This is a genomic window from uncultured Chloroflexus sp., from assembly GCF_937951745.1.
Lineage (GTDB): Bacteria > Chloroflexota > Chloroflexia > Chloroflexales > Chloroflexaceae > Chloroflexus.
The window spans coordinates 1-57,671 of sequence record NZ_CALFBQ010000010.1 but is presented as its reverse complement, the minus strand read 5'-3'; the positions used below and the strand labels follow the sequence as shown (position 1 = coordinate 57,671).

The following is a 57,671-nucleotide window of genomic DNA, read 5'->3' as shown; positions in this document are numbered from 1 at the left end:
CTGTGCTATAGCAGCAGAACCTTCATTCTGCCGGCTGCACCACAATCTGATCACCGATGGCGGTTTGGGTTGCAGCAATCACCCCAGCCGGCAGCTCAAGCACATAGCGCGCGCGGCGATGGCCAGCGTAAAGCCGCCATGGCGGCAATGACGGGTAGAGTGCGACCACCTGCCCTTGCCGATCAACGAAAATGGCATCGATTGGAAACCGCATGAAGAGCATATGAATGCTGCTGCACGGCTCAATCAACAATCCACCGCCTTCTGGCAATGATGATCGTCCGAGCAAACCACGGCCACGGCTCAAAAAGGTGCGCGCCACTTCGCATTGGCGGGCAAGGACAGCGTGCCGAGATTGATTCACGATCTGCACCATCACCGCCTAATTACCCATCCCGCTATTCATCACTCCCAAGGCCCACATAATTCGTGGTACGGCCGGGCCGAGGATCACAACGAACAGTGCGGGGAAGATCAAAAATACCATCGGAATCAACATCTTCACTGGTGCCTTCTGGGCTGCCTCTTCTGCACGCTGGCGCCGGCGCACCCGCAACTGATCAGACTGAATGCGTAGAATCTTCGACATCGACACACCTAATTGATCGGCTTGGATCACTGCCGAGACGAAGGTCTGCACATCATCAACACCGGTGCGGGCAGCCAGATCACGCAGGGCTTCACGGCGGGTGCGACCAAGACGAATATCTTGCAGTACACGCTGGAATTCGCGCGACAATTCGTTATCCCACTTCTGCGCTACCCGCTGCAAGGCCAAATCAAATGCCAACCCAGCTTCGACGCTGATGCACAGCAGGTCGAGCGCATCAGGCAGCGCCTTCAGAATATTCTTCTTGCGCTCTCTGATCTTCCGGTCGAGCCAGATACCGGGTAAAATATACCCGATCGCCGCTGCGATAAACGTCCCCATCAAAGCCTGCATCAACGGCAGGCGGCCCATCACCAAGACCCCAATCAACACCATCAACACAATTGCCAGCGCCATGCGCAAGCCAATGAACATATTGGGTGAGATATTACCGGGATTGCCGGCCAATTGCAGGTTCATCCGCAACCGTTCCTGATTCTGCTTAAGGCCAAACCGGCCAAGCGTATTCAGCAGAGCACGAAACATCGGGACAAGTACGCGTTCGCGAAACGGCTGCTGTAACTCAAGCTCTTCGAGCGACAACGACACGTCAGTACACTGATCCAGCCGTTCGCTAATCGCTCGCGACTGATTCATCTGCCGAACTGCAATCAGGATAAGCGCAGCGCCAACTATCACAATTCCGCCGATAATCAATATATCGGTCATGGCCGCACCTCACACTTCGATATCGATAATTTTCTGGATCGCAAAATATCCCATTGCGATCATCACCAACGACGTTACCGGCATACAGCACCATGCCTGCGGCGGCATCCCGATCGTGAACAGGGGGGCCATGTAACTAGGATTCACGACCGTAATGAACATCGCCAAGCCAATCGGCAGACCGGTAATAATCCACGACGAAATCCGGCCTTGCGCAGTGAGGGTGGAAATCTCACCCTTGATCCGCACACGCTCACGGATCGTATGACCGATCGTATCAAGAACTTGGGCCAGATTCCCACCAACCTCCATTTGAATACTGACGGCAGTAATCAAGAGATCGAGGTCATCAGAGGGAACGCGCCGGAGCAGGTTCTGCAACGCCTCCTCGGTTGAGCGACCGAGACCAACTTCTTGCACCACCCGACGAAACTCGACCGAAGCGGGAGCTGGCGCCTCACGCGAGACCATATCGAGCGTCTGCAAGAAGCTATAACCGCCGCGCAGCGCATTAGCCATCATTGTAATTACATCGCCCAATTGGTTATTAAAGGCTTTCACACGCTGGGCGGCACGAAGATTCACATATAAGTCGGGCAGAAAGGAAAAAATGACCGCAAACACGAGAGCAGCCACCACTTGGGCGAGAAAATTAGCCCGGCCAAGAATAAAGCCAAACACCACGCCGAGCAGGGCCGCACCCAACTTCAGACCAATAAACTCGGCCACGGTCAGTTTCAGGTCGGCGCGTGCCAGCTCGTTCTTGATCGAGCTGCCCCGCTTGCTGCGTGAAACAACTGCATCAATGCGCTCGATCGCTTGGCGCGCAACCGGCTCATTAGGCCGTTCTTGCGCTTTGCCGCCGACATGCGTCTCAAGGCGCTGCGCCACATCAACCGTGGCCGACTGCCGCATCAACGCCACCACCACGGCCAGCAGCACGATCAGCAAAAGACCTAATATACCTAACGTAACCGGCATTATCTCCGGTGATAACAAGACATCCATAGGATCGACGCCTCCCTCTAGCGCCGGCGGTGGGCGGTATGCTTAGAAGCTGAAACGCTCCGACGAACCAAAGATGGTTGGCGGCAAGAAGATGTTAAGCGCCTCGAACTTCTCGAGGAACCGCGGTCGCACCCCTGTGGGGCGCAATTGGCCCACGATCTTGCCCTTCTCATCAATACCGGTCTGTTCAAAGACGAAAATATCCTGCAAGACAACCACGTCGCCTTCCATTCCTGCAACCTCGGTAATTTGGGTCACTTTGCGCGAGCCGTCTTTCAACCGCGACTGCTGGACGAAGACGTGAATAGCGGAAGCAATTTGCTCACGAATCGCACGCGCGGGCAGATCCATACCTGCCATCAAACACATCGTTTCAATACGACTGATGGCATCACGCGGCGTATTGGCGTGGATTGTCGTCATCGAACCATCGTGGCCGGTATTCATCGCCTGCAACATATCAAGCGTCTCACCGCCGCGGCACTCACCGACAATAATCCGTTCGGGGCGCATACGGAGACAGTTAATCACCAGATCACGGATCGTAACCTCGCCTTTGCCTTCGACATTTGGCGGACGTGATTCAAGGGTCACAACGTGATCTTGGCGCAATTGCAACTCGGCAGCGTTTTCGACGGTAATAATTCGCTCGTCTTCTGGAATGAACGACGATAGCACATTGAGCAATGTCGTCTTGCCCGAACCGGTACCACCAGCCACCACAATATTCAGACGCGCTTTGACGCATGCTGCCAGAAAATCGGCCATATCTTGCGACATCGAGCCAAAGCGCACCAAATCTTGCACCGTCAGCTTATCTTTGCGGAACTTACGGATTGTGATCGTTGGCCCATTCAACGCCAAGGGGCGGATCACCACGTTCACACGCGATCCATCTTTGAGACGGGCATCGACCATCGGCGATGACTCATCAACGCGCCGGCCCAGCGGCGCAACGATTCGATCGATAATCCGCATCACATGGTCATCATCGGCGAAGGTAATATCGGTCTTGATCAACTTGCCCTTCTTTTCGATGTAGACCTGTTTTGGGCCGTTGACCATAATCTCACTGACATCTTCATCAGCCAGCAACGGCTCGATCGGCCCCAAGCCGATGATATCAGCCGTAATGCTCTCAAACAGACGCTGGCGCTCGGCACGCGACAATACGATACTCTCGCTATCGAGAATCGCGTTAAAAATCTCTTCGACCTGTTTGCGCACTTTGGCCGAATTGTTCAGATCAAGCTGCGGATTCAGTTCATTGATCAGGCGATCCTGCACGCGAGAACGCAGCTCACGGAACGTCTCATCCATACTTGGCGCACCAACCGCCGGCAACCGGCTGGTTGTTTCAGGCCGGATCGGCGCACGCGACGCCGCCGGTTCGACCGGTGTAGGGACGTTCCCACCAATTCGCTTCAGCAACGACATCGCGCTCACCTCCCTTATTGGTACCGCAAACACCGGTCAATGCCACGCGCATTAGCGACGGGGAATCAGACCGCCGAACAAACTGCCGAACAAACTGCGCGACTTCGCACTACTCTTGGCTGTCGCCTCTTTATTCGCTTTCGCGACCAATTCTCGCACCAGATTCATGATATCTTTCGCCACTTGATGGTTCGGTTTCGCCATCACGATTGGCGCCCCCTGATTGATCGCCAGTGTCATTTCCTGCGCTGCATCGCCAATCTGCAATGCCAACTTGCGTTGTAAGTGTTTTTCTACCTCATCAGCCCGAATCCCGGTGCGATTGGTCGCCTTGTTCAAGACCAACGTCACCTTCTCGGCAGGATAGTTCAGCAGATCAGCCACTTCAAGGAAGAGCTTAACATTGCGGAGGCAGTGCATCTCGAGCGTCATCAGCGTCACGATACGCTGGGCCAAATCTAGCACGGCCAATGAGCGGTCTTGAAACGAGGCTGGCGTATCAACTACGACATAATCGTACTCTTGTCGCAACACCTCAAGAATAGCGCGGATATGGTCAGCCGTCACTATCTCGCCCCGTTGCGGATCGGGCGGGGCCAGCAGTACCTTTACTTGAGTGGGATGGGTCGCCATCACATCGTTGAGCAGATCGCGATCGAGACCTTCGATCCGCGACGCGATATCAACGATCGTCTTATCAGCGCGCAGATTGAGAATAACGCTCAGATCACCGAAGATCACATTCCCGTCAACGAGGGCAACCTTTTTATTCGTTTGCTGCCTGATCGCGATCGCCAAATTAGCGGCAATCGACGAAACGCCTACCCCACCTTTCGGGCTAAACACGGCGAAGATCTGGCCCTCAACCGAAGGTTTTCCATCCGCTGCCACGCCAGCCGCTGCGCCGCCGGCAACTGCTACCACCGGACGCATCGCCGCCAGTTTGGCAACATGCCGGATGGAACGATAGAGATCATCGGCACTAATCGGCTTAATTAGAAACTCGCGCGCACCGGCCAACATCGCCCGCCGGATGTAATCGGTCTCGCCCTGCACGCTCATGATGATGACTTGGATGCCCGGATCTTGGGTAAGGATCGCCTCGGTAGCGGCAATCCCATCCATATCGGGCATATTAATATCCATCAAAATGACTTGCGGGCGATAGTGGCGAGCAAACGCAATCGCTTCGCGCCCATTGCTCGCTTTCGCAACAACTTCGATATCTTTTTCAAAGAAGAGCAACTTCTCGAGCTGATCGCGCGTGTCGATCACATCATCAACGATCATGACTCGAATCTTTTCGGCTTCACTCATGCCTTAGCTCCTCAGACCTTGTACTATTGTACTATTAGTAGTGGCAACGGACGCACACACTTGCGATAACGCATTGGCTATGATTGGGCGTACTGCATATTGTCATTTTACCCTAGAGCCGGCACTAATGGAATAACTCATGGACGCGGAGTTGGCGTTGGTTGGGGCGTAAACACTTCGGCCTCGCCGTAAACACGCGGTGGCAACGGTTGCGGTAATGGCAGACCAAACTCGCGCACCAAGAGATCAATAGTCACACCACTCGTTGTTTCAACGGTATCATCATTGGCGCCCCGCAACGCCAGCACAATCCGGGCACTGCTCTGCTTCGCGAACTCGATCAACTCAATTTCTTGATCGGTCAATGCCAGCACAATGACCCATGTTCCCTCGGTTAACGTGCTTGAACCCGTACTACTACCGGCGGAACCAATCGGTTGACCGGAAGCATCAACTGCTGGTGGGCCACCAGTTGTCGGAGTACCAGTTTCACCGGTTCTTTCACCTTCAACAGGCGGTGGGGTTGCCGGACGCACAATCTGGAGCACCTGTGCGCGCTGGATGATAGTCTTTGTGGTGAAGAAGGTTTGGGTTTCGCCGTATTGATATTCACGGACAAGTTGGTCAACCTCATTAACGGTTATCACTTGCACAGGTCTGGGACGAATAATTTGGCGATCAACCGGAAAAGTGGCAATAATATCAACAAAATCGTTGATTGTCACCTGATCGGCCACGCCTGATAAGCTGTCAACTAAGATGGGGTACGCTTTCACCCGTGGTTGGCCGGGTTCGGCAGTCGGGATCCGTTGCGAAAGGCCGGGATCGCGTACATTATCGCGCCGGATCGATTGGCGAGCCACGACCGGATTGACAAGCAACTTCCCGAGGACATCATTAATGTTGCTAAATTCGTTCTTTTCGTCAAATTCGGTGATAGGCACCTGTACCACATCGAGCAGCGCCGGATCGTTGATCAAGGTATTAGCATCAAGATCCACCAGCGCCTGCACCACGGGTACTAACGGCACTGTTGTTGGCGTCGGCGGAATTTCCGGCGTTGTTGAGGTAGTGGTACGTCCCGCTCCTCCGCGCAAGAGCAAGAAAGCCGCCAACCCACCAATAATGACGATGAGGCCGATGAGTAGAAACAGTAATGCGCCACGCTGCATAGAAGGCAACCTTCCTGTTCAGAGCGAAGCCGGTTAGCTTCGCGCATTGCCTTGCCCATTATAGCATACGCTGGCAAGAGAGAACAGAAAGTTTGCGCCTTTTATGCGGCGAAGTATTCTTTACACTCTATCATTGACACTGTAAACACTACGACGAATAATCGTTTTCTCTATCGAGAAAGCGCGCAATTGCGTGATAGCACGCCGCAGGTTCTTCAACCATTGGTACATGACCGCAATCAGGAATGAAATAGACCTGCGCATCCGGTAAGTAACGGCTTAGCGATTTGACATTGATTGGTGGAAAGACCGGATCATGGCGCCCGCTGATTAACAACACCGGCGGCAATGGCCGTTGCACGGCGCGCTTGAGTTGGGGATGGCCCATAATCGCCGCCGCTTCCATGGCGACCAGCGGATCCATCGCGACGAGATCGGCAATGCCTTGCGCTAACAATGAACTATCGAGCGGGCGACGCACCATCGGGCGGGCTAGCAGATCAGGCGTGGGCGGCATTGTCCACCACGCCTGCCGCCATTGCTGGGTCACACCCCACCATGGCCGCCACCAAATCAGCCACGGTCGCCAGTATGCCGCCGCTACTTGCCACTGCGCCCCAGCAATCGTGACCAGACTATCCTCGTAGAGACTGGCGCTGAAGCCAAAGCTGATCAGTCCTAATCGCTCGACCCGTTCGCAGGCAAAATCGGCAACCGCCAACGCTATCGCTGCGCCAAGTGAATGGCCTACCAGCGCAAACCGGTCAATATCGAGCGCATCGGCAACCGCTAGCACTGTGCGTGCATACGATGCTAACGTCACCGGCTCGATCGGCGCTGGCGAAGCTCCACATCCGGGTAGATCGATCGCAATCAACCGCCGGTTGGGCAAAAAAGCTGGCGCAGCTTGCCAATAGCGGCTCGAACCGCCCCATCCATGCAAAAAGATCAGGGGGCGTCCCTGACCAGAAACCCGAAACGCGACCGGCCCAAGCGGACTTTCAATTTCCCAGAGTGTCGGCGACGTTGACATGGCAAACCTCCTTCGCTGTATCCACTATAATCCCAAGCAGTTACAGAATGTTGTCAAATGATGCAACCAAGTTTGACAAATATGTCAAATATCTGTACAAGGAGGGAAAGTGGAGCGTGACATCATTGCAGAATTGGTTGCAGATCTCGCGACACTGAAAGCACCGGCCAATACCGTCAATATGTATGCGTGGGAGGCGGACAACGATGAGCAACGGTGCGGTCATGCGATCAGGCGGGCGAATCTCGAATTAGCATTACGCTTAGCGTATGAACGCGGCCCTGATCTGATATTGATTGGCGAAGCCCCCGGCTATAACGGCGCGCGCCGCACGGGGGTGCCCTTTACTAGCGAACAGATATTACTCGATGGCGTTGATCCTCCCGGCCAGTTTGGCGCAGCACGCGGCTTCCGGTTGGCAACGAACGATGGGCGAATTTCACGGGAACAGACCGCGACGATCGTTTACCGTGAACTCGCGGCGCTTAACCGGTTTGCGGTGGGATGGAACGCCTTCCCGCTACACCCGCACCAAGCCGGTAAGCCGCAGAGCAACCGCACCCCGCGCCAGAGCGAGCTTGCGCTTGGTTTGCCATTGTTGGCCCGCGCCTGCACGCTCTTTGCCGGCTGCCCGGTGGTAGCTATGGGGCGGATCGCGAGCCAAGCGTTGGCGCAGCTTGGGATTGCGCATTGTGCCGTGCGCCATCCGGCCCAAGGCGGCGCGCGTCAGTTTGCCGAGGGGTTGCGACACATTTGTGCTGCTAGGTAACGCAAAGACGTAAGGCCGCGAAGGGTTTTTGGAGAAGGTACAAGCGTACTTGGGAGCATTCCATCTCATCCCCTTTGCGCCTTTGCGTTACCATCCCCTTGCGCCTTTGCCTCCGTCACGCCTTCACAGTGAAAGATTTGCTATAATGCCGCTAGATGAAACTAATTGATGAGAAAATGGTTCTCTATGCACCGATTATTGTTCTTCTTGTTGGTCATAACTCTCTTCCCAGCGTGTAGTCTACCGGCAGCCACTCCGCCTTCTGACACACCCACCGTCGCGACCACGCCAACTAATGTGCGTCCACCCACGCCAACCCGTGACCCGCGGTTGCCCACCCTGCCGCCCCGCATTACCCCCGGCCCCACTGCAACGCCGTTCCCACTCCAAGCTGGCTGGTGGGACGGCGCAGTCTGTTACGAGGTATTTGTACGTTCGTTTTACGATAGTGATGGTGATGGAATTGGTGATATGAATGGGATCATCGCCAAGCTAGATTATCTGAACGACGGTGATCCGACAACAACGCGCGATTTGGGTGTCAACTGCATCTGGCTGATGCCGGTAGCCGAGGCAGCCAGCTATCACGGTTACGATACAATTGATTATTACACCGTCGAAAAAGACTACGGCACCAACGAAGATTTTAAGCGCTTGGTCGCAGAGGCCAATAAACGTGGAATCAAGATCATTATCGATCTCGTGCTAAACCATACCAGCACCCACCACCCGTGGTTCCAAGAGGCATTGCGCGACCCCAATTCGCCCTACCGCGACTGGTACCTCTGGTCGGCGATTGATCCCGGTTTTCGCGGCCCGTTCGGCAACAATGTCGTCTGGCACAAATCGCCGATTCGTGACGAATACTACTACGGCGTCTTCTGGGGCGGGATGCCTGATCTCAATTTTCGCAACCCGGCGGTGACTGCGGAAGCCTATAAGATTGCTCGCTTCTGGGTCGAAGAGATGGGTGTAGCCGGCTTCCGGCTCGACGCAATCAAGCATCTGATCGAGTACTCCACCCTGCAAGAAGACACTGACGAGACGTTTGCATGGCTGCGCGAGTTTCGCCGCTTCCTCGATCGCGAGCTGCCGGGCACATTCACGGTCGGTGAGGTATACAACGGCAACCCGCGCACCCTCGCGCCGTATTACCCTGACCAGCTTGACTACTATTTCGAGTTTGAAGTCGCCAAGCAGATCGTTGGTGCAGCCAATACCGGGCTGGCGCGGCTCTTTATGCAAGCCGCCCAAGACGCCTACACCAAACTGCCATACCAACGGTGGGCGCCATTCTTGACGAATCACGACCAAAACCGGGTCATGTCGGTACTCGGTAACGACGTTGCCAAGGCAAAGCTAGCGGCGCTGGCATTGTTGACCATGCCGGGATTACCGTTTATCTATTATGGGGAAGAGATCGGTATGCTCGGTGTCAAACCCGATGAGCGCATCCGCACGCCAATGCAATGGACGAAAGAGGAGTTTGGCGGCTTCACTAGCGGCTTCCCGTGGCAAATGCCGCAGCTCGATTACCCATCGAAAAATGTGATGCTGCAAGACGAAGACCCGGATTCGCTGCTCAATACGTACCGGCAACTGATCCACTTGCACATCAACACCCCTGCGTTAGCAACCGGCGACTTTATCCCGTTACAGGCCAAAGGCGACGACATTGCCGCCTACATCCGGCGCAGCGGTGATGATATAGTCATGGTGATCATCAATTTCGATGCCATTCCAACCGAGCCGTTCACGCTTTCGTTGAGCGAGAGCGACTTGCCGGATGGCACCTATCAGCTCGTGTCACTGTACGGCATGCCGCCGGCCCCGCCGGCGCCGTTGACCATTAGCAATGGCGCGATCGTTGAATACCAACCGTTCACCGAAATCCCGGCCCAGACGGGCTATATCTTGAAGGTGGAGCGTTAATGTTACGGAGAGTGACTGCCACCCGTTATGTTGCGCCGCTGCGCGAAGGCGGCTCGCTGCCGGCGATAGTTGAAGCTGACGACGACGGCTTATACGTGGTCAAGTTTCGCGGCGCGGGGCAGGGGCCAAAGGTGTTGGTCGCCGAACTGATTTGCGGCGAACTGGCCCGTGCGCTCGGCTTGCCGGCGCCGGAATTGGTGCTGATCGAGGTTGATCCGGCACTGGGGCGCAACGAACCCGACGGCGAAATACAGGATTTGGTGACCGCCAGCGCGGGGCTGAATCTGGCGGTTGACTTCTTGCCCGGCGCGCTAGCCTTCGATCCCGTTGCTACTCGCACCCTTGACCACGAATTAGCCTCGTTGATCGTCTGGTTTGATGCTTTTATCACCAACGTCGATCGGACACCGCGCAATACCAACTTGCTCTGGTGGCACCGGCGGCTGTTTCTGATCGACCACGGCGCGGCGTTGTATATGCATTACACGTGGCAAGATTATCGAAGCCGGGCGCGCGCGCCGTTCAGCCAGATCCGCGAACACGTACTGCTGCCAGCGGCAACCAAATTAGCGGCGGTTGACGAAGCGCTGGCGCGGCAGATTACCCGCGAACTGCTGTGGGAGATTGTGGCGAAGGTGCCGGATGAATGGCTCGCCGATCCGCGCTTCCCCTCAGTTGAAGCGCATCGGGCGGCGTATATCGAATACCTCAGTTTGCGTCTGGCAGCGCCGCGCGCATTCGTACAGGAGGCCATCGATGCCCGCGAGCGCCTTTGAGTATGCTCTGTTGCGGTTGGTGCCGCGCGTCGAGCGGGGCGAACAGATCAACATCGGAGTGGTGTTGCTCTGCCGGCAACAACGCTTTCTCGGCATGCGCGCGCAACTTGACGAGGGGCGGATTGCCGCGCTCTGGCCGAGTCTCGATCTTGAGCCGGTGCGCGAGCAATTAGCCGCCTTTGAGCTAGTCTGCGCCGGCGGCAGGGCGGCGGGGCCGATTGGGGAACTACCGATTTACGAGCGATTCCGCTGGCTCACAGCGACGCGCAGTACCATTATCCAGCCCTCAGCGGTGCATTGCGGGTTGTGCGAGCAAGCGCCGGCGACGCTTGACCACATCTACACCGAGATGGTGCTGGTGCCAAGCGACGTTATGGCGCAGCATCGCCACCAAGAGACGCAAAAAGAGATTGGCAACTAGGGTGGGAAGCAAAGGGTGCGCAATCGGTTCACAACTCGGTGCGCACCCGCTCGATCATGGCTTGGAGCGCAAACCGGGCCTTGCCCAGATTGGCAATCTCGCTGAGCACGCCGAGCACACCGTAATAGCCGGGTATAATCTGGGTCGCTACCATCAGCAGGGCATCGGTTTCGATCACTAGATCGCGCACATAACCAGCACCAATCCGGTCGGCAGCCGCCGTCGCCCGCGAGGTCAGCTCGGCCAATTCGAGTTCGGCCAGCTCGACATCAAGATCGAGTTCAACGGCAGCGGGATGGTAGGCTATCGCCACGCTGAGGCCATCAGTGCCAACGATGCCAGCAAATTGGGCGCCTTTAACGCCGGCGATCGTTTCGTTGAGAATCGTGGTGAGGTTCATGACATTGTTATTAGGTTATTGCGAAGCGGTTGCATAGAGCGGTCGTTTCATCGGTTGGACTATCGCTACGAGTGATTTCATCTGCTAGCGCGGGAAATTGATCCGCCGCCAGCGACTCGCAATGACATCGGTCACCGGTTGACCTTACGTGGGGGCGCAGCTCTCAAGCCATCACCGGTTTAGGCGCAAACCGTCCTCATCAGCGGAATTCGTCCCGTGCTTGCGGGGGATTGCTTCGCCGCCAGCGGCTCACAATGACATCGGTTACTGCTTCGCCACACCCCAATAGTCCTACAACTCCCGCCGGCCCTCAAGCGCCGAACCAAGCGTTTCGGGATCGGCCCATTCGAGATCGCCACCGGTAGGCAAACCACGGGCCGGGCGCGTCACCCGCACACCGAGCGGGGCCAGATCGCGCAACAGCAAGAAAGCGGTTGCTTCACCCTCGGTATTGGGATTGGTAGCGAGAATCACTTCGTTGACCGGCTCGCTGCGCACGCGGGCCACCAACTCATCAATCTTGAGATCCTCGCGATAGATGCCCTCAAGCGGAGCGATATGGCCGTGCAGGACGTGGTACAGACCACGATACGCGCCGGTGCGCTCGATCGCCAGCACATCGAGCGGCTCCTCGACCACGCAAATCTTGGTCTGATCGCGGCTGGGATCGCGACAGATCGGGCATAGCTCGCCAACCGTTATGTTGAAGCAGCGCCGGCAATACCCTACCTGCTCTTTGACATCGAGGATGGCCTGTGCCAGCGCCTGCGCTTGCTTCGGCTCAGCGCGCAGCAGGAAGAAGGTCAAGCGCGAGGCAGTCTTGGGGCCGATACCGGGCAGTTTGGCAAACTCTTCGATCAAGCGTGCAACCGGCGCGGCGATCACTGTTTGTTCTGGATGGACGGCCATACCTTCCCCGCAACGGCTTAGAACAACCCCTTGAGACCGCCGGTAAGCGGTTGCATTCGCTCTTCGGCCAACTGCTGCGCTTTGCGCGAAGCATCGTTAATAGCAACGAGCAACAGGTCTTGCAACATGTCAACATCATTCGGATCAACAACTTCTGGCGAAATCGTGATTGACTGCACCTCGCGGTGGCCATTCATCTTAACCGTAATCATACCACCGCCGGCAGTGCCCTCAACAATCGTAGCGGCCAATTCTTCCTGCACCTTCTGCATCTGGCGCTGCATTTGCTGAGCCATCTGCATCAGTTGGCGTTGATTCATAGCATTTGCTCCTTTCATAAGCGGGTGAAAAAGTTTAAGCTCGGATGTGGCGTGCAGCAATTAAACTGCTACACGCCATGACTTTTATGCTACAACGACCGCATCACGACCCGTTGGCAAGGTTGGAATGCGGCAGTTTCACTGCTGCACTCTATACCTGTGTCGCACTCAGACAATCCAATCACAAAACGACACTGCGCAGAACGACACACTCCTTCTACACAGGGTACCATACTGCGTGCCGCTTGTACAGCAATCATTCTGGTTCGAGCGGCTCAATATCCACGATCTGGGCATCAAAGATGTTCAGGGCAGCGCGCACCAATTCGTCTTTGCGCGCCTCGCGGATCTTGCCACGGAGATCGGTAGGTTCGACCGATTTTCCTTCAATCGTGCAGCGGACAGCATAGACCTTGCCTAACCGGCGGCGCAGCACCTCTTCGATGATCGCCCGATTTTTCGGCTCTTCCAGCCGCTCTTTATGAAATGAAGACGACACCAGCAAGACAATAGTATTCCCTTCGACATCATAGGGGCGGGCGCTATTGAGCAACGCCTGCACGGTCGGACTGCGCGGGCGGACATCGCGCTTAAAGTCTTCCCACGTTGCTTCGAGTTGTTCGAGCAAGGACAGCTCGGCATCAGCGGCGCGAGCGACTGCCGGATCAGCCGGCGGGCGAGCCTGTTGGGCCGCTACCCACGCTGCCGGCGGCGGAGGCGGCGGGTCGGCGACAGGTGCGGGCGCGGGCATAGCCGGTTCAGATGGCGGCGATGGTGCAACCGGCGGCGAATCGGCAGGGGCTCGTTGGCTGGCAACCGACGGGCGGGGCGGTTCAGCGGGCACAACTGGTTGCGAGCGGGGCGCGACAACTGGCGTTGCCGGCTGAGGCCGGGCCGGTTGCGGGCGCGGAGCCGCCGGTTGGGCCGCAGGGGCGGGAGCGAGCAACGCTTCAACCACGGCTACTTCGAGCGGCAGATGGCCGTAGGGCGTCGTGCGCAACTGGTAATCGAGATTGCTAAACAGCTTAACCCACTGCACGAGCGCTGTCATCTCGGCCTGCTGCGCCCATTGCGCCAACTGCGCCGCCTCATCGTCGCCGAGATCGAGCAACGTGCGATCGCCGGTAGCCTTAAGCAACATCACCGCGCGCAGCCGTTCCACCAGATCGCGAGCAAACTGGCGCAGATCGGCGCCCTGATTCGCCACCGCATTGACCGCGCGCAGCGCGGCGGTCAGGTCAGCGGCAAGCAAGGCTGCGATCAAGGCATCAACCTCGGCAGCGGCAGTCATACCGAGCAGACGTTGCACGTGGTGCAGCGTGATCGGCCCCTCGACGAACGAAGCCAACTGTTCGAGAATACCGAGTGCATCGCGCATACTGCCGGTCGCAGCACGAGCAATCGCTTCGGGAGCGCCATCGGCCAGCGCAATCCCCTCAGCGGCGGCAATCCGGCGCACGTGGGCCGCCATTGAGGTCACGCTATGGCGGACGAAGGTAAAGCGCTGGCAGCGCGACAAAATCGTCGCCGGCACCTTATGCACTTCAGTGGTGGCGAGAATAAACAGCGCATGATCAGGCGGTTCCTCAAGGGTCTTGAGTAACGCATTAAACGCCGCCGTCGAAAGCATGTGGGTCTCGTCAATAATATAGACCTTCATGCGAGCGACACTGGGACGAAACTGCACTCGCTCGATAATCTCGCGTGCATCCTCGACGCTCGTATGGGAAGCAGCATCCATTTCGATCACGTCAACGGCACGGCCTTCGGCAATCGCCGTACACATCTCGCACGTCCCGCATGGACGAGCGGCGGGATCGGGATGGAGACAGTTCACCGCCTTGGCCAACAAACGGGCCATGGTCGTCTTCCCAACACCGCGCGGCCCGGTAAACAGATAGGCATGGCCGACCCGGTCTTCGGCAATCGCATTGCGCAGCGTCTGCACCACATGCTCTTGCCCCACCAGTTCGGCAAAGGTTTGGGAACGCCATTTGCGGTAGAGTGATTGAACTGCCATTGTGGTTTCAGGTGTTGGTTACACAGCAAGATGTATTATACCAGAGGAGATAAGAGGTAAGGATGAAGGGGAGTGGTGAATGGCTAAGAGCGAGTTTGGAACTTGTCCTACCCTGTTAGGGGGTATGGGGCGAAATCAATTCCCTCCTTTGGAATGCGCGCGCTGTATCAGGAGGGTAGAATGAATTCCGCCCCCGCCATGCGCAGTACGCGATATATGCCCTCTCGCCCGCTGGAGAGCGCACCCCTCGCTCCAGCCCTCTCCCCGGAGGGGAGAGAAGGGAAGGAGACATTCTCTTTGTCAGTGCAAGGGCGCGCAGCGCCTGAACCAATCTCCTGCTCCACACAATGGAAATCAAACCAACGCAAACTGGCGACATAACCGGTGGTATAATCCCACATACCAGTACCATCTGCCTACGCCAGAGGATGGCCTATGCTCACCTACGAGCAATTGATTGCCCTGTTGATCGAAAGCCTCGAGCAACACCAGATCAACATTGTTCACACCCAAGAACTGCTTGACGTTCACACGTTGGGGCGCAGCCTGCACGTGACCTGTTTGCCACCGCATGCTGATAAAACCGGCGCATGGGCGCAACCGCCATTGCGCGCTGTGGTGAGCATCCACTGGCCGGCGGAGCTGACCATTGCCTCACTGCACGGCCAACCAATCATTGATGCGCTCAACCAGATTGTTGCCGAGCGGCTGCGCACGATGCAGCGCGCTAGCCCAATGGCGTTTGATGTGACCTACTTCCTGCCACTGAGCGATGACGAACAGCAGGCGGCGGATTTTGAGCATGCAACCGCCAAGATCCTCGATCTCTTTGCGCGCCGTGCTGACATCGAGGACAACTTCGAGATCAACGGCGTCCTCCGCTTAAGCAGTGAACAGGCGCCGACACTGGCGCAATTAACGGTAACCCGGCTCTTCCCGGTGGAACGATTGCAGGCTGAGGCGGTGGAAGAGGTGATTGCGGCTATGAGCGGCGAGCTGCGCGAGATACTTCCGCAGATAGCAACAGTCCTTCCGCCAACGCCAAGCGATCCTGAGCCGGGGCTTGATCCACAGTTTTATTTGCGACCACCGACTGCCTGATGCCATTTTCGCCTTCCGCGCTGCAAGCTTTGCTGCAACCCGGCGTGAGCGAGCGCTGGCAAGCGGTGCAACGTTGGTTGCACCCCGAAATGCTGGCGTTGGCCAACCGTGCGTCTGAACGGGCGGCAACGCTCTTGCCCCGGCAATGGCCGTTGTACGAGTTGAGTTTTAAGGCGCGGCGCGCGATTGATCGCGGCAAGGGCCGGCGCGATCCGATCGAAGACTACTGGTTCGCTTTCGACCGACCACCGCGTGGGGCCGGCGTTATGCTGACGGTGAGCGGGGTTGAACGCACGGTCACGGTGGGTCTGCAACTATGGGGAGTGCGGCGACCGCAACTAGCCCGGCTGTGGCGCGAAGCGCGCCCGTTGTGGGAAGAGCTGATCGACCGGATCGGCACGGAAGGGCAGGCGCGGTTTGCCAGTCGCCGCCCGCCCGCGCCGGAAATGCGCTGGGTCGATCACTATCTGGCGCAACGGCAAGCCCAATACCTGTGGGCAGGCTTCGTCTATCCTTGGGACAATCTGCCGCCCGACGAGCGGCTGATCGATGATCTCTGCACATTGCTGCCGCTCAATGAAGCGTTGATGGAACTGGCCGAGATCGAGCTGGCGACAACCCCTACCTTGCGCGAGGCGCCAGAACGCTATCACACCGGATTGCCGCCATTCGCGCAGATCGCCGCTGCGATTCGCCGACGGGGGATGGTGATTGATGAACGTATTTTGGAAGCGTTCCATCTGGCGGTGCAAGCGCGGCCCCTCGTGATTCTGGCCGGGCCGAGCGGCAGCGGCAAGACGTGGCTCACCCGGTTGTACGCCGATGCGTTGATTGGAGCAGATGAAGGCCAAACAAACCCCATCTACCTGCTGGTAGCGGTGCAACCCGACTGGCACAGCGCCCGCGATCTGCTCGGCTACTACAACACGCTCACCGGTCTCTACCAGCCGACCGCATTTCTGCGCCACGTGCTCAAGGCCGCCGCCGACCCTGATCAGACCTACATCGTCTGCCTCGACGAAATGAATCTGGCCCGGCCCGAATACTATTTGGCGCCGATCCTCTCGGCGATGGAGACTGCCGAGGGGCTGATCGATCTCGGCACACCGCTGGCCGAAACGCCGCTGGCCAGCGGCGGGGTGGTGCGCAACCCATTGCGCTTGCCGGCCAACCTGCGCCTGATCGGTACCGTCAACGTCGATGAAAGCACCTTCCTGCTCAGCGACAAAGTGCTCGATCGGGCCAACCTGCTCGAACTAGGGAGCGTTGATCTCAACCGCTTCCGCGCCGTATATCAAGGCTCCATCGACGACCAGATTTGGCAGATGCTGGCAGCGATCCAGACCCACATGGCAGCGGCAGGCAAACCAGCGGGGTATCGGGCTTTGGGTGAAACGCTTCGATTCATCGAACAAGCCAGCAGCATGAGCGCCTTCGAGGCATTAGACATGCAGATGCTCCAGCGCCTCTTGCCACGCTTGCGCGGCGATGACACCCCACGCTTCCGACAGGCGCTGCGCGGGCTGCATGCGCTTTGTGAGGGAAGGCTCCTGCGCAGCGCAGCCCGGCTCGAACAGATGTTAGCCCGGCTTGATCGTGAAGGGTATACGGATTTTTATGGATGATCCGGCCTCACGCCACCCGCACCGCGGCGAGACAGCGCACCGGTGACGGGATGCTGCCCACCTGCTGCCATGTGCGCCCGCGATCGTCGCTGCGCCAAATCTGGCCGGTATCGGTACCGGCCCATACCACATCAATATGGTAGGTGCTCGGTGCAAATGCGCTGAGCGCACCTTGCCATGCACCGGTCACTTCCTGCCACGTCTTGCCGCCATCCTCGCTACGCATAACGCGCGTGCCATCAGCGACCGCTGCCAGCAACACCTCTTGTTTCCCTGACAACACCGCCAGCAAACGAACGTCTGGCAACCCCACATCGGCATTACGCCAGACCCCCATCCCCTGCACGGTTGCTACCGGCAAGCGATCACTGGCGAGAAAATGAAACAACGCCCGATCCTCGGCATCGGCCTCATACCACTGCCGGCCACCATCATCACTGCGCAAAAAGGCCTGCTTCGTTGCCACCACCAAACTCAGCGAATCGGCGGCAACCAATGCAATCACTTGTTCACCGGCTAATGATACATCAGGTAACAAGCGCCAACGGCCCGTGCCACCCGGATCGCTGAAGACGTACAGACCATTATCGGCACCAATATAAAGCACTCCAGCCTTTGCCATGCCGCCTCCTTCGCCATACTGTCACACTAGCGCAGGCTGCGCAACCACTCGCGATTGTAGCATAGCATCACGTAATCCAATGTGCTATGATAATTTAAGCTCTTCTCGTTGGAGCACATCCCCGTTCGATGACTCAACTTATACGTGCTTGCTGCACACGCATTGCAGGATGGGATTATGTCGCTCGCACATCTGCGCCATATTTGGCAGAGCGCCGATCCGGCGCTAAGTGCTCTGCGATTAGCGTTTTGGTACACGATTATCGGCGGAGCATGGATTGCCTTCTCTGACCGGATCCTCGCGTTTATTATCAGCGACATAGAGAGCTTGACCAGCTGGCAGACGGCCAAAGGCTGGTTATTTGTGTTAGTAATGGCCGGTTGGCTGGGATGGGAACGGTGGAACACGCTCAAGCAATCCCAACGTGTCAACGATGAATTACGCGCCCTCAATACCTCGCTCGAGCAACGCATTGCCGAACATACTGCGCCGTTGCAGGCTGCGAATGCCGAATTGAGCCAGATTAATCAAGAGCTTGAAACCTTTACCGCGATGATCTCGCACGACCTCAAAGCGCCGCTACGCGTCATTGAAGGCTATAGCCAACTCCTCTTGCGCTTTCATGCTCACCGGCTCGACGATGACGGCAAACAATGCCTGAACAGTATTCGCACTGCAACAACCCAAATAAACCAGCTTATTGACGATTTACTTGCCTATACCCACATTGAGCGCAAAGTGCTTGAATATGCTGAGATTAACCTTGAATCCATCATCGAAGAGATTTTGGCCGTTCACACTGATCAAATCGAGACCCGCGGCGTCACTGTCGAGCGGGATATTCGCTGTCCGGTGATGCGCGGCGACGAGATCGGCATCACTTTAGCGCTACGTAACCTGATCGACAACGCGCTAAAATTTACGGCCCCCATCCCTCAACCACGGCTGACAATTGGCACAGAAGCTGTAGGCGATGCAGTACGATTATGGGTCAAAGATAACGGGATCGGGTTTGACATGCGCCATCACGAGCGAATTTTTGCCATTTTTCAACGCTTGCACCCCCAAGATGCGTATCCCGGTTCCGGAGTTGGTTTAGCTATCGTGCAAAAAGCGATTGAACGCATGGGTGGCCGGGTCTGGGCCGAGAGCAGCCCCGGTGCCGGCGCAATTTTCTATTTGGAGATCCCAAATGCCACCGCATCACCTGCATTTGTTGCTAATAGAAGATAATCCCTTTGACGCCGATCTCTTCCGGCGCGCGATGCTGCTGCACGATGCTAAGATCAAGATCACGCACATCGATTCGTATCAAGCTGCATACGCCCATCTCAACAACCTCTCAACAACTGCGATAACCTATGACGGGGTGATTCTCGACTTACACCTCCGTGATGGCGATGGCCTCGATCTGCTCGCCTACATGAGGTCGCACCATCTGCCGCTGGCAGTGATTATCCTGACAGGCGGGGGCGGCGATCACATGGTGATTAGCGCACTGAAAGCCGGCGCCGATGATTATGTCATCAAGCGCGATGACTATCTCGACCGGATCGGCGCGATCATCGAACAGGCGTGCCAGCGTTTTCATTCCCAGCAAGCACGGCGCAGTCAGACGATTACCGTCACCTATATTGAATTCGGCGCGACCGACAGCGAAGCAACGATCCACTATCTGCAACGCATCGCCCCCCACCTGCACTGTGTGCCGATGCGCGGTCAGCGCGCGTTTTTACACAATTTGGCCCGAGGCCACTCTGCCGGTGATCTGGTGCTGATCGACTGCGCGCAACCACGCTTAGCAATGCTCGATCTGGTGAAAGAACTGCTCCAATTTCGCCGGCTCACTCAACCGATCATTGTGATGGCCCAGCCGGGCAACGAGGAGTTTCCCTTACAAGCATTACGGCTCGGTGTGGCCGATTACATCATCAAACGGGAAGGCTTTCTCAGCCAATTGCCAGTTGTGTTGGAAAACGCCCACTACCGCGCCCAACTCCACCAACAAAACGAGCGCCTCCGGCTGCAAGCTCAAGCCCTTAACGACGCCGCCAACGCGATTATGATCGCTGACCGCAACGGGATTATCGAATGGGTCAATCCGGCCTTCACCACACTTACCGGCTATGAAGCAGCCGAAGCCATCGGTCAGTCAACCCGCCTTTTGCGCTCAGGGAAGCAAGATCAGGCTTTTTACGCGGCGCTCTGGGATCAGATTTTGGCGGGGAAGCCATGGCATGGCCGTCTCATGAATCGTCGTAAAGACGGCAGCCTCTACCACGAAGAGATGACGATTACGCCGGTGGCGAATGAGGACGGCGTGATCAGCCACTTTATCGCGATCAAGCAAGATATTTCCGAACAAGTAGCCCGCGAACAGCGCCGCACTACTTTAGCGGCAATTGGGACAGCCCTACGCCGGGCGCAATCTTGGGCCGAATTGACGCCGATTTTACTTGGGCAAGTGTGCGAAGTGTTTCAAGCCGAAAGCATCGCGCTGTTACGGCCAGATGGCGAGCGGTTACACGTTGATCTTGCGCTGAGCAGTTTGGCGATACTCGCACAACAGCCGGACGTTCTGGCAATGCTGGCTGCTCAGTTCAGAAACGTCAACGGGCCGCTCAACGTCACGCGGTTGCTTCACGAAACCGAACAGACGGTCATCGGAGTACCACTGCAGGCCGCAAACCGCTTGGTTGGCATATTGGTGCTCAAGCGGGCCGCCCCGTTGAGTGAAGCCGAACTCGATTTGTTGAATGACATTGCTGAATTAGCTGCTAATGCTCTGCACCGCACCGATCTGTTCGATCAGTTACGTGCGGCGAATACCGAACTGCGCGCAGCCTACGATGCCACGATTGAAGGCTGGTCACACGCTCTCGATCTGCGTGACCGCGAGACGGAAGGTCATTCGCGCCGCGTGACCGAATTGACGGTGCGGATTGCTGCGCGCATGGGCTTCAGCGAGGAAGAGCTGCTGCACGTGCGCCGCGGCGCGCTGTTACACGACATCGGCAAGATGGGCATTCCCGACGCGATCTTGCTCAAGCCCGGCCCACTCAACGATGAAGAGTGGGCAATTATGCGCACCCATCCCACCCTCGCCGTTGAACTCTTACGTCCGATTGCCTTTCTCACGCCTGCGCTTGATATTCCGTGGTGCCACCACGAAAAATGGGACGGCACCGGTTACCCGCGCGGTCTGCGCGGTGAGGAGATTCCACTTGCTGCGCGTATCTTCGCGGTAGCCGATGTCTATGACGCTCTGACCAGCGACCGGCCCTACCGGACTGCGTGGTCGCGTGAACGGGCGCTAGCGTACATCCGTGAACAGGCTGGGAGCCACTTCGATCCACGGGTGGTCGCAGTATTTGAGCAGGTCATCGCCGAGATGGGTAGCAATGATATAATGAAATGAATAGAAGGAGTGGAGCAACAAGGTGCGTTACTTAGTGTACGCATACCCTCTACCCCTCTCAAACTCATCACCGCAAGAGGCGGCAATGATATAATGAGTTGGAGAAGTGGGGCGACGCAGTGCGTCGTCCGTACAATCCATTTTGTCCCCTGCTGAGCGCAAAGCGTCCGCATTCCGGCAGGATGATGAAGGAGTTGATATGTTGAATTTTCTCCGGCGGTTGCTGGGTGACAGCAACGAGAAAGAGATACGCCGGCTGCAGCCAATAGTGGAAGAGATTAACCAACTTGGCCCCGAATTCGCCAAGTTGAGCGACGCCGAGCTGCGTGCGAAGACTGATGAATTCCGCCAGCGTCTCGCCGATGGCGAGACGCTTGATGATATTTTGCCCGAAGCGTTTGCTACTGTGCGCGAAGCAGCGTCACGCACGATCGGGCTGCGCCACTATGATGTGCAGTTGATCGGCGGTATTGTGCTGCACCAAGGCAAGATCGCCGAGATGAAAACCGGCGAAGGTAAGACGTTGGTGGCTACTTTGCCGCTCTACCTCAACGCGCTCGAAGGCAAAGGCGCGCATCTGGTGACGGTTAACGACTATCTGGCCAAGGTCGGCGCAGGCTGGATGGGGCCGATTTACCACTTCCTCGGTCTCTCGGTCGGCTTTATCGCCCACGAACAGAGCGCGTTGTACGATCCCGATTATATCGATCCGAACGCCAACCCCGAAGATCAGCGGCTTGTCCATTGGCGACCATGCACCCGTCGCGAAGCCTATTTGGCCGACATCACCTACGGCACCAACAACGAGTTCGGCTTCGACTATCTGCGCGACAACATGGCGTATGAGAAGTCGCAGCTTGTGCAGCGCGAGCTACACTACGCCATCATTGACGAGGTTGACAACATCTTGATCGACGAAGCGCGCACGCCGTTGATCATCTCTGGCCCGGCGCAGAAATCGTCGGATCTCTACCGCCAGATGGCCCAACTCGTGCGCCAGTTGCGCCGCTCGACGGTGACGGCCAAGCAGGTGAAAGAGGAAGGGCTAGAACCGGACGGCGACTTTTTTGTCGATGAGCGTACCAAGAGCATCTACTTGAGCGAAAAGGGTATTGAGAAGCTCGAACGTTTGCTGCGCATCCCTGCCGGTGAGAGTCTGTTCGATCCTGAACATTATGAAAAGACTCACTACGTTGAGAATGCACTCAAAGCGCAATTCATCTATCAGCGCGACCGTGATTATATGGTGACCCCAAACGGTGAAGTGGTGATTATCGATGAATTCACCGGGCGCGCAATGCCGGGCCGGCGCTGGAGCGATGGCCTGCATCAGGCGATCGAGGCGAAGGAAGGGGTGGCGATCAAGAACGAGAACGTGACGCTGGCTACCATCACCTTCCAAAACTACTTCCGCATGTATAAGAAGCTGGCCGGGATGACCGGTACGGCCTATACCGAGCGGGAAGAGTTTGCCAAGATTTACAATCTCGATGTGGTGGTCATTCCGACGCACAAACCGATGATCCGCGAGGATCTGCCCGACCAGATATACGCCACCGAAGAGGCGAAATTCAACGCTGTGCTGCGCGAAGTGCAAGAAATGCACGAGATTGGCCGACCGGTGCTGATCGGTACCACGTCGGTCGAAACCTCCGAGCGGATCAGCGCCATGCTCAAGCAGGCCGGCATCCCGCACAATGTGCTCAACGCCAAACACCACGAACGTGAGGCGGCAATTGTAGCGCAGGCCGGGCGCAAGGGAGCAGTGACAGTCGCCACCAATATGGCTGGTCGCGGTACCGACATTCTGCTCGGTGGGAATCCTGATGGTTTAGTCGAAGAGTTTTTGCGCAAAGAGGGATTAACGCTTGAAACGGCCACTCCTGAACAGAAGCGAGCAGCGTGGGAGAAGGCCAAGGCGTTGACCGAGGCCGAAGGTGAGGAGGTGCGCAAGCTCGGCGGTCTACACGTGATCGGCACCGAGCGGCACGAAGCGCGCCGGATCGATAATCAGTTGCGCGGGCGCGCCGGTCGCCAAGGCGATCCCGGCTCATCCCGCTTCTTCCTCTCGCTCGAAGATGAATTACTGCGCCGGTTTGGGCCTGTGGATCGCATCAGAGGATTGATGGAGCGCTATGTCGGTTCAGATGTGCCACTGCAAGCCGGCTTGCTCGATCGCACGATCGAAGGCGCGCAGACTCGCGTCGAGGGCTACAACTTCGATGCCCGTAAGCACACCGTCGAGTTTGACGACGTGATGAACAAGCAGCGCCAGATTATCTACGCTGACCGCAAGGCCATCCTCGACGAAGCCGATATGCGCGAGCGGGTGCTCGATCTGATGGCCGAAGAGATCCAGCGCCAGATCGACGATCATCTGAGCGATGAACCCGATGAACTTGAGTTGACTGAAGTACTGCGCGCGTATCGCCGGATCAACCCGACCCTGCCGCCAACCGTCACCGCCGAGACGCTAAAGGGGCAGAAGAAAGAGCAGATTGAGCAATTCCTGCTCGACCATCTTGAGACGACTTATGCCGAGCGTGAGAAGGCAATTACCCCGGAAGTGATGCGCACAGTCGAACGGCGGGTGATGTTAGGTGCAATTGACCGCCAGTGGGTCGATTATCTGACCGCGATGGACGAGTTGCGGCAGAATATTCTCTTGCAGGCCTACGCGCAGAAAGACCCCTTGGTCGAATTTAAGCGCGAGTCGTTCCGCATGTTCGACGAACTAAAAGAGAACATCGCCCGCGACATTGTTTACAACGTCATCCCGGCGTCGTTCCAATACGAAGCCTATCTGCGCCAGATCGCTGAAGAGCAGGCCCGCCGCTTGGCGACGGCGCAGGTCGCTGGCGGCAGCAGCGAAGTCGAGCAGTCACACAAACCCCAACGCCGTTCAACGCCGCAGATCGGGCGCAACGATCCCTGCCCGTGCGGTAGTGGCAAGAAGTTCAAGCATTGCCACTTGGGTCGCGAGCACGAGCTGGCCAATCTGGGAAATGCAACGCCAGTGACACCACCTGCGCCAGCTAAGCCAGTGCGTCCGGCTAACCCAGCTATCGCCGAAGAGGCGGCCAAGATTAAGGCGGTAATTGATAGCGGCAAGCTGCCGCCAAACGGCCCCGCCACACAACGCGGGCGCAGTCCCCAAGCGGTACCGCGGGGGAAGAAGCGGTAAGATCACGCTTACAACCGATCCCCAGCCCCTCTCCCGCAACACGGGAGAGGGGCGTTTCTGTTTTCCGCTCGACGATGCCTCTCTCGCAACCAAGGCGGCTCCCCCTCTCCCGCCGTCAGGTGGAAGAGGGGGCCGGGGGGGTGAGGGCCAGTAGCCTGCGCAGCAGGCTTTGTCAACATAGTCCGGCCCTTCAGGGCCGGGCCGAAGCTGAACCAAATGTGCTGTCAACCCTGTAACCCCACGAGAGAAGGGGAATGTCCAACTCCCTTTCCCCGCAGGGGGAAGGCTAAAATGGGGGCATCACCACTCCCCGCTTGTCATTGCGAGCCGCAGCGGGGCAATACCGCACATTCCCCGCACGGCGAAGCAATCTTGGCCACCCCCGGGAGAGATGCACTCAGTCACTCTTCCCGTCCAAGCGAGAGATTGCTTCGGGCGCTGCCGCACTGTCGCAATGACAAGAGAACAAGGCCCTGCCCGATCACCGCAGGGCCTTGCCGCCCCGCTACATCGCCAAAAACGACAAATAAAAGATCAGCAAAAAGATAAACGACACCACATTCGCAATCAGCGCCGCCATATAACTAGGGGCAGCCTTGCGTTTGCGGATCAGCATCAACACGAAACCCTCCACCAGCACCGCCACTACAAATGCCCCGACAATCACAAACAATGGGTTTTCTAACGCCAACAGCAATTGGCCCAGCAGCACAATCACCACTGATGACACAATACTGGCAACCACCACATCACCCAAAGCGCGAAAGAGCGGTTGCCATTTGATCTGCACCATCGCCTGCCATTCAATCAACAACATCAAGATAATGATGCCAACACCGAGCGGGCTAAGGAAGAGTTCTTGAAACGGAAACATCAGCGCGATCCTTGTCTGATCCATACGGTTGGTGAAGCATTATAGCGGATCTCCCGCTATGGCAACACCAAACGTCGCGCCAGCCCTCCAGCCACATGCAGCGCTGCGGCAAAGGTGCGGTCGCGGCTGAGCAGTCGTAGTTCGCTGCTGAGCAGGTCGGCCAGCGCTGGCCGATCAATCGTTGCCGTGCGCTCGATCGGATGCGCGCCAGCGATGGTGGCTCGCGTGCAAGCATGCCCGGCATCACTCGTCAATTTCACAACAAACTCCGCCTGCTGATTATCCACCGCCCGCAGTACCAACCGGGCCAGCCCCTCAACGCCGGCGAGATCGACGGGCCGAATTGCCACGCTCACCAGCCGGATAGCCGTCGGCCCCACGCCCACCGCTGGTCGTCGCAGGTAGATTTGGATGGTTTCGCCCTCAATCCCCACCGCATCTTCCAACGGCGTCCATTTCAAACAACTAGCCAACCAGCCGACAAAGAGCAGCGCTGCCACCGGATTCGGACGGTTGCCGGCGGCGTATTCGATTATGATCTCGTCGATCCGGTGCAAGTGCGGCAAAAAGGGGCGAGTATCAAAGAATTGGGCCGTCAATTCACGCCACGGAGTCAGGCGTGTCCACCCCAAATCACTCACCGCCGGCGCTCCGTTGGCTGTCTGTTCAAAAGCGGCCAACTCGGCCAATTCTCGCAACGGATCGGCAAAGGTGGTCGAATCGACGATGAGCCGGTCGCAGAGCCGGTAGAGCCGTTGTACCAACGGCTGGGCGAAGGGCTGCGGGCCGGGCGCCCACAGTACCACAGGCAAATCGGGCACCAGCAGCGGCAACACGAGGCTGGCCAGTTGTCCAGCGGGCGCGCCGCAGGCACTAATTGTCACTTGCTCACCACAGACCTGCGTGCGGCCAGCATTAGTCAGCGTGCAAAGCGCCTGTGCGTTTGCTTGCAACTCGGTCGCCGGGCCGGGCCGGTCAATCACAATCACGGTACGGTTGGGATGTTGCGCAGTGAGTGCCGGCGCCACCGCTAAGGCTTGTTCGGCCCAATCATCATCAGGCGCGCGCACAATCAGATTGAGCGTCAACGCCCGAATCACCGCTTGCCCGCCAGCGTCAGGATGCGTCGCTTGCTCTTGCCACATCTGGCGCAATTCGCGCTCGATCGCATTGATATCGATTGCCCCTTCGCTCATACCATCTCCGTCTTATAGTCGCCGCCACGACCGGCCATCGCGGGCGATATATTCATCGGCTGCCGCCGGCCCCCAACTGCCGGCTTCATAATTGGGGAACGGCTGCGGCGGGCCTTTAGCCCAAGCCTGCAAGACCGGCGTCAATAGCGCCCAACTAGTTTCAACTTCGTCACGGCGGGTAAAGAGGGTACCATCGCCCAGCATACAATCGAGCAACAGCCGCTCGTAGGCTTCTGGTGAAGTGACGCCAAACGATGCGCCGTAGCGAAAATCCATCGTCACTGGACGGATCTGGGACTGGCCGGGAGTTTTCGAGCTGAATTTGAGTGAAATCCCTTCATCAGGCTGGATCTTGATCGCCAAGACGTTCGGATCGAGGTCGTTGAGCGGCGTATCGGCAAAGATCATCGTCGGCGCCGCCTTGAACTGAATTGCAATCTCGCTCACCCGCCGCGGTAACCGTTTGCCGCTGCGTAGGTAGAATGGCACTCCGGCCCAGCGCCAATTGTCAATAAACAGCTTCAACGCCACGTAGGTCTCGGTTTGCGAAGTGGGCGATACTCCCTTCTCTTCGCGGTAGCCGCGCACCGGCAAGCCATTGGCACTGCCCGGCCCGTACTGGCCGCGCACCGTATCGTTGACCGACAACGGGCGCACCGCGCGCAACACCTTGACCTTCTCATCACGCACCGCATCGGCGTCGTAGAGCGACGGCGGTTCCATCGCTACCAGACACAGCAACTGCATCAAGTGGTTTTGGATCATGTCGCGCAGCGCGCCGGAGGTATCGTAATACCCTCCGCGATCCTCAACCCCGATGGTTTCGGCAACGGTAATCTGCACGTGATCGATGTGGCTCCGGTTCCAAATCGGCTCGAAGATGCCGTTAGCGAAGCGAAAGATCAAAATATTCTGCACCGTCTCTTTACCGAGATAGTGATCGATGCGGTAGACTTGATCTTCGCGAAAGACCGACAACACCTCGGTGTTAAGGGCCTGCGCGCTAGCGAGATCATGACCAAACGGCTTCTCGATGATAATGCGCGTCCATCCGTTCGAGTGAGCTAGGCCGTGGGCGCCAAGCTGGGCAACAATCGTGGGATAGGCTTCGGGCGGCGTCGCTAGATAGAAGACGCGATTGCCAGACGTGCCGCGTTCAGCGTCAATCACCGCCAGTCGCGCAGCCAAACTGGTGTAGGCATCAGCGTCGTCAAAGCTGCCGCGATGGTATTGAATCCCTTGGGCGAAGCTAGCCCATAATTCGGGATCAACCGGCCCTGAACGCGAATTAGCATTGACCGCCTCGCGCAGCAGATCGCGAAAATAATCGTCGCTCCAATCGCGGCGGGCGAAACCGACGACTGAAAAACCGCCGGGCAAGCGGCGCTCGCGGGCCAGATTGTAGAGTGCCGGCACCAATTTGCGGCTGGTCAAATCGCCGCTAGCGCCGAAAATGACCATCGTGCAAGGTTCGGGCGTGCGGCCAATGCGCAACCCGGCCCGCAGCGGATTATCCAAAACAGGCGTCGCCATGTGCTCGCTCCGTGCTTGATGTTTGACCTCAGAGATCGCAGAGGGCGAGAGATGTTTGATGAACTACTGGAGGGCAACCTCCCAGCGCCGAACACCATCCTCTTGTCTTTCCCGCCGCGTCTACCGCGACCTCTGCAATATATATGGCTTTACTCCGCCTTCTTAACCGCGTGACCGCCGAACTGTTGGCGCAGCGCGGCCAGCACCTTGGCGCTAAAGCTGTCTTCTTGGCGCGAGCGGAAGCGCATCTGCAACGAGAGCGTAATGATCGGCGCCGGCACAGCGAGATCAATGCTCTCTTGCACCGTCCACCGTCCCTCACCACTATCTTCGACATAACCGCGGATGCTACTCAGATTGGCATCATCACTGAACGCGCGCTCAGCCAATTCCAACAACCACGAGCGCACGACACTGCCCTGATTCCAGAGATGGCTAATCTTGGCCAGATCAAAATCGTAGCGCGACTGGCGCAAAATCTCAAAGCCTTCGGCATAGGCCTGCATCATGCCATACTCGATGCCGTTGTGAATCATTTTGACGAAATGACCGGCCCCATGCGGCCCGCAGAGCAGATAGCCATCCGGCGGGGCCAGCGTCTGCAAGAGCGGTTCAACGTAGCGGAACGTCTCTTCGTCGCCGCCGACCATCATGCAGTAGCCGACCTGTAAGCCCCAAATCCCGCCGCTGACGCCAATATCGAGAAACCGCAACCCATGCGCCGCCAATTGCTCGGCGTGGGCAATGCTCGCCTTATAATTATTGTTGGCACCATCGATCACAATGTCACCCGACGCAAGCAGTGGTGTCAGCGCGGCCAGATGCTCGTCGGTGGCAGCGCCAGCCGGCAACATCAACCAAACGACGCGCGGCGGGGTAAGCATCGCCACCAGATCGGCCAACTCTTCCGCAGCGATCAGATCATGCTCAGCCGCCAATTCACGCGCTTTGGCAACAGTGCGGTTATAGACAATCACCCGGTGGCCGCCGCGGCGCAAACGAATCGCCATATTCGCGCCCATCCGGCCCAAACCGACCAGTCCTACTTCCATCATTCGCTCCTTAAGCTAACTATTGCGAGTGCAATTGATAATCCTTGCCTAAGCATTATACTCCGGTCTGATGACAGCACAGGAGCAATACGGTATGATGATGAACATTACGCAGAGTTAGAGCGCTCGCGGATACCAAGATCCGAGTCGTTTAGCCCAGCAACGTCGCGGCGATCCCATAACCCATCTATTGCGGAGTTTACTTATGTCGAATAACCAACCCAACCAACCGCCTCGCCCGCCGGCTAGCCGCTCGCCTTACCCTGACGCGACGCTGGTGATGCACCGGATAGAGCACAAACACTCTCGCCAAGGCTTGCTGCCACCGCCAAGCACCTCACCGCGCCGTGTCACACCCAAGCGGCGATGGTCACTAGGTTGGATCGCGCTAGGAATGTTGGCAATCGTTGCACTGGCGCTCGGGTTTGGCTACTGGCAGATCCACCGGCTGGCACAACGGATCGTGGTTGCCGACCCACGCGGGCCAGCCATTACGTCACCATTGCTTGGCGCAAATATTTTGGTTGTTGGGGTTGACATCCGGCGTGATCGTCCCGAAGAGGGGATACGCAGCGACACATTAATACTCGTGAGGCTCGATGGCATAGGAGGCTGGGCCAACCTGCTTTCGATCCCGCGCGATACACAAGTTGATCTGCCTAACCGTGGCCCCAGCAAGATCAACGCCGCCTACGCTTACGGCTATTATCACGCAACCGAACTCTACGGCGATGGCGTAAGCGCGGAACAGGGCGGGATGGCGTTCGCCGCCGACACGGTCAGCCAGTTTCTCAACTTTGAGCAACGTAGCATGCGGGTCGATTACGTCGTGCAGATCGATTTTGACGGCTTTGCTGCATTAATCGATGCCCTTGGCGGGATTACGATCGAGGTGCCGCGCCGGATCGTCGACGAGGCCTACCCCACCCCTGACTACGGCGTCATGCAAGTCGTCTTTGAAGCCGGCCCGCAACGGATGGATGGCGCGCGCGCCTTGATCTACGCCCGCACACGCCACGCTGACAGCGATTTTGGTCGCACTGAACGGCAACAGCAAATCGTGCAAGCGATTGTTAGTGAAATTCGGCAGCGTAACTGGTTTGAGCGGATGCTCTTACTGCCGCGTATCCTCGATGCCGTTACCCAAACCGGCGATACGCCAGCAGTTCTAACCACCCTGCCACTGGCCAACTTCGACACCTTACTGGCAATGGGACGCTTGGCCGCCAACCTCGACCCGGTGCTGATCGGCCGCTACCGGATCGAGCCGGGCACTGTAGCTGTGCGTGAAAACGGCACCAACCTGATCTGGGATGCCGACAACGTGGCGGCGCTAGTCAATCGCTGGCTGACGCCGCCGGGAGAGGCGAGCGAACGAGCGCGGGTGCAGGTGCTCAATGGGGCGAGTGTTGCAGGGCTAGCGCGCCGCACCAGCGAAGAACTGAGCGCCAACGGCTTTACGGTCCTCGCCCCTGCCGACGCGCCACCGGGAGACTATCCGCGCACGGTGGTGTATCAAGCCGGTAACGCCCCCTTTACTGCCCGCCGGCTCGCCCAACTGCTGGGCGCTGAGATGGTCGTTGGCCAACCGGCGGGAGTGTATAGCGAGGCAGAGATCGTGGTCATCCTAGGACGTGATCGCACACCGTGAAAGTAGGGAGTGGGGAATAGGTACAGTGTGCGCTTACTGACATTGCTCACGATCAACTCGCAAACCCCTTCGCCCGCTTGCTCACCCCTCTTCCAAGGTCGAGAGAATCCGGTGTGCGCGCACGGCCAACCAGAGCGCAAAATGCTCCTCGGCGTTATCGAGATCCATCCCGCTAATCTCCTTAATCCGCTCGATACGGTAGAGCAACGTATTGCGGTGAACGTGCAACGCCTCGGAAGTAGCGCGCAGATTACCGAGGTTGTTAAAATAGGCTTCAAGCGTCTTAATCAGATCGGCGTGCTGGCGCTTATCATACTCAGCGAGGCTAGCAAGCGTCTCGCGGTAGAACGACCACAGCTCCGGCGTCTCACGTAAGCGAATGAGCAAACGGTAGACACCCAGATCGCCGAACGCGAGCACGCGATCGTTACCAAAAATCTGGCGGCCAAGGCTCAACGCCTGTTCAGCCTCTTCGAGGGTGCGCCGCCACTCAGAAAGATGCGCTGCCGGCGAGCCAATGGCAAGCACCACATTCGGATGATCGAACAACAAACGTTCGCGCAACTGCTCGGCCACCTCACGCGCCCGGCTGACCGTCGGCGAGGGCACCATGCAGAGCACATTGCTCTCGCGCCGCGAGATAGGTGCATTGATATTCAGCCGTTTCAGCTCATTCTGAATATTGGCCGCGGCCCGGCCTAACGTCGCGGCGCTGGCATCATCAATATGCACCAGCACTGCCGTATGAGGCGCCGTAAGGGTATAGCCCAGCTCCTGACCACGCTGGATCGCGGCGGCTACATCGGCAGGCGGCCCAGCCAGAATACTGGCAATAAAATCGCCGCGCAACCGCTCTTCGGCAGCCTGCACCGCTTGTTCTTTGGCCAATTCGAGCGCTAATGCCAGCGCGCCACGCTGCACTGCCGTGCGATCCCACGGATCAAGCGTCGCCCCGGCAATTGCGACATAGCCGGTTGGTGCGCTACTATTGCCAATCGGCTCGACCCAGATTTGCTGGTTGAGCAAATTCATTTCGCCACGACCAGAGGGACGCAGCGCCTGCAAAGCCAGTCGCGCCTGCCCGCGCCCGCGTTGTGCCCGGATCACGCCATTCGGCGCATAACATGCCACACTCTGACCGGTGCGCTCGTGCAGAATATCGAGCAAGCCGCCAATCCCGCCACCTTGTAATGAACGCTGGGTAAGCAAATCGTAGAGCTGGGCAGCCCGCCGCTCGAACTGCGCTTCGTAATCGGTAATCAGGCGGGTGATCTCACGCTCGACCTCACGCAGATCGACCCCCTCGGGCAGATGCAGCAACGGCAGCCGGGCCTCTTCCGCCGCTTGCTGATCTTCGGGTGTGATCACGCCCAGCGCAACGACGCCGGCAATTGGCACCGGCGCCTGTGCTAAGCGGCGCACCAACACCGCTAACGTTAACCGCGAATCGAGCGCACGCGCCGCTTCAACCGATAGCAAGGCGAGTTCACCACCGCGAAGTTCGGCAAAGGCCGGCAACGTAGCGCGGAGGGTGGCAATCCAACTGACCTGACGCCCCAAGCCGGTAGCGCCGGCAACGACCGTAGTGCCCTCCGGCAACGCTAGTCGCACCACATCGCGAACGGTGATGGTTACCATACTAATACATCACAAATCGTTATCACCGAAGTTGACCGTATTATACATTGTTCTTGAGATCAACGTCGCACACGACCCCTCTTGACAAATACTTGTCGCATCTGCTATAATCCCACCTACAATAATTGTTTATACAACTATTTTGTTGACAACGAAGTTATCCGAAAGTCTATGACGCCATCCGGCACCGAGCAGCACCGTATGATCCAAGAAGTTTACGTCTTGCTGGATGATGGCGACCGCCGTGTGCTGCGCCAATTCCAGCTCAACCCTACCCAGTATGCGGCGCTGCTGCTGCTAGCTGAACACCATGGCGTGCGGCTGTCAGATCTGAGCGTCCATTTGTTGATTGACAAAAGCAGCACAACCCGTCTGATTGACCGCCTCAGCTCTCTTGGTTTAGTCGAGCGCATCGCTGATCCGAGTGATCGGCGCGTGCAACGGATCGGGCTAACGGCGCATGGCCGAGCCCACTTAGCCAAGGTGCGCGCTGCGCATAGCGAATCGCTCGCGCGACGGTGGGCTGTGCTTGATGGACCTGAGCGCGAGTTGCTCACCCGCTTGCTGCTCAAGCTCCGGCGCGAATTAACCATCGTGCAACACGGGAGAGAAGGAGGTGCAATATCGAGCGATAGCGATTGATTGGTACCCATCATAATCATTGTTGTTATGGTATAGTTGCCGATTATCGGGCATTGCTGCCCCCGCCAAAGGAGAAACGTGTGAAGCGCCTGTCGTTTGCACTGTTCGCATTGCTGGCCCTGTTCGCCACCCTCCTCGCCGCTTGCGGCCAACCCGCTCCCGCCACCCAACCCACGACTGCTCCCGCTCAAGCCACGACTGCTCCCGCCCAACCTGCCGCCGGCGGTATGGCCGTTACCGGCACCGTCACGCTCTGGCATGCCTACGGTACCGGCAGCGCCGAAGAGAAGGCGATCAACATGTTGATTGATCGCGCCCGCGCCGCTTACCCGCAGGCCACAATTAACGTGCTCCAGATCCCGTTTGATCAGATTTTCAATAAGTTCAACAACGAGGTCTCATCGGGCGGCGGCCCCGATATGTTCATTGCGCCGAATGACAGCCTTGGCAGCCAGATCCGGGCCGGGGTGCTAGCCGATCTGAGTGAATATCAGAGCATGTTGACCGATATCACACCGACCGGCGTCGCCGGGATGTCACTCAACGGTAAGCTGTACGGCATCCCTGAGTCGTTTAAGGCAGTAGCGCTCTACTATAATAAGAGCAAGATCACCACCCCGCCGGCGACCACCGACGAGCTGCTGGCGCTGGTCAAGGAGGGCAAAACGCTGGTGCTCAACCAGAATGCCTACCACAATTTTGGCTGGTTGCAGGCGTTTGGCGGCCAGTTGATGGATAGCAACGGCAAGTGCATCGCCGATCAGGCTGGCGGCCCTGAGTGGTTCGCTTACCTCAAGGCGCTGAAGGAAGTACCGACTGTCACCTTCTCGACCGACGGCGGCCAAGCTGACTCGCTGTTCAAGGACGGCAAGGCCGACATGATTATCAACGGCCCGTGGGTGCTGGGTGACTACCGCGCCGTGCTGGGTGACAACCTCGGCGTGGCTCCGATGCCGGGAGCCGCCAAGCCGGCCGGCCCGCTTACCGGCGTCGATGGCTTCTATGTCAGCATCAACAGCCAGAATGTAGCAGGTGCGGTTGCGTTGGCAATGTTCCTGACCAGCCCCGAATCGATGAAGGTCTACGTCGATGAAGCCGGCCACGTGCCGGTGAGCACCAAGGTGCAGATCAGCGATCCGCTGGTGCAGGCCTTCGCGCAGGCGTCGGCCACCGGCGTACCGCGGCCACAGATCCCCGAACTCGACAACTACTGGGGCCCGTTCGGCGACGCAATGACCAAAGTGCTCGACGGTGGCGCTGATCCCAAGGCTGCTATCACCGAAGCCTGCGCATTGATGAATACCGCCAACGGCAAGTAAGTCGCGCAAGCGCCTGCCAGACCCTCAAGGGGAGGGTCTGGCAGTGTTATCATACGCAACATCTGCACATTCCAACCGCAGGGGAGGAAGCCGTATGGCAACCACAAATCCAGAGCTGGCCTCACCAACGACGCGAGCGCCACGTTCAGCTCTGCGTGAGGGGTGGAAACAATTGCGCACCCCGATCATCTATCTGCTGCCAGCACTGGTGATTATGATGGTCGTCACCTTTTACCCGCTGGCTTTCCAAGTTTGGATGTCTTTCACCGATTATGGAGTGATTAAGGAAGAGGGGAAGCAAACGCTGAACCCGTTCGGCCCCGGCGGCACCACCCCGCCCAATTACCGGCCAGCTCAGTTTGTCGGTTTTAAGAACTATCTTGATATTATCACCAATAACCCGCAATTTGTTGCCCGCCTTGGCGGTAACTTTGATTTTTGGCGCTTGCTCGCCTTCAATTTGTGGTGGACCTTCTCGAATGTCGGGTTTCACGTCGCGCTGGGCATTATTATTGCTGTCTTGCTAAACGTGGAAGGGCTGTGGGGGCGCAAAATCTATCGGGCAATTTATATTTTACCGATGGTATTGCCGAATATCGTGGTCGCCACAGTCTGGCGTAATATGTTTGATGATCAGTACGGTTCGATCAATCAATTGATCAATCTCTTCATTACGCCTTTTGGCCTCGATCCGGTACAGATTCGTTGGTTCAACCAGATCCAAGACCCCATTCCCGGCATTGGCCTGCCGCTCAGCTATTATGCGATGCTGATTGCCAATATCTGGCTGGGTTGGCCGTTTATGACCATCGTCGCCACCGGCGCGCTGCAATCGATTCCGAAAGAGATGTACGAGGCGGCCAGCATTGATGGCGCGACCAGCATGCAACAGTTCTGGCGGATTACGCTACCGCTGCTGCGCCCGGCGATGGTGCCGGCGGCAATGGTTGGCATTGTCACCACCTTCAATCTCTTCCACGTGATCTATTTTATGAGTGGCGGTGGGCCGCTGGGACGCACCGAGATTATGGTGACGCAGGCATTTAAGTTGATCAATGTCAACCAGCTCTATGGCGTTGCCGCCGCATTTTCGGTCATTATTGCGCTGGTGCTGATCCCGATTTTCTTAATTACCAACAAGATTTCGCGCGCCACGGAGAGCTACGATGTCTAGTGTGACTACTCAGCGCCGTTCAGGCAGCACCGCCGCCGGCCGCCGCTTAAAGTGGTGGCAGCAATTGGTGCTGCAAGCGATTTGCCTGTTTATCGCTGCAACTGTGCTCTTTCCGGTGCTTTGGATTGTGAGCATGTCGCTCGATCCGCGCAATATTTCGCGCCCAACCGAGCTGAACCTGATTCCACCCGGCGCGTCGCTACAAGCTTATTTGCAAGTGCTTGACCGCCCGACCGCTAATCCGGTGACGTTCGCCGAGCTGGCGTTTAATAGCCTGCGCCTCGCCGGCGGGGTATCGGCCTTTGCCCTTCTCATCGGCGTCAGCGCGGCGTATGCCTTTTCGCGCTTCAAGTTCCCCGGCCGGCAGTTTATGATGATTGCAGTATTGGCAATCACCGTCTTGCCGAGCGTGGCGACGATTGCGCCGCTCTTTGCGTTGCTCAACAGCATTCGGATCAGTAGTGCGATTATGAGTATTGTGCTCATTCTCGCTGGCCTGATGCTGCTTGGTCTCACGCTGTTCGCAGTGGTGCCGGCGATCCGGCTTGGCTCGGCTGGGCCGGGCAACTATTTCTTCGGCGCAGTGGGATTGGTCATTAGTCTAGGTTTGATCTACGGCGGCCTCGCCCCGGCCCGCAGCGAGATCTTTGTGTTGCGCAATTCGCTGCTTGGCGTCGGGATTGCAATGGTGTCGGGGGCGTTGCCGTTTGCGATCTGGAACCTGAAGGGCTACCTCGATACGATTCCCAAAGAGCTGGAAGAGGCGGCGATTATTGATGGCGCCTCACCGAATCAGGTCTTCTTCCAGATCGTGTTGCCGCTGGCAACGCCGGCGCTGGCCGTCACCGGATTTCTTGGCTTTACCGGCGGCTGGACTGAGTTCTTCTTATCGTGGCAGTTCCTGACCGATCCCAAAGATTTTACGCTGGCGATGTCGCTCTACAATATGACCGGCCAGTACGCCGGGCAGATCCCTTGGTCGCGGTTCGCCGCCTTTTCGATTTTGTTGTCGTTGCCGGTAGCGATCGTTTACCTATTGTTACAGCGATATATTATCGGCGGCCTGACACTGGGCGGGGTCAAGGGATAATTGTATTGTCGAACCGCACAGCCGTGCGGCTCCAACCACCATTGTAATCCCCAAAGGATCGTTCACCGTGGAACAGATTCACGTCTCTGCCGACTTCATTTTTGGCACGATGGCCACCGATAGCCGGCGGCTAGGATATGTGCGGGCCGAGATGGCCGGTATTTCCCACCGCTACCGTATGGAACCGGCAGCGCCGCGAGCCGGTGAACCGGTGCGGCTCTTCGTCACCCTCGGCCCGTTAATCACCGCCGATCGGGTCAGCGTCTACTATACGACCGATGGTAGCGAACCGGCCGGCTGCCGCGGCCAAGCCGCGCCGGGGAGCACCGTGGTGCATGGGCATCGCCTCGCCAGCCACTGGGATACACTGCTGTGGGGCTATATGGAAGAGTGGGCAATCGATCTGCCACCCCACCCGTCCGGCACCGTTGTACGCTACCGGATCGAGGCTTGGCTGAGCAAAGGCGAGGGATCGCTCTGGTACAGCGAAGTGATCGGTGCGACCGAAGGCGATGGCAGTGTGCTCGGTCATCCCGGCCCCGGCGATCATTACCTGCGTGAAATGGGAGCCGAATTCAATTTGACCTTCCTCCGTCGCCCGCGCACCTGCGCCTACCGAGTTGGCGATGAAGGCGCCCCGGCATGGCTTGATGAAGCCGTCATCTATCACGTCTTTATTGACCGGTTCCATCCCGGCCCCAATCGCCAATTTGCCAATCCGCCTACGCCGATGGGCATCTACGGCGGTACACTGGCCGGCGTTACCGCTAATCTTGATTACATTGCTAGCTTAGGCACGACCGCCATTTGGCTCTCGCCGCTCTTCCCCTCGCCGTCGCACCACGGGTACAATGCCACCGATTACTACAGCGTCGAACCGCGACTGGGGACATTGGCCGATGTGCAGACCCTGATCGCCGCCGCCCACGAACGCGGGATGCGAGTCATCTTTGACTACACCGCTAATCACTTCTCAAGCCAGCACCCGATCTTCAAGCGCGCTATTACCGATCCAACCGGCCCGGAACGGGATTGGTTCATCTTTACGCGGTATCCAGACCAGTATATTTCATTCTTTGGCGTCGCCGAACTCCCGCAGCTTGACCTTGATTATCCGCCGGCACGCCAATTTATGATCGACGCAGCGCGCTACTGGCTCGCACAGGGGGTTGACGGCTACCGGCTCGACTACACGATCGGCCCTTCCCACGATTTCTGGACAGCCTTTCGCGCAGCGATGCGAGCCATCAAAACCGACTGCGTGCTGTTGGGCGAAGCGGTTGACACTGCCGAGGTATTGCGGTCGTATGTTGGCCGGCTCGACGGTTGTCTCGACTTTCTGCTCTTGCAAGCCATCCGGCGCTTTTTCGCCTTTGATGAGATTAGCGCCAGTACGTTCGCCATCTTTCTCAACCGGCACCTTTCCTACTTTCCGCCCGGTTTTGTGTTGCCCAGCTTCCTCGATAATCACGATATGAATCGTTTTTTATGGGTCGCGCGCGGCGATACCCGCCGGTTGCGGCTGGCTGCCCTCTGCCAATACACGCTGCCGCACCCGCCGGTGCTCTATTACGGCACCGAAGTTGGGCTGAGCCAACGACTCGACGTGCGCCATGCCGACGGCAGCGGCCATCCCGAAGAGTCACGCTTGCCGATGCTATGGGGAGCCGATCAGGATCGCGACCTGTTGCAGTTTTACCGTCAATTGGGCGCACTGCGACGAGCAACGACCGCTATCTGGCGTGGCGAGCGCGTCTTTACCCACATCGATGACCAGAACCGTCAGGTAGCCTATACATGTACCGCCAACGACGTAACGTGGCTGGTTGCGCTCAACAACGCGCCGCAAGCCGGCGCGATCCCCTTACCGGCTGGCCACTGGGAAGTCGCATTGGCGACACAAACTGCCGATACTATCGCCGGAAACGTGATCCTACCGGCGTATGGCGGCGCTATCATGCGCCGCCGGGGATAGAATGGAGATCGTATCCGGTTAGATGAAGCCGTCACGATGCAGCGGAACGCAGAAAGACGCCATGTTCCCAACCTCTGCGTTTCCTGCCCCTCACCGGAACCACCTTACCAAGATGTGGGAGCATCCTCGCCATCCTCAGTGTTTGCGTATTCGCCGGCCATCCGGTATACTATTGTTTCGGTGTAGGAATCACGGCATTGCCGCTGCTCAGGGGCGCACCAAATCTGTTGCGAAGGAGGTGATGAGGGAGGATCGCGGATACGACCGTAGAGCCGGGCGTCGCCCCCCGCCAAACCACGGTTCTATGCCGGATACCGGTTGCCGTGCCGCTGATCCAGCAGCGCTATGCGAGTTGAACGTCGTGAAGGCGAAACCGTTGAGCAACTGATTCGCCGCTTCAATAAAGGTGTCGTCGCCGAGCGGATCACCAAGACCTATCGCGAGAAGATGCACTTCGTCTCGAAGAGCGAGCAGCGCAAAGAGAAGCGCCGCCGCGCCGAGCGCAACCGCCGCAAGAAGCTAGCCAAAGCTGCTTCGCTTGGCCTGTAGAATGAACATATCTGATGGCACGATGCGCGATGTGCTATTGCGCATTGTGCCATCGACTATCTTTGTGGAAAGGGCATTTGGGTAAGATGGTGGCGCACAGCACAGTGCGCTAGCCCGCCATCGTTCGCAGCAACAACGATTACTCTGATTCGTGGCGAGGGCTAATTGTGCCACCGCACACCGGATCAGCAACTACATATATCATCCAGATGGAATAATGTCTTATGTTCGATAAACTGGCTGCCGTCGCCGCGCGCTACGATGAACTCACCGAATTGATGGCCCAGCCTGAGGTGGCGACCAACGTCACGCTCTTGCAGCAGTATGCCCGCGAACAGCGCGAATTGGAAGATGTGGTCGCTGCGTACCGGGAATATCAGGCGACGGTACGCGCGATTGATGAAGCCGAGGCAATGCTAGACGAGAGCGATCCCGAATTGCGCGCGTTGGCCCAAGAAGAACTTGAGACACAGCGCAAACGGCTGGCCGAACTCGAAGAGCAACTCAAGCTATTGCTGCTGCCGCGCGATCCCAACGACTCGAAAGATGTGATTATGGAGATCCGGCAGGGCGAAGGCGGTGATGAAGCGGCGCTCTTCGCCGCCGATCTCTTCCGCATGTACACCCGCTTTGCCGAGTCGAAGGGCTGGAAGGTGGAAGTTGACAGCCTGACCGAAAACGGCATCGGCGGCATCAAGGAAGTAATTTTCCAAATCCACGGCGAAGGCGCGTACAGCAAATTAAAATACGAGGGCGGCGTCCATCGGGTGCAGCGCGTGCCCGCCACCGAAGCCCGTGGCCGGATTCACACCTCGACCGCAACGGTGGCTGTGCTGCCCGAAGTCGAAGAGGCCGAGATCGAGATCAAGCCGGAAGACCTGCGCATCGATGTCTTCCGCAGTGCCGGCCATGGCGGGCAAGGCGTCAATACTACCGACTCGGCGGTGCGTATTGTGTACAAGTCTGGCACCCCCGAAGAGATTGTCGTCACCTGCCAAGACGGTCGCTCGCAGATCCAAAACCGCGAACGGGCGATGACTGTGTTGCGCGCGCGCCTCTATGCCCGCGAACAAGAGAAACGGCAGCGCGAGATCGGCGCCTCGCGCCTTGCGCAGGTCGGCAGCGGCGAACGGGCCGAAAAGATCCGCACCTACAACTTCCCTCAAGATCGGATTACCGATCACCGTATTGGCCAAAACTTCTCGAATCTACCGGCGGTGCTGAACGGCGAACTCGACAAGATCATCGAGGCGCTGATCGTCTACGACAACGCCGAGCGGCTGCGCGCCAGCGGGATCACGAATTAAGGATACGGCCCGGTTATCCGGCTGAAGGTTTGCTCTAAATCCTCTACGCACTCTCGCTGTGGCGTGGGGTGCGCAGAGGCATATAAGAGCAGGATACACAGGTCCCCGGTTCATCCCACCGTGATTCTCCCCCCGCACGCTAACGTGGTCGTGAGACCCGCAGCGACCTCGTATCCTCGCACCCATTCCCTGCAACATCCGCTACAATACGACTCAACATCGTTCCTACGAGCGGGAGAAAGGCAATGCTCACGCCGACGCTCGCGGATTTTATCGAACGTATGCCTAAAATCGAGCTGCACCTGCACCTCGAAGGTGCGGTCGCGCCACGCACGTTTCTAGAACTGAGCCAACGCAACGGTATTCCGCTGCCCGTGCGCACTGAGCAAGAATTGGCCGCCCTCTTTCATTACGATGATTTTCACGCTTTTTTGGGCACATTTATGGCGCTGGCTGCGACTATCGTGCATGGTGAGGATTTTGAGCTGCTCGCGTTCGAGCTGGGGATGGAGCTGGCGGCACAGCACGTTGTCTACGCCGAAGTCATGCTTTCGCCGATGCAGCACGTGCGGCGCGGGGTTGATTTGCACGAGGTGCTGGCCGGAGCTGCCGCCGGCTTTGCTCGCGCTGCCCAGCATGGCGGGCCACGAGTGGGGCTTGTGCTCGATTATGGTCGCCAATACGGCGCCGCTGCTGCATGGCCCATCCTCGAAACCGCTATCGCCTGCCGTTCGCTTGGTGTGGTTGGCTGGTCGATCGGCGGTAACGAGATTGGCCACCCACCCGAAGAGTTTATTGAACTATTCGCCGCTGCCCGTGCCGCCGGTCTTGGTGTGATGGCTCACGCCGGCGAGGTGGTCGGCCCAGCCAGCGTTTGGGGCGCGATTGATGTGTTGGAAGTGAGCCGGATCGGTCACGGGATTCGCAGCATTGATGATCCGGCACTGTTGGCCGCTCTCGCTATGCGCGGGATTGTGCTCGATATCTGCCCAAGCAGCAATATTCGCACCAAAGCCATCGCCGCATGGCCAGACCACCCCCTGCGCCAACTCTACGATGCCGGTGTGCCGGTGACGATCAATTCCGATGACCCCACCTTCTTCGAGACCACTATCACCGAGGAGTTTCGCCGCACCGCGCATCACCTTGGGTTTACCGCTCCCGATTTCTGCGCCATCACCCGCACCGCTGCCCAAGCGACCTTCTTGCCGCCTGCCGAACGAGCAGCCTTGCGCGCCACTATCGAATCATCCCTGCACCAGTTGCGCACCGAGCTGGGAGTATAGGCAGTTGCCGGCGAAACGGTCAGAATATGCTACAATACCCTATATCTCCGGCAGCGCCAGTTGATTGCAATGCCCGTCTATTTTGCGCAATACGTATCCAATGAGGTTGCCTGTGACGCAGAATGGCTCAGACCGCCCGGTTGTGCTGGAAGCCCGCGGTATCACTAAACGCTTTCCCGGTGTTGTCGCTAATGACAATGTATCGCTGAAACTGCATAAGGGTGAAGTGTTGGCGCTGCTCGGCGAGAACGGTGCTGGCAAATCCACCCTGATGAATATCCTTTACGGGTTGTATCATCAAGACGAAGGTGAGATCTTCGTCAAGGGCGAACCCATTCGCATCAGCAATCCGCACGAGTCGATTGCGCGCGGCATCGGCATGGTTCACCAGCATTTCCAGCTCGTGCCGGTGATGACCGTGACCGAGAATATCATTCTCGGTAACGAAGTGACCAACGGCCCCTTCCTCAACCGCAAACAGGCTGCCGAACGCATCCGCGCCATTTCCGAGCAGTACGGCCTGCCGGTTGACCCCAACGCGCTCGTGGCCGATCTTGACGTCGGCGCGCAGCAGCGGGTTGAAATTATCAAGGCCCTCTACCGCAACGCCGATATTCTGATCCTCGATGAGCCGACCGCAGTGCTGACCCCGCAAGAGGCTGACGATCTGGTGCGGGTGATGCGCACGCTGACCATGCAAGGCACCTCGATCATCTTTATTACCCATAAGCTGCGCGAAGTCTTAGAGGTAGCCGACCGGATCATTGTGCTGCGGAGCGGCAAGGTGGTGGGTGAAACAACACCCGATCAGGCAACTGAAGCCAGTCTAGCAGCAATGATGGTCGGGCGCGAGGTTATTTTGAAAGTTGAGAAGCAACCGGCCCGCCCCGGCGCACCGGTGCTTGAAGTGCGGGGCTTGCAAGTGCGTGACGATCGCCGGTTGCTGGCCGTCAAAGGCGTTGATCTTGAGGTGCGCGCCGGCGAGATTCTCGGCATCGCCGGTGTGCAAGGTAACGGCCAGACCGAGTTGGTTGCGGCGCTGACCGGCCTGCGCCCCAGCGAGGCCGGCATAGTGCGGATCGCCGGCGTTGATGTCAGCAATGCGACCCCGCGCCAGATTAGCGAATTAGGGGTGGCCCACATTCCCGAAGACCGCCAGCGTGACGGGTTGGTGACATCGTATCCGCTCACCGATAATTCGGTGCTGGAATTGTACTACTTGCCGCCGTTCGCCCGCGGGATCGTGCGCGACGAGCAGGCGATCAACGAGCATTGCACCCGCTTGGTGACCGAGTTTGATGTGCGCACGCCGAGCATTCACGTGCCGGCCAGTTCGCTGAGCGGCGGCAACCAACAGAAGCTGATCGTCGCCCGCGAATTTACCCGCCCGCTCAAACTATTGATTGCCTCGCAACCAACCCGTGGCATCGATGTCGGTTCGATCGAGTTCATTCACAACCAGATTGTGAAAAAGCGTGACGAGGGTGTGGCCGTGTTGCTGGTCTCAGCCGAGCTTGATGAAATTTTATCGCTCGCTGACCGGATTGCTGTCATGTACCACGGCCAGATTGTGGCCACGGTCAAGAACGGCGAACTCTCGCGGGAAGAGTTGGGTCTCTTGATGGCCGGCGCGAAGATCGATCGCGCAGTGCCGGTGGAAGCTTAATGCATGCGCTGGCGAGCCGCATCGAGGGGTAAGCACAGGAGGGTACAGCCTACATTTGCGCAGAAGATAGCTGAATACCCTGCTCCCCGTCCTGTCATCGCGAACCGAGCGCAGCGAGACGACGCCATCCCCTGCAAGGGCGGGAGCAATGCCTTGAGCGGCTCGGCTTCCGCTAGAGTAGGAGATTACTGCGGGTGCTCCGCGCCCTCGCAATGACATACTGGCATCAAAGCACACCCCTGTTCTATGTCATTGCGAGCCGAGTGCAGCGAGACGACGCAATCCCCTGCAAGGTCGGAAGCGATGCGCTGAACATAGTCTTGATAAACGCAGGAAGTTCTATCAGAAAAACTAAAGATACCTTTGGCAAAAGAGGGGATCTACTCATAGCCTATTTAATATATCAGATATCGATCACATTCAAGCGATAAGGGAGAAGAGCATGGCGCAAGCAGCCACTGAAGCGGGGGTTCACCCCTCGGCGCTCCGCCAAGTATGGGAACGCTGGTCGGGCATCCTCGTGCCAATACTAGCCGTTTTTAGCGCACTGGTCGTTGGCGCATTTATCATTGGCATTACCGGCGCCGATTGGCAAGCAGCGTATATCGGCTTATGGGAAGGCGCTTTTGGTTCGCCGCGCGCGATCGCCGACACTGTGGTGCGCTCAACGCCGTTTATCATCTGCGGCTTAGCGGTAGCACTCGCCTTTAAGGCCGGGTTGTTCAACATCGGCGCGGAAGGGCAACTGTACGCCGGTGCTGTCGCAGCGGTCGTGATTGGCACTACGTTACAAATGCCCGCTATCTTTCACATCCCGGCTACGCTAATCGCCGGCGCGCTCGGAGGCGCGGCATGGGCAGCGATTGCCGGCTTTCTCAAGGCACGCACCGGCGCCCACGAGGTGATTAATACGATCATGCTCAACTATATCGCATTGCGCATGACCGACTGGCTAATCCGCAGTAAGACGCCGTACATCCTCGGCGATCCTGCCGATACGACCGGCGCCCGATCGCGGCTGATCGCCGAAACAGCCCGTTTGCCCGGCTTTCAGGTGGGTAGCTCAACCATCCTGCACCTCGGCATTCCACTGGCAATCGTGCTGGTCTTCGTGATCGCATGGCTGCTCTACCGCACGACCCTCGGCTTCGAGATGCGCACTGCCGGCACCAACCCCAACGCCGCTCGCTACGCCGGGATCAGCGTGCCGCGCACGATCGTGCTGGCAATGGCGTTTGCCGGCGGGTTGGCTGGAGTGGCCGGTGCGATTGAAGTGAGCGGAGTGCGTGGCTCGCTCAGCGCCGATTTCTTTTCCGGTCTTGGCTTCGACGCGATTGCCGTCGCCCTGCTTGCCCGCGCGAATCCGGTCGGGATCATCTTTTCGGGATTGCTGTGGGGCGGCTTGCTCACCGGCGCGCGCTTGATGCAGGTGCGGGCTAGCCTGTCGATCGATGTGATCAAGATTGTCCAAGCCCTGATCATTATGTTCGTCGCCGCCGACCAGATTGTCCGTTTCATTTATCGCCTGCCCAAACGCAAACCCGGCGAAGAGACTCAGCTCTCGAAGGGGTGGGGCGGATAGCAGTACAGTAACGCCAAGACGCATAAGCATATCGGGCTAACGGATTTGCATCATCACACCAGTTTCACGTTGCTTCTATCGCCAACGACGGCGCTCAGATGAGCGCCGTTATCTGCCTACTGTTCAGGTGACTATGGACGACATCATGATTCAAAACCGTCCGGCCAAACCGGCTGCCGAAGAACGAATGGCCGAAATCATCCTGCCACACCAAACTAACGGTTACGGTACTATGTTCGGCGGCGATGTCATGGCGTTAATGGATAAAGCCGCTGCCATCGCTGCCTTACGTTTCTGCCGATTGCCGGTTGTTACTGCCTCAACCGAGCGGATCGATTTTCGTACCCCGATCGGGCAAGGCGAGATTGTTGAAGCCTTTTCGCGGGTGATCTATGTCGGGCGCAGCTCGATGGTTGTGCGAGTGCATCTCTTTGCTGAGCATCCCCTGATTGGCGATCGCCGCCTCTGCACAACCGGCTATTTCAGTATGGTTGCGATTAACCGTGAAGGCGGGCCATCGCCGACGGTACCGCAACTGCTCTTGCTCGACGATGAAGCCCGCGCCGAACATGCCGTTGGCGCCGAGATTCACGCCGCGATCGCGGCCCGCCGCAATGCAGGACGACCATGATCGACGAATCACTCTTTCGCCAAACCCTGAGTCATTTCGCTTCGGGGGTGACCGTTGTAACAACCGCCCACGAAGGCCGCTTGGCCGGCTTGACCGTGAGTTCATTCGCCTCGTTATCGCTGCGCCCGCCACTGGTATTGATCTGTGTCGATCATGCGGCGACCAGCCACGATGTGATCGCGGCTGCCGGCCAATTCGCGGTGAACATATTGGCCGAAGATCAAGAATACCTCTCGCGCCGCTTTGCGATGCACGACAGCGAGAAATTTGCCCCGCACAGCTACACCCTCTCGCCGCGCGGGTTGCCACTCTTGCACGGCGTGCTGGCCCAAATCGAGTGCCGGTTGCACAGCGCCCTGCCCGGCGGCGACCACACCATCTTCGTAGGTGAGGTGGTTGATGCGCGTGTCTTCGGAGGCCGACCCCTGTTGTATTACCGGTCGGGCTATCACCAGTTGGGGTGAGCGATCACGGCCACGATTGCTTGGCGTGGCGCGTTATGGAAGAGCGTAATGCTACGGTTATTGTGCGCGTTATTCGCCGGTCTCTTTGCCTTCACCGCCTGCGCCGGCGCTTCCTTGCCCAACAATGTGCCGGCTGGCGTGCCAACCCTAATGCCAACCCGGCCAGCAACACCCTCGGCGTCTGCCGGTGACTGGCGCCCGCTGGCCGCCGGGATCGAATTGCGTCGCTTAGACACACCCGGCGTGCCGGTGCAAGTAATTCGCGTCGATCCGGCTAAGGTGCGCTTCGTGGTGGGCTATGATCCTGCGGCGCCGCGTACACTCAGCGCTTGGGCAGCGCAATACGGCGCTATCGCCGCAATTAATGGCGGCTTTTTTGATGCGAACGGCGAACCGGTGGCGCTGTTGATCAGCGATCAACGGGCCATTGGTCAGAGTTACATCGATCAGGGCGGCATGTTTGCGATTGATGACGCCGGCGTACCCCATCTCTGGTCTCTTGCTGACCAACCCTACGACGGCACGTCTTTTGCGCAGGCCATTCAGGGTTGGCCACTGCTGGTGCGTCCGGGCAACAAAGCCGCTTATACTCACGATAACGGCCAACGCGCCCGTCGCAGTGCGATTGCCCTCGATCGGGTCGGGAATGTGCTCTTGATCGTCGCCCCCGGCGCAACGTTTAGCCTCGCTGAATGGTCGCACTTTCTAGCCGGAGCTGACCTTGACATCGAGATTGCCGTTAACCTTGACGGCGGCTCTTCTACCGGCCTGATTGCACAGAGTGATGACGGCGGCGTGCGGGTTGACTCGTTTGTTCCCCTTCCTTTTGCCTTGCTCGTGCTCCCGCTTTGACAGGCTGAGAGTGCAAGGGTAAGATGCAGAGAAGGGCAGCGCGGTGCTGTGCTTAGCCTGAGGGCACAGCAGCGCTATACCCGTACAGCATTGATATTGATAAGGGTATCTTTGTGCGGTATTGGAAATTATGGCTTGGGCTGATTATTAGTGCGATCTTCCTTGGGATTGCCCTCTATGGCCTCGATCTAGCCCATTTCTGGGAGGCGCTGCGCGAGGCGAATTATTGGTGGCTGCTTCCGGGAGTCGCCGTCTATTTTGCTACCGTCTGGGTGCGCGCGTGGCGCTGGCAGTCGATGCTCAACCATATCACGCCGGTACCGTTGCGCACGCTCTTCCCTATTGTCGTGATTGGCTACATGGGTAACAATGTTTATCCGGCGCGGGCCGGTGAAGTATTGCGCAGCTACGTGCTACGCCACAACTGCGGCATCGCGATGAGCGCCTCGTTGGCGACAGTGGTGCTTGAGCGGTTGTTTGACGGTTTGGTGATGCTGCTCTTTGTGGCGATCACGCTGCCCTTTGCGCCGCTGCCCACTGCCTTTCGCACCCTCGTGATAGGGTTCAGCGCCTTATTCATTGTGGCGCTGGTCGCATTTGTCGCTTTAGCTGCCCGACCGCAACGCATGAGCCAACTGTATACCCTCGCCGTTGACCGGTTTGCGCCGCCATTCCTCCGCTCGCGCATCCACGGTCTCTTTGACCGGTTTATTATGGGGTTGCAATCGCTGCGCAGCCCGCGCGAAATGCTGGTTATTCTGCTGACCTCAACCTTGATCTGGCTCGGTGAAACGCTCAAATATTGGTTCGTGATGCATGCTTTTCCGTTTGAAGTGTCGTTTCTGGTCTTGATGCTGATGACGGCAGTAGTGAATCTGTTCACAACGATCCCTTCCACACCGGGGTATATTGGCACCTTCGACGCACCCGGCATCGCGATCTTGACCCAGTTTGGCGTGGCCCATGCACTGGCCGCTGGCTATACGCTAGTGCTGCACGTGGCGCTGTGGTTGCCGGTGACGTTGCTCGGCGCGTGGTATATGCTGCGCCAAAGCCTCACGTGGCGCGATATGGATCGGGCGGCGGCTTTGCGCGAACAGGCTACGACGCTCACCACCGAAGATGCTTCCGTCCCCCAGAAGGTGTTGCCATGAAGATTGCGATCGTTGGCGCCGGCATTGCCGGTCTGAGCGCCGCGTATGACCTCGCCGGGCACAGCCATACGGTGACAGTCTATGAAGCCGGTGAGCAGGTAGGCGGCTTGGCCAGCGGGTTTCGCGATCCGGCGTGGCAATGGCCGCTCGAACGGTTTTACCATCACATCTTCACCACCGATCACGCGATTATCGACCTAGCCAACCAGATTGGAATGCGTGACCGGCTCTTTTTCCGCGCGCCGGTGACAGCGCAGTGGTGGCGCGGGCGCGGGTATGCGCTCGATGGCGTGCTGCCCGTGTTGCGCTTCCCCGGCTTGCCCTTCCTCGACCGGTTACGCTTTGGTATGAGCGCTTTCTACCTCAAGTTCATCACCAGCAATTGGCAACGGCTCGAACAGGTGACGGCCACCGCATGGACTGAGCGCTATTCGGGGCACAATGTGGCGCGGGTGATTTGGCACCCACTGCTCGAAGGCAAATTCGGCCCCCACGCCGATGAGGTCAATATGGCGTGGCTGTGGGCACGGCTGCGCGCGCGCAGCTTCAAGCTGGGATATTTCCAAGGCGGCTTTCAGGCATTCGCGAATGGGTTGTGCGCTGCCTGCACGCAGCGCGGAGTGCGCGTATGGCTGCAAACGCCGGTGAGGGCTGTGACACAGACTGACAAGGGTTGGCAAGTGATTGCCGGCGATCACCCTCCCACCGATTACGATGCGCTGCTCGTTACCGGCGCGCCGGGGTTGCTGGCGCGACTGGCGCCCCATCTGCCGGCCAGCTACCTCGGCCAGCTGCGCCAGTTGCGCTCGATGGGGGCAGTGGTAATGACCATCGCTCTACGCCAACCGCTCACCAACGGCATCTATTGGCTCAACCTGCCTAAAGACGAATTCCCGTTTTTGGCGCTGGTTGAGCACACCAACTTCATTGAACCGGAATATTACGGCGGCGACCGCCTGATCTACTGCGGTGACTATCTCGATCCTGACCACGAGTATTTCCAGCTTACGCCAGCAGCGTTGCTCGAACGCTTCTTGCCGGCGCTATGCCAGATCAACCCCGCCTTCCGCCGCGAATGGGTGCGTGCTTACTGGCTGCACCGTGAAACCTACGCCCAACCGATTGTGCCGGTCAATCACAGTCGCAACATCCCGCCAATTGCCACCCCCCTGCCCGGCCTTTACTGGGCCAGCATGAGCCAAGTCTACCCGTGGGATCGCGGCACCAACTACGCCGTCGAATTGGGCCGGCGCGCAGCACAGATCATGCTCGCCCACCCGCACGCAACAGCGTAACCGGTACCTTCCGGCTATTGATCATGCACTCGCGATGTGGTATGTCACTTCTATACCACCCGATGAACGCAACGCTATCTCTATCCAGCGCGATACTGCTTTGCCCAACCTCATTCGCGCTGAGCGGATATGCTGCGGGGAGGCTAGGCTCGGCACTGCCTTGTCCAGACCATTCCACACCATACCATTAAGGAGGGGAACATGCACTCGTATCGGCTAATAGGCATCGTAATTCTGATTGGCGTTCTCATTGGTTGTAGTGCAAGCAACGCGATCCCATCACCTACGCTTGCCCAAGGTCCGGCAGACACGATCACCCCAGACCTAACTACCACTAGCAGCCTTGTGCAAACCGTACCTAGCTCTCTCGCCACAACGTCCGCCACCGCAACGCCAAGCACAGCCGGCGGCTCCTCCATTCGGTTTTTCGGCAGCAGCACCAATGATCTCGACCGGATCAAGATCCCGCTCGTAACGATCAACAGCAGCGGTATCAGTTCGCGCCCGGTGAATGTTGACCGCGATCTGACGCTAGAGTTTTGGATGAAAGCCAATGCCGCCGATAATATGGCGCCGGCTTGCGAGGGATGGTATTACGGCAATATCATTATCGACCGCGACATCTTTGGCAACGGTGATTACGGTGATTATGGCATTGCCATTTGCGACGGTAAATTAGTTGTTGGTTTTAGTGTCGGCAACGACGATCGATTACTGAAGGGCAATCGCACTGTCACCGACGGTGTATGGCATCACATTGCCGTCACCCGGGCCAATAGCGGGCAGGTGCGGCTGTTTGTCGACGGCCAGCTCGACGCACAGATAAACGGGCCGAGCGGACGGATTGATTATCGGCTCAATCGCCCAACCTCGTACCCCAACAGTGACCCCTACCTCGTATTTGGCGCCGAAAAGCATGACTATCCGGGCAGTCGCTATTACAACGGCCTGCTCGATGACGTGCGGATATCGAATATCGTGCGTTATACTGGCGATTTTGCCCGACCCACGGCACCGCACCCCGTCGACGCTAACACGGTGGCCCTTTACCGCTTTGATGAAGGCAGCGGCACAGCAATCGGCGATAGCACGCCGGGCAACCAAAGTCCCGGCGTATTGCAACCGCGCACTGGCGGCGCGGCGCAACATTGGTCGACCGACACCCCCTTCGCTAGTAGCAGCGCGCCGCTCACCCCACGAGCATTTCTGCCGATGATTATCCGCAGTTAGACACGCTTGCCACCGGCACCTCCACGTTCCGCAACAATCTCACTATTGCCTCCCGGCTATGCGAAGGTATAGCCGGGAAGGGTCGTATTCTTTCTGGTAAATGATTTCCGCATGTCATGTTGATAACACACGAAAAGATAGCGCTTGGGTGAGCAAGTAATTGATCCACGCGGTCGAGACGATGCTCGCCTCGTCTAGAACAACCCTCGTCATCACCGATTGCTACCTGCGCCGAAAGAAGTGGTATAATCAACAAACGATCTCAGATTTGATGGCGTTAGGAGTCGACGATGATTCTGCACAAATTCGATGTTATTAACCATCCAGTACGGATGCGCATCTTCCAAACCTTGTACAGTGGCCCCTATTCGATTAACCAACTGAGCCGTTTACTGCCCGATGTGCCACGCCCATCGCTCTACCGCCACATTCACAAGATGCTCGACGCCGGAGTTATCAAAGTTGCCGCCACCCGGCATGTCAACGGGATTGAAGAGCGTTTCTTCGCTGCCATTGATGGACGCATTGATCCAGACATTGTCAAACAGCCAGAAGGCATTCAGAAACTAGCCGATCATATCAGCATCTATGGCGCAATTGTTGCGCAAGATCTCGCCCGCTATCTGATCGAATACGGTCAACCCAATCTCGAATCCATTGCGGCGCGTGATCATACCTTTTGGGCTACCGATGAAGAATTTCACCACCTTTGTGAAACGATCTACCAACTCCTCCACCAGTTCGAGCAGCATTCACCGACAGCAGGCCGCACATTGCGGCGACTGTTTGTGATGGGGCACCCACTGCTTAACAAGCAAACTGAGCATCCGGTTGACAGCGAGGTGTGAGCAGCGGCGTCGTTAGCACCACTGCTATTGCGCCAGCAAGCTCTTTATTTGGCGAAAGAGCAGGCGCCCAGCAAACTGCGGATTGAGCCGGTCGAGTCGATCCATCATTGTCGCATCATTGCCGACCAGCCCTCGAAACCGATTGCGCTCCATACCCTCGACGATGATCTGCGCTGCCCGCTCGACAGGCAATGGCGTGATGGCGGGTTGTTTATCGGTGCGCGGCAAACTGCTCACGCCTGAATTCGCCGTAATGTTGGTACTGACGGCGCCGGGAAAGACGACGGTCACCCGCACTTTGGTTGCCAGTAGTTCAGAATACAGTCCTTCAGTAAAGAGCTTCACCGCTGCTTTGGCTGCGCCGTAGATGGTTTGTCCCCTCACCGGCAAAAGACGCCCATACTCGAAACATGCACAATATGCGCTGCGGGCCGGGCTAGCAGGTGGAGCAAAAAGGCTTTAGTCATCCATACGGTGCCGTAGAAATTGACATTCATGATCCGTTCAATCGTCGCCTCATCAAGATCAGGCACGCGCACAAATGGCTGAACGATGCCGGCGTTGTTGATCAGACCATCGACTGCGCCGTGGGCAGCCACGACTTGCGCCGGCAAAGCAGATATGGCGGCGCGATCGGTAAGGTTCAGCTCGCGGGTTGAAAGCCGGCTGGCCTGCGCACCAATTGCATCGTCGCGCGCAACGACGCCGGATTCAGATCAACTGCCGCTAAACGCACCCCTTTCGCCAGTAAATGCAACATCAAAGCTCGCCCAATCCCGCTACCGCCGCCGCTCACGACCATGACTTTATTCCACACACGCATAGGTATTGTTCTTACTCTTCAAATACTTGTTGGCTTTCATCCGTGGTAAGGGTACCATACTGGTCAACTAAAAGAGCCGAGACAGCCAGTGTGGCCGCCTCGGCAGAATTACCCTTATCACCAGCTATAACGACGTTTGCTCATACCACGCAGCAAAATGATGCACCGGCCCGTGACCATGGCCCAAACCCGGCGCATGGCGCAAGGCCAAGGTAATATATTCCTTAGCCGCTTGAACGGCATCGGGTACGGCAAGCCCTTTCGCCAAGCCAGCCGCAATTGCCGATGCAAACGTACAACCAGTGCCATGCGTGTGGCGGGTTTCGATCCGGGGTGAGGTGAAATAGCGGTACTGCACCCCATCATAGAGCACATCAATGCTATCGCCTTGTAAATGGCCACCCTTGACCAACACCCAGCGCGGCCCCATACGATAGATCACTTGCGCCGCCTGCTCCATCTCAGCAACTGCCTCGATCGCCATGCCGGTCAAGGCACGCGCTTCAGGCAAGTTGGGAGTGACAATCGTCGCCAGCGGCAAGAGCAGCTCGATCAAGGCCGTCTGTGCCTCTGGGTGCAGAAGCGGATCGCCGCTCTTAGCGACCATCACCGGATCGATAACCAGCGCGGGCCACCGATAGGCGCGCGCTTTCTCAGCAACCACGGCGATGATTTCGGCATTAGCCAGCATCCCGGTCTTAACCGCATCTACGCCAATATCGCTGACCACCGAATCGATCTGCTGGCCAACAAACGCTGCCGGCAATTCAATCACACCTTGCACACCGATCGTATTCTGCGCCGTCACTGCGGTGAGGGCACTCATGCCATACACCCCTAGCGCAGCAAAGGTCTTGAGATCGGCCTGAATACCAGCTCCGCCACCCGAATCAGAGCCGGCAATCGTCAAACAGCGTGGCAGCGCCATAGTTACTCCTTTCTATGCGCATTGGCGCGAGCGGCAGCGACAAGCGCGCGCAACTGTCGCGCCGCCGTAGCTACATCCTCGGCAGCGACCACCGCCGACACGACGGCGATGCCTTGCGCGCCGGCGGCGATAGCATCGGCAGCATTCGTCGCATTGATCCCGCCAATCGCGACGACCGGTATCGGCACGTGCCGACAAATCTCACGTAGGCCATCCATCCCGATCGGCGGTGCAGCGTCGGGTTTGGTTGGGGTGGCCAACACCGGCCCCACCCCCAGATAATCAGCGCCGTCTTGCACTGCCTGCATTGCTTCGGCCAGATTAGCTGTCGAGACTCCCAAGATCTTGTCTGGGCCGATCAAGCGGCGGGCCAACGCCGCCGGCATATCGTTTTGGCCGACATGCACCCCATCGGCATCAATCGCCAAAGCCACATCGAGCCGGTCATTGACGATCAACGGCACGCCAGCGCGTCGGGTCAGTTCGCGCAAGGCCTGCGCCTCGGCAATCATCTGGCGGGTAGCAGCCGCCTTTTCGCGATACTGCACCACCGTCGCACCGCCAGCAATGGCCGCTTCGATCACCGCCAGATGCGACCGGCCCCGCGACAAGCCAGCATCGGTGACGACGTAGAGGCTCCAGTCAATGTGAGTTTTTGTTTGCATAGATGAGACATTCGGTATAACAGGCGGCAATCAACCTGCCGCACACCATCATGCAATGAGTGCGAGCTGTTTGGAGTACGGCAGTCACCCTGCCGCACTCCATAACACACCGGATGACAGGCGGCAATCAACCTGCCGCATGCGCCATCGTGCGATGCGCCCAGCCACCCCCTACCGCGCCACTGCGATGCTCTGGTCATCGCTCAAGCTGGTCACTCGCACACCAGCGCGAATCTGTTCTGCCGACAGGTGGTATATCGCATCGTAGAAGGCCACCTTGAAACTGGCTGGGCCATGCGCTTGCGGGGCGGCCAGCTCAGCCGCCAGCCCAAAACAGGCCAAGCCAGCTGCGGCAGCCAGCACATAATCGCGTTCGACCGCCGTAAAGGCCGCGATTACGGTCGTCGCTGAACAACCAGTGCCGGTCAGCGTCTTCAGCCACTCGTGACCGTTATCGATCGCCAACACCCGGCTGCCATCGGTAACAATATCGCGCTTCCCAGTGACCGCTACCACCGTCTGATACTGTTGCGCCAGCGCCTGCGCCGCCGCCACCGGATCATCGGCCTCAACTACCGCCTCAACCCCTTTCACCACGCCACCCATGCCGGCCAGCGCGCCGATTTCACCTGAATTGCCGCGCACCACCGCGACCCGCAATTCCTCAAGCAAGCGGCGATTGCTCGCCGTGCGCAGCGAGGTTGCCCCGGCGCCAACCGGATCGAGCACGATCGGGATACCCAGCTCGTTCGCCCGCTTGCCGGCGATCAGCATGGCTTCGATCCAATCAGGCGACAACGTCCCCACATTTAGCACCAACGCACCGGCCATTGCCACCATCTCGGCCACCTCTTCACGGTCGTGCGCCATCACCGGCAACCCGCCGATATGGAGTGTCACATTAGCCGTGTCGTTCATCACTACGAAATTGGTGATGTGGTGAATCAGGGGGCGCTGCTGGCGCACCCGTTCCCGCAACTCTGCGATCTGTTCGTTCAAAGTCATCGTTGCCTCCTTGCGCCAGCAAACGGATGAGCGTCGCGCAGGGACAAAAAAACCGCCCTGCCGCGGCAGGACGGTGAGTTTACAATATACGCAGACCGTGCGTCGGACTGCGCACTGCCCTTCCCTCCGCTGGCATCACCCAGATCAGGTTCAGAGGGTCGGCACCGGTGGCAATAGCCAAAGGTGCCCTCTCAGCTCGGTTCTCCCAAGCTCCCCCGGCATGCAAATTGTTAGATCTATGATAGCATAGAACGGAAGGCGGCGCAATCAGGCCAGCTCATTTGCTATTATGGAAATGAAAGAAAGACGCTTTTAAGGGGCTATTCGTTTGACGATCCCTACACAGACTGGTATAATGCAGGCTTGATGTGAGCAGAGGTTCACGTCGATATCTTATTGTCGTCTGCATAAAAAGGTTCGCCTTAACGGTGACGCTCATCCCAGCAACCCGCTTCCGGCAGGCAGTCGTCACCGCTCGAAAGACGAAGGAGTTGCGCTATCAGAGACCGGTTTCGCATCAATAATCGCATTCGCGCCCGTGAAGTGCGCCTGATCGATGAAAACGGCACCCAAGTCGGCATCGTCCCCTTACGCGAGGCGCTAGCTATGGCCGAAGAGCGGGGGTACGATCTAGTCGAAGTCGCGCCCAATGCGGTTCCGCCGGTATGCCGCCTGCTCGATTATGGCAAATTCCGCTACGAGCAGAGCAAGAAAGAGCGGGAAGCACGCCGCAATCAGAAGCAGTCAGAATTGAAGCAGATCCGGCTGATGCCGAAAACCGACGATCACGATGTCGCCGTCAAGGCGAATCAGGCAAGGCGCTTTTTGCTGGCTGGCGATAAGGTGAAGTTTAACTTGCGCTTCCGCGGTCGCGAAATGGCCCACCCGGAAATCGGGCGCAAGATGCTCGATGAGATTGCTGAGCAACTGAGCGATATTGCCGTCATTGAGCAAAAGCCGCTGATGGAAGGGCGCGTCCTTTCGATGTTGTTGGCGCCAACAGCGAAGGTGCTGAAAGCGGCCCAGCAGGCGCAAAAGGCTGCCGCTCAGCGCCAAGCTGCTGCGAACGACCAGTCAGCCCAAGCGCCGGCCGCTCCTGTGGCTACGCCGGCGAACGAAGAAGAAGACCTCGTCGATGAGGATGAGATTGACGAAGACGATGATCTCATCGACGAGGACGAAGACTACGATGACGACGAAGACGAAGATTACGATGACGAGCAGGAACGCCGGCGACGGCGCTAAGTGATACGGAACTAGTCGGTGTTTGCCGACTCGATCGGGCACAAGGAGTAGTTCAATGCCAAAGATAAAAATGAAGACGCATAAGGGCGCGAAAAAGCGCTTTAAGGTGACTGCGTCTGGCAAGTTTTTGCAGCAGAGAGGGATTCGCGGCAACAAGCGCAACCGTCCGAGTCGATCACAGCGCGCGTGGGGCAAAGATCAGCCTACCTCGCCGGCTAATCGCCGCCTGTTGCAAGTCGCGCTGCCTTACGGTCTAGAGTAAGCAAGCAAGCGGCGGGTCACTCATACCTGTCGCGAACGGTGGCCCTGCGCTGCACGCAGGGCTTTTGCTGGCCTGTGACGTTACCGGTAATTTAAGGTATAGTGCGGATGAAGTTCAGGGTTCGGTTTGCCACCCCCTGACCGATCCGCCAAAAGGAGAATAACTATGGCTCGTGTTAAGCGTGGCACAATGGTGCGCAAGCGCCACAAGAAGCTGTTAAAGCAGGCGAAGGGCTATCGCGGCGCGCGTAGCCGCCACTATAAGGTTGCTCATGAAGCGGTGATGCATGCGCTCGCCGATGCGTACCGTGATCGCCGCCGTCGCAAGCGTGATTTCCGCCGGCTGTGGATTATGCGTATTAACGCGGCTGCTCGCCTCAACGGCACGACATACAGCCGCCTTATCAATGGCCTCAAGCAGGCGAATATTGTGATTGACCGCAAGATGCTGGCTGATCTGGCTGTCCGCGATCCGCAGGCCTTTGCCCGCATTGTGGCGCAGGCGCAGGCGGCTGCAACGGCGTAATTGCGCCAAGGCGCTTAGGGTTTGATAATTTGGCAGGTAGTAGGCTCTATGCTTGCTACCTGCTTGCCTGTCGTTTCGCTCATCGGTCAATACCCCTTTAGCCCCTCTCAACCTTCCCTCGCCAGAGGCGGAGTTTCTCCCTCCCCCTTCGGAGGAGGGCTGAGGCAGGGGCCATTCTCCCCATTCCCTACCCGTTAGTGCGTGCCACCTTGGGAGATGACGCCCCTCTTGCCGCTTCCTTTTTAGAGCCTGTTATGTACGTTCGACCGTAACGGGAATAAACCGCTTCCGTATGAGGATCGCACTGGCCAGCACATGCACTCCGGCCAAGGGTTTTGGCAACCGCTCCTCATCGCGTGCCAACCGGCGAACGCGCGCCATTCATGGACGAGCGCGGTACGCTGGGCCTGTCGAAGCGTCGTAACGAC

General features: G+C 58.0%; 50 protein-coding genes, 1 pseudogene and 1 riboswitch. Of the genes and pseudogenes, 30 read left to right on the top strand and 21 right to left on the bottom strand.

The window, feature by feature from the left end; translation table 11 throughout:
* Positions 1-22 precede the first annotated feature (22 nt).
* From Q1A59_RS03885 to Q1A59_RS03855, 7 genes are all read right to left on the bottom strand, one after another.
* A complete protein-coding gene (locus Q1A59_RS03885; protein WP_298490371.1) occupies positions 23-376 on the bottom strand; it encodes a DUF192 domain-containing protein in 354 nt (117 codons plus the stop codon).
* A gap of 6 nt (positions 377-382) precedes the next feature.
* Positions 383-1,318, bottom strand: coding sequence for a type II secretion system F family protein (locus Q1A59_RS03880; RefSeq protein ID WP_299643944.1), 936 nt, complete (start codon positions 1,316-1,318; stop codon positions 383-385).
* Between the two features lie 9 nt (positions 1,319-1,327).
* Positions 1,328-2,326 carry a type II secretion system F family protein gene (locus Q1A59_RS03875; RefSeq protein WP_299643941.1) on the bottom strand — a complete coding sequence of 333 codons (999 nt, stop codon included), beginning with the start codon at positions 2,324-2,326 and terminating at the stop codon, positions 1,328-1,330.
* A gap of 42 nt (positions 2,327-2,368) precedes the next feature.
* Positions 2,369-3,763, bottom strand: coding sequence for a CpaF family protein (locus tag Q1A59_RS03870; RefSeq protein ID WP_299643938.1), 1,395 nt, complete (start codon positions 3,761-3,763; stop codon positions 2,369-2,371).
* 51 nt (positions 3,764-3,814) lie between these two features.
* A complete protein-coding gene (locus Q1A59_RS03865; RefSeq protein ID WP_298490367.1) occupies positions 3,815-5,080 on the bottom strand; it encodes a response regulator in 1,266 nt (421 codons plus the stop codon).
* A 137-nt stretch (positions 5,081-5,217) separates the two neighbouring features.
* On the bottom strand, positions 5,218-6,252 hold the full coding sequence (locus tag Q1A59_RS03860) for a pilus assembly protein CpaB (protein WP_299643935.1): 1,035 nt from the start codon (positions 6,250-6,252) through the stop codon (positions 5,218-5,220).
* A 148-nt stretch (positions 6,253-6,400) separates the two neighbouring features.
* Entirely contained in the window at positions 6,401-7,285 is an 885-nt protein-coding gene (locus Q1A59_RS03855) for an alpha/beta fold hydrolase (protein WP_298402142.1), read from the bottom strand.
* Between the two features lie 109 nt (positions 7,286-7,394).
* On the opposite strand from Q1A59_RS03855, the gene Q1A59_RS03850 reads away from it, so the two are divergent.
* From Q1A59_RS03850 to Q1A59_RS03835, 4 genes are all read left to right on the top strand, one after another.
* On the top strand, positions 7,395-8,054 hold the full coding sequence (locus Q1A59_RS03850; RefSeq protein ID WP_299643933.1) for a uracil-DNA glycosylase: 660 nt from the start codon (positions 7,395-7,397) through the stop codon (positions 8,052-8,054).
* Positions 8,055-8,240: 186 nt separating this feature from the next.
* A complete protein-coding gene (locus Q1A59_RS03845) occupies positions 8,241-9,986 on the top strand; it encodes an alpha-amylase family glycosyl hydrolase (protein WP_298402140.1) in 1,746 nt (581 codons plus the stop codon).
* Positions 9,986-10,762 (top strand): HipA family kinase, encoded by a 777-nt coding sequence (locus tag Q1A59_RS03840; RefSeq protein WP_298402139.1) that lies wholly within the window; start codon positions 9,986-9,988, stop codon positions 10,760-10,762. Before Q1A59_RS03845 ends, Q1A59_RS03840 begins: the two co-directional genes overlap by 1 nt.
* Complete coding sequence (locus tag Q1A59_RS03835; protein WP_298402138.1) at positions 10,743-11,183, top strand: DUF3037 domain-containing protein; 441 nt, start codon at positions 10,743-10,745, stop codon at positions 11,181-11,183. Before Q1A59_RS03840 ends, Q1A59_RS03835 begins: the two co-directional genes overlap by 20 nt.
* 28 nt (positions 11,184-11,211) lie before the next feature.
* Here Q1A59_RS03835 and Q1A59_RS03830 read toward each other — a convergent pair whose 3' ends face one another.
* The 4 genes from Q1A59_RS03830 to dnaX form a co-directional block, all read right to left on the bottom strand.
* On the bottom strand, positions 11,212-11,583 hold the full coding sequence (locus Q1A59_RS03830) for a hypothetical protein (RefSeq protein WP_298402137.1): 372 nt from the start codon (positions 11,581-11,583) through the stop codon (positions 11,212-11,214).
* Positions 11,584-11,874: 291 nt separating this feature from the next.
* Positions 11,875-12,492 (bottom strand): recombination mediator RecR, encoded by a 618-nt coding sequence (gene recR / locus Q1A59_RS03825; protein ID WP_298402136.1) that lies wholly within the window; start codon positions 12,490-12,492, stop codon positions 11,875-11,877.
* Between the two features lie 17 nt (positions 12,493-12,509).
* Complete coding sequence (locus Q1A59_RS03820; protein ID WP_298402135.1) at positions 12,510-12,812, bottom strand: YbaB/EbfC family nucleoid-associated protein; 303 nt, start codon at positions 12,810-12,812, stop codon at positions 12,510-12,512.
* A gap of 256 nt (positions 12,813-13,068) precedes the next feature.
* Entirely contained in the window at positions 13,069-14,832 is a 1,764-nt protein-coding gene (gene dnaX, locus Q1A59_RS03815; protein WP_299643928.1) for a DNA polymerase III subunit gamma/tau, read from the bottom strand.
* A 435-nt stretch (positions 14,833-15,267) separates the two neighbouring features.
* Between dnaX and Q1A59_RS03810 the strand changes: the two genes are divergently transcribed.
* A complete protein-coding gene (locus Q1A59_RS03810; RefSeq protein ID WP_298482904.1) occupies positions 15,268-15,933 on the top strand; it encodes a hypothetical protein in 666 nt (221 codons plus the stop codon).
* Positions 15,933-17,558 (top strand): McrB family protein, encoded by a 1,626-nt coding sequence (locus Q1A59_RS03805; protein WP_299643925.1) that lies wholly within the window; start codon positions 15,933-15,935, stop codon positions 17,556-17,558. Before Q1A59_RS03810 ends, Q1A59_RS03805 begins: the two co-directional genes overlap by 1 nt.
* Before the next feature lie 7 nt (positions 17,559-17,565).
* On the opposite strand, the gene Q1A59_RS03800 is transcribed toward Q1A59_RS03805, so the two are convergent.
* Positions 17,566-18,180 (bottom strand): hypothetical protein, encoded by a 615-nt coding sequence (locus Q1A59_RS03800; protein WP_298402130.1) that lies wholly within the window; start codon positions 18,178-18,180, stop codon positions 17,566-17,568.
* A 177-nt stretch (positions 18,181-18,357) separates the two neighbouring features.
* Here Q1A59_RS03800 and Q1A59_RS03795 point away from each other — a divergent pair, with 177 nt between their 5' ends.
* From Q1A59_RS03795 to secA, 3 genes are all read left to right on the top strand, one after another.
* A complete protein-coding gene (locus tag Q1A59_RS03795; protein WP_298402129.1) occupies positions 18,358-19,413 on the top strand; it encodes an ATP-binding protein in 1,056 nt (351 codons plus the stop codon).
* A complete protein-coding gene (locus tag Q1A59_RS03790) occupies positions 19,373-21,598 on the top strand; it encodes an HD domain-containing phosphohydrolase (protein ID WP_298482906.1) in 2,226 nt (741 codons plus the stop codon). The genes Q1A59_RS03795 and Q1A59_RS03790 overlap by 41 nt, the downstream gene beginning before the upstream one ends.
* Positions 21,599-21,797: 199 nt before the next feature.
* Entirely contained in the window at positions 21,798-24,782 is a 2,985-nt protein-coding gene (gene secA, locus Q1A59_RS03785) for a preprotein translocase subunit SecA (protein ID WP_298402127.1), read from the top strand.
* Positions 24,783-25,287: 505 nt separating this feature from the next.
* Here the strand turns inward: secA and Q1A59_RS03780 are convergent.
* The 4 genes from Q1A59_RS03780 to gnd form a co-directional block, all read right to left on the bottom strand.
* Entirely contained in the window at positions 25,288-25,656 is a 369-nt protein-coding gene (locus Q1A59_RS03780) for a hypothetical protein (protein ID WP_298402126.1), read from the bottom strand.
* A gap of 56 nt (positions 25,657-25,712) precedes the next feature.
* A complete protein-coding gene (locus Q1A59_RS03775; RefSeq protein ID WP_298402125.1) occupies positions 25,713-26,852 on the bottom strand; it encodes a glucose-6-phosphate dehydrogenase assembly protein OpcA in 1,140 nt (379 codons plus the stop codon).
* A 12-nt stretch (positions 26,853-26,864) separates the two neighbouring features.
* Positions 26,865-28,385, bottom strand: coding sequence for a glucose-6-phosphate dehydrogenase (zwf, locus tag Q1A59_RS03770; protein WP_298402124.1), 1,521 nt, complete (start codon positions 28,383-28,385; stop codon positions 26,865-26,867).
* Positions 28,386-28,534: 149 nt separating this feature from the next.
* Positions 28,535-29,437: a phosphogluconate dehydrogenase (NAD(+)-dependent, decarboxylating) gene (gene gnd, locus Q1A59_RS03765; protein ID WP_298402123.1), complete on the bottom strand. Its 903-nt coding sequence runs from the start codon at positions 29,435-29,437 to the stop codon at positions 28,535-28,537.
* A 205-nt stretch (positions 29,438-29,642) separates the two neighbouring features.
* Between gnd and Q1A59_RS03760 the strand changes: the two genes are divergently transcribed.
* On the top strand, positions 29,643-31,088 hold the full coding sequence (locus tag Q1A59_RS03760; protein WP_299643918.1) for an LCP family protein: 1,446 nt from the start codon (positions 29,643-29,645) through the stop codon (positions 31,086-31,088).
* 81 nt (positions 31,089-31,169) lie between these two features.
* On the opposite strand, the gene Q1A59_RS03755 is transcribed toward Q1A59_RS03760, so the two are convergent.
* Positions 31,170-32,726 carry a PucR family transcriptional regulator gene (locus Q1A59_RS03755; protein WP_298402121.1) on the bottom strand — a complete coding sequence of 519 codons (1,557 nt, stop codon included), beginning with the start codon at positions 32,724-32,726 and terminating at the stop codon, positions 31,170-31,172.
* Positions 32,727-32,927: 201 nt separating this feature from the next.
* On the opposite strand from Q1A59_RS03755, the gene Q1A59_RS03750 reads away from it, so the two are divergent.
* The 17 genes from Q1A59_RS03750 to Q1A59_RS03670 all read left to right on the top strand — a co-directional run bounded on the left by Q1A59_RS03750 (position 32,928) and on the right by Q1A59_RS03670 (position 51,790).
* Positions 32,928-33,368, top strand: coding sequence for a MarR family winged helix-turn-helix transcriptional regulator (locus Q1A59_RS03750; protein WP_298402120.1), 441 nt, complete (start codon positions 32,928-32,930; stop codon positions 33,366-33,368).
* 80 nt (positions 33,369-33,448) lie between these two features.
* Complete coding sequence (locus tag Q1A59_RS03745; RefSeq protein WP_298402119.1) at positions 33,449-34,687, top strand: extracellular solute-binding protein; 1,239 nt, start codon at positions 33,449-33,451, stop codon at positions 34,685-34,687.
* A gap of 94 nt (positions 34,688-34,781) precedes the next feature.
* Positions 34,782-35,861 carry a carbohydrate ABC transporter permease gene (locus Q1A59_RS03740; protein ID WP_298402118.1) on the top strand — a complete coding sequence of 360 codons (1,080 nt, stop codon included), beginning with the start codon at positions 34,782-34,784 and terminating at the stop codon, positions 35,859-35,861.
* Positions 35,854-36,951 carry a sugar ABC transporter permease gene (locus tag Q1A59_RS03735; protein ID WP_298402117.1) on the top strand — a complete coding sequence of 366 codons (1,098 nt, stop codon included), beginning with the start codon at positions 35,854-35,856 and terminating at the stop codon, positions 36,949-36,951. Before Q1A59_RS03740 ends, Q1A59_RS03735 begins: the two co-directional genes overlap by 8 nt.
* Before the next feature lie 67 nt (positions 36,952-37,018).
* Positions 37,019-38,926 carry an alpha-amylase family glycosyl hydrolase gene (locus Q1A59_RS03730; protein ID WP_298402116.1) on the top strand — a complete coding sequence of 636 codons (1,908 nt, stop codon included), beginning with the start codon at positions 37,019-37,021 and terminating at the stop codon, positions 38,924-38,926.
* A gap of 345 nt (positions 38,927-39,271) precedes the next feature.
* A complete protein-coding gene (rpsU, locus tag Q1A59_RS03725; protein ID WP_298404743.1) occupies positions 39,272-39,475 on the top strand; it encodes a 30S ribosomal protein S21 in 204 nt (67 codons plus the stop codon).
* A gap of 224 nt (positions 39,476-39,699) precedes the next feature.
* A complete protein-coding gene (gene prfA, locus Q1A59_RS03720) occupies positions 39,700-40,782 on the top strand; it encodes a peptide chain release factor 1 (RefSeq protein WP_299643911.1) in 1,083 nt (360 codons plus the stop codon).
* Positions 40,783-41,027: 245 nt separating this feature from the next.
* Positions 41,028-42,068: an adenosine deaminase gene (gene add / locus Q1A59_RS03715; RefSeq protein ID WP_299643909.1), complete on the top strand. Its 1,041-nt coding sequence runs from the start codon at positions 41,028-41,030 to the stop codon at positions 42,066-42,068.
* Between the two features lie 112 nt (positions 42,069-42,180).
* Positions 42,181-43,734: an ABC transporter ATP-binding protein gene (locus tag Q1A59_RS03710; RefSeq protein WP_298404735.1), complete on the top strand. Its 1,554-nt coding sequence runs from the start codon at positions 42,181-42,183 to the stop codon at positions 43,732-43,734.
* 442 nt (positions 43,735-44,176) lie between these two features.
* Positions 44,177-45,316 carry an ABC transporter permease gene (locus Q1A59_RS03705; protein ID WP_298404732.1) on the top strand — a complete coding sequence of 380 codons (1,140 nt, stop codon included), beginning with the start codon at positions 44,177-44,179 and terminating at the stop codon, positions 45,314-45,316.
* Positions 45,317-45,449: 133 nt separating this feature from the next.
* Positions 45,450-45,947 (top strand): acyl-CoA thioesterase, encoded by a 498-nt coding sequence (locus tag Q1A59_RS03700; protein ID WP_298404729.1) that lies wholly within the window; start codon positions 45,450-45,452, stop codon positions 45,945-45,947.
* Positions 45,944-46,411 carry a flavin reductase family protein gene (locus Q1A59_RS03695; RefSeq protein WP_298404726.1) on the top strand — a complete coding sequence of 156 codons (468 nt, stop codon included), beginning with the start codon at positions 45,944-45,946 and terminating at the stop codon, positions 46,409-46,411. The genes Q1A59_RS03700 and Q1A59_RS03695 overlap by 4 nt, the downstream gene beginning before the upstream one ends.
* A 48-nt stretch (positions 46,412-46,459) precedes the next feature.
* Positions 46,460-47,263 carry a phosphodiester glycosidase family protein gene (locus Q1A59_RS03690; protein WP_298404723.1) on the top strand — a complete coding sequence of 268 codons (804 nt, stop codon included), beginning with the start codon at positions 46,460-46,462 and terminating at the stop codon, positions 47,261-47,263.
* 113 nt (positions 47,264-47,376) lie between these two features.
* Positions 47,377-48,417 (top strand): lysylphosphatidylglycerol synthase transmembrane domain-containing protein, encoded by a 1,041-nt coding sequence (locus Q1A59_RS03685; protein WP_298404720.1) that lies wholly within the window; start codon positions 47,377-47,379, stop codon positions 48,415-48,417.
* A complete protein-coding gene (locus tag Q1A59_RS03680; protein WP_299643903.1) occupies positions 48,414-49,712 on the top strand; it encodes an NAD(P)/FAD-dependent oxidoreductase in 1,299 nt (432 codons plus the stop codon). Before Q1A59_RS03685 ends, Q1A59_RS03680 begins: the two co-directional genes overlap by 4 nt.
* Before the next feature lie 201 nt (positions 49,713-49,913).
* Positions 49,914-50,942, top strand: a complete 1,029-nt coding sequence (locus Q1A59_RS03675) for a LamG domain-containing protein (protein ID WP_298489991.1) — start codon at positions 49,914-49,916, stop codon at positions 50,940-50,942.
* A 290-nt stretch (positions 50,943-51,232) separates the two neighbouring features.
* Positions 51,233-51,790 carry a helix-turn-helix domain-containing protein gene (locus Q1A59_RS03670; RefSeq protein WP_298404712.1) on the top strand — a complete coding sequence of 186 codons (558 nt, stop codon included), beginning with the start codon at positions 51,233-51,235 and terminating at the stop codon, positions 51,788-51,790.
* 24 nt (positions 51,791-51,814) lie between these two features.
* Here Q1A59_RS03670 and Q1A59_RS18135 read toward each other — a convergent pair.
* The 4 genes and pseudogenes from Q1A59_RS18135 to thiM form a co-directional block, all read right to left on the bottom strand.
* Positions 51,815-52,613, bottom strand: a pseudogene (locus Q1A59_RS18135) (SDR family NAD(P)-dependent oxidoreductase).
* 124 nt (positions 52,614-52,737) lie between these two features.
* Positions 52,738-53,541 (bottom strand): bifunctional hydroxymethylpyrimidine kinase/phosphomethylpyrimidine kinase, encoded by an 804-nt coding sequence (gene thiD, locus Q1A59_RS03655; protein WP_298404710.1) that lies wholly within the window; start codon positions 53,539-53,541, stop codon positions 52,738-52,740.
* A gap of 2 nt (positions 53,542-53,543) precedes the next feature.
* Positions 53,544-54,206: a thiamine phosphate synthase gene (thiE, locus tag Q1A59_RS03650; protein WP_298489995.1), complete on the bottom strand. Its 663-nt coding sequence runs from the start codon at positions 54,204-54,206 to the stop codon at positions 53,544-53,546.
* Positions 54,207-54,377: 171 nt separating this feature from the next.
* The gene (gene thiM, locus Q1A59_RS03645) at positions 54,378-55,211 is read right to left on the bottom strand and encodes a hydroxyethylthiazole kinase (RefSeq protein WP_298404704.1); all 834 of its coding nucleotides are present in this window, start codon (positions 55,209-55,211) and stop codon (positions 54,378-54,380) included.
* Positions 55,212-55,315: 104 nt separating this feature from the next.
* Positions 55,316-55,436: riboswitch (TPP riboswitch) on the bottom strand.
* A 273-nt stretch (positions 55,437-55,709) separates the two neighbouring features.
* Between thiM and infC the strand changes: the two genes are divergently transcribed.
* The 3 genes from infC to rplT all read left to right on the top strand — a co-directional run bounded on the left by infC (position 55,710) and on the right by rplT (position 57,243).
* Positions 55,710-56,456 carry a translation initiation factor IF-3 gene (gene infC, locus Q1A59_RS03640; RefSeq protein ID WP_298404745.1) on the top strand — a complete coding sequence of 249 codons (747 nt, stop codon included), beginning with the start codon at positions 55,710-55,712 and terminating at the stop codon, positions 56,454-56,456.
* A gap of 55 nt (positions 56,457-56,511) precedes the next feature.
* Positions 56,512-56,718, top strand: a complete 207-nt coding sequence (locus Q1A59_RS03635) for a 50S ribosomal protein L35 (protein WP_298404699.1) — start codon at positions 56,512-56,514, stop codon at positions 56,716-56,718.
* A 165-nt stretch (positions 56,719-56,883) separates the two neighbouring features.
* Positions 56,884-57,243 (top strand): 50S ribosomal protein L20, encoded by a 360-nt coding sequence (rplT, locus tag Q1A59_RS03630; protein WP_298404696.1) that lies wholly within the window; start codon positions 56,884-56,886, stop codon positions 57,241-57,243.
* The last annotated feature ends 428 nt before the right edge of the window (positions 57,244-57,671 follow it).

Excerpts from the sequence above, each read along its gene's own strand:
- Q1A59_RS03885 (WP_298490371.1), bottom strand. The coding sequence starts at position 376 with ATGGTGCAGATCGTGAATCAATCTCGGCACGCTGTCCTTGCCCGCCAA.
- Q1A59_RS03880 (WP_299643944.1), bottom strand. The coding sequence starts at position 1,318 with ATGACCGATATATTGATTATCGGCGGAATTGTGATAGTTGGCGCTGCG.
- Q1A59_RS03875 (WP_299643941.1), bottom strand. The coding sequence starts at position 2,326 with ATGGATGTCTTGTTATCACCGGAGATAATGCCGGTTACGTTAGGTATA.
- Q1A59_RS03870 (WP_299643938.1), bottom strand. The coding sequence starts at position 3,763 with ATGTCGTTGCTGAAGCGAATTGGTGGGAACGTCCCTACACCGGTCGAA.
- Q1A59_RS03865 (WP_298490367.1), bottom strand. The coding sequence starts at position 5,080 with ATGAGTGAAGCCGAAAAGATTCGAGTCATGATCGTTGATGATGTGATC.
- Q1A59_RS03860 (WP_299643935.1), bottom strand. The coding sequence starts at position 6,252 with ATGCAGCGTGGCGCATTACTGTTTCTACTCATCGGCCTCATCGTCATT.
- Q1A59_RS03855 (WP_298402142.1), bottom strand. The coding sequence starts at position 7,285 with ATGTCAACGTCGCCGACACTCTGGGAAATTGAAAGTCCGCTTGGGCCG.
- Q1A59_RS03845 (WP_298402140.1), top strand. The coding sequence starts at position 8,241 with ATGCACCGATTATTGTTCTTCTTGTTGGTCATAACTCTCTTCCCAGCG.
- Q1A59_RS03840 (WP_298402139.1), top strand. The coding sequence starts at position 9,986 with ATGTTACGGAGAGTGACTGCCACCCGTTATGTTGCGCCGCTGCGCGAA.
- Q1A59_RS03835 (WP_298402138.1), top strand. The coding sequence starts at position 10,743 with ATGCCCGCGAGCGCCTTTGAGTATGCTCTGTTGCGGTTGGTGCCGCGC.
- Q1A59_RS03830 (WP_298402137.1), bottom strand. The coding sequence starts at position 11,583 with ATGAACCTCACCACGATTCTCAACGAAACGATCGCCGGCGTTAAAGGC.
- recR (WP_298402136.1), bottom strand. The coding sequence starts at position 12,492 with ATGGCCGTCCATCCAGAACAAACAGTGATCGCCGCGCCGGTTGCACGC.
- Q1A59_RS03820 (WP_298402135.1), bottom strand. The coding sequence starts at position 12,812 with ATGAATCAACGCCAACTGATGCAGATGGCTCAGCAAATGCAGCGCCAG.
- dnaX (WP_299643928.1), bottom strand. The coding sequence starts at position 14,832 with ATGGCAGTTCAATCACTCTACCGCAAATGGCGTTCCCAAACCTTTGCC.
- Q1A59_RS03810 (WP_298482904.1), top strand. The coding sequence starts at position 15,268 with ATGCTCACCTACGAGCAATTGATTGCCCTGTTGATCGAAAGCCTCGAG.
- Q1A59_RS03805 (WP_299643925.1), top strand. The coding sequence starts at position 15,933 with ATGCCATTTTCGCCTTCCGCGCTGCAAGCTTTGCTGCAACCCGGCGTG.
- Q1A59_RS03800 (WP_298402130.1), bottom strand. The coding sequence starts at position 18,180 with ATGGCAAAGGCTGGAGTGCTTTATATTGGTGCCGATAATGGTCTGTAC.
- Q1A59_RS03795 (WP_298402129.1), top strand. The coding sequence starts at position 18,358 with ATGTCGCTCGCACATCTGCGCCATATTTGGCAGAGCGCCGATCCGGCG.
- Q1A59_RS03790 (WP_298482906.1), top strand. The coding sequence starts at position 19,373 with ATGCCACCGCATCACCTGCATTTGTTGCTAATAGAAGATAATCCCTTT.
- secA (WP_298402127.1), top strand. The coding sequence starts at position 21,798 with ATGTTGAATTTTCTCCGGCGGTTGCTGGGTGACAGCAACGAGAAAGAG.
- Q1A59_RS03780 (WP_298402126.1), bottom strand. The coding sequence starts at position 25,656 with ATGTTTCCGTTTCAAGAACTCTTCCTTAGCCCGCTCGGTGTTGGCATC.
- Q1A59_RS03775 (WP_298402125.1), bottom strand. The coding sequence starts at position 26,852 with ATGAGCGAAGGGGCAATCGATATCAATGCGATCGAGCGCGAATTGCGC.
- zwf (WP_298402124.1), bottom strand. The coding sequence starts at position 28,385 with ATGGCGACGCCTGTTTTGGATAATCCGCTGCGGGCCGGGTTGCGCATT.
- gnd (WP_298402123.1), bottom strand. The coding sequence starts at position 29,437 with ATGGAAGTAGGACTGGTCGGTTTGGGCCGGATGGGCGCGAATATGGCG.
- Q1A59_RS03760 (WP_299643918.1), top strand. The coding sequence starts at position 29,643 with ATGTCGAATAACCAACCCAACCAACCGCCTCGCCCGCCGGCTAGCCGC.
- Q1A59_RS03755 (WP_298402121.1), bottom strand. The coding sequence starts at position 32,726 with ATGGTAACCATCACCGTTCGCGATGTGGTGCGACTAGCGTTGCCGGAG.
- Q1A59_RS03750 (WP_298402120.1), top strand. The coding sequence starts at position 32,928 with ATGATCCAAGAAGTTTACGTCTTGCTGGATGATGGCGACCGCCGTGTG.
- Q1A59_RS03740 (WP_298402118.1), top strand. The coding sequence starts at position 34,782 with ATGGCAACCACAAATCCAGAGCTGGCCTCACCAACGACGCGAGCGCCA.
- Q1A59_RS03735 (WP_298402117.1), top strand. The coding sequence starts at position 35,854 with ATGTCTAGTGTGACTACTCAGCGCCGTTCAGGCAGCACCGCCGCCGGC.
- rpsU (WP_298404743.1), top strand. The coding sequence starts at position 39,272 with ATGCGAGTTGAACGTCGTGAAGGCGAAACCGTTGAGCAACTGATTCGC.
- prfA (WP_299643911.1), top strand. The coding sequence starts at position 39,700 with ATGTTCGATAAACTGGCTGCCGTCGCCGCGCGCTACGATGAACTCACC.
- add (WP_299643909.1), top strand. The coding sequence starts at position 41,028 with ATGCTCACGCCGACGCTCGCGGATTTTATCGAACGTATGCCTAAAATC.
- Q1A59_RS03705 (WP_298404732.1), top strand. The coding sequence starts at position 44,177 with ATGGCGCAAGCAGCCACTGAAGCGGGGGTTCACCCCTCGGCGCTCCGC.
- Q1A59_RS03700 (WP_298404729.1), top strand. The coding sequence starts at position 45,450 with ATGGACGACATCATGATTCAAAACCGTCCGGCCAAACCGGCTGCCGAA.
- Q1A59_RS03695 (WP_298404726.1), top strand. The coding sequence starts at position 45,944 with ATGATCGACGAATCACTCTTTCGCCAAACCCTGAGTCATTTCGCTTCG.
- Q1A59_RS03690 (WP_298404723.1), top strand. The coding sequence starts at position 46,460 with ATGCTACGGTTATTGTGCGCGTTATTCGCCGGTCTCTTTGCCTTCACC.
- Q1A59_RS03680 (WP_299643903.1), top strand. The coding sequence starts at position 48,414 with ATGAAGATTGCGATCGTTGGCGCCGGCATTGCCGGTCTGAGCGCCGCG.
- Q1A59_RS03675 (WP_298489991.1), top strand. The coding sequence starts at position 49,914 with ATGCACTCGTATCGGCTAATAGGCATCGTAATTCTGATTGGCGTTCTC.
- Q1A59_RS03670 (WP_298404712.1), top strand. The coding sequence starts at position 51,233 with ATGATTCTGCACAAATTCGATGTTATTAACCATCCAGTACGGATGCGC.
- thiD (WP_298404710.1), bottom strand. The coding sequence starts at position 53,541 with ATGGCGCTGCCACGCTGTTTGACGATTGCCGGCTCTGATTCGGGTGGC.
- thiE (WP_298489995.1), bottom strand. The coding sequence starts at position 54,206 with ATGCAAACAAAAACTCACATTGACTGGAGCCTCTACGTCGTCACCGAT.
- thiM (WP_298404704.1), bottom strand. The coding sequence starts at position 55,211 with ATGACTTTGAACGAACAGATCGCAGAGTTGCGGGAACGGGTGCGCCAG.
- Q1A59_RS03635 (WP_298404699.1), top strand. The coding sequence starts at position 56,512 with ATGCCAAAGATAAAAATGAAGACGCATAAGGGCGCGAAAAAGCGCTTT.
- rplT (WP_298404696.1), top strand. The coding sequence starts at position 56,884 with ATGGCTCGTGTTAAGCGTGGCACAATGGTGCGCAAGCGCCACAAGAAG.